General features: G+C 58.9%; 50 protein-coding genes, 4 tRNA genes and 2 pseudogenes. 24 read left to right on the forward strand and 32 right to left on the reverse strand.

Features of this window, described 5'->3' with window-relative positions:
* Both ABRP86_RS08005 and ABRP86_RS08010 read left to right on the forward strand, forming a co-directional pair.
* Positions 1 to 653, forward strand: a pseudogene (locus ABRP86_RS08005) (HNH endonuclease signature motif containing protein); the annotation flags it as partial.
* Positions 654 to 681: 28 nt separating this feature from the next.
* On the forward strand, positions 682 to 963 hold the full coding sequence (locus ABRP86_RS08010; protein WP_023022733.1) for a hypothetical protein: 282 nt from the start codon (positions 682 to 684) through the stop codon (positions 961 to 963).
* Between the two features lie 127 nt (positions 964 to 1,090).
* On the opposite strand, the gene ABRP86_RS08015 is transcribed toward ABRP86_RS08010, so the two are convergent.
* From ABRP86_RS08015 to ABRP86_RS08030, 4 genes are all read right to left on the reverse strand, one after another.
* Positions 1,091 to 1,378, reverse strand: a complete 288-nt coding sequence (locus tag ABRP86_RS08015; RefSeq protein WP_156904618.1) for a hypothetical protein — start codon at positions 1,376 to 1,378, stop codon at positions 1,091 to 1,093.
* A gap of 35 nt (positions 1,379 to 1,413) precedes the next feature.
* Positions 1,414 to 1,848: a hypothetical protein gene (locus ABRP86_RS08020; protein ID WP_349852783.1), complete on the reverse strand. Its 435-nt coding sequence runs from the start codon at positions 1,846 to 1,848 to the stop codon at positions 1,414 to 1,416.
* 1,075 nt (positions 1,849 to 2,923) lie between these two features.
* Positions 2,924 to 3,016, reverse strand: coding sequence for an excalibur calcium-binding domain-containing protein (locus tag ABRP86_RS08025; protein WP_349863618.1), 93 nt, complete (start codon positions 3,014 to 3,016; stop codon positions 2,924 to 2,926).
* A 405-nt stretch (positions 3,017 to 3,421) separates the two neighbouring features.
* Complete coding sequence (locus tag ABRP86_RS08030) at positions 3,422 to 3,694, reverse strand: hypothetical protein (protein WP_023022726.1); 273 nt, start codon at positions 3,692 to 3,694, stop codon at positions 3,422 to 3,424.
* A 222-nt stretch (positions 3,695 to 3,916) separates the two neighbouring features.
* Between ABRP86_RS08030 and ABRP86_RS08035 the strand changes: the two are divergent.
* Together ABRP86_RS08035 and ABRP86_RS08040 are read left to right on the forward strand one after the other, a co-directional pair.
* A pseudogene (locus ABRP86_RS08035) lies at positions 3,917 to 4,324 on the forward strand (solute carrier family 23 protein); the annotation flags it as partial.
* A gap of 126 nt (positions 4,325 to 4,450) precedes the next feature.
* Entirely contained in the window at positions 4,451 to 5,482 is a 1,032-nt protein-coding gene (locus ABRP86_RS08040; RefSeq protein WP_349863620.1) for an HNH endonuclease signature motif containing protein, read from the forward strand.
* Positions 5,483 to 5,701: 219 nt separating this feature from the next.
* Here the strand turns inward: ABRP86_RS08040 and ABRP86_RS08045 are convergent, their stop codons facing one another.
* The 3 genes from ABRP86_RS08045 to ABRP86_RS08055 are packed head-to-tail and all read right to left on the reverse strand — an operon-like array spanning position 5,702 to position 9,107.
* Positions 5,702 to 5,974 (reverse strand): HPr family phosphocarrier protein, encoded by a 273-nt coding sequence (locus ABRP86_RS08045; RefSeq protein ID WP_349863622.1) that lies wholly within the window; start codon positions 5,972 to 5,974, stop codon positions 5,702 to 5,704.
* A gap of 55 nt (positions 5,975 to 6,029) precedes the next feature.
* Positions 6,030 to 8,126, reverse strand: a complete 2,097-nt coding sequence (locus ABRP86_RS08050; protein WP_349863625.1) for a PTS fructose transporter subunit IIABC — start codon at positions 8,124 to 8,126, stop codon at positions 6,030 to 6,032.
* Positions 8,127 to 8,144: 18 nt separating this feature from the next.
* The gene (locus ABRP86_RS08055) at positions 8,145 to 9,107 is read right to left on the reverse strand and encodes a 1-phosphofructokinase family hexose kinase (RefSeq protein ID WP_349863628.1); all 963 of its coding nucleotides are present in this window, start codon (positions 9,105 to 9,107) and stop codon (positions 8,145 to 8,147) included.
* A gap of 210 nt (positions 9,108 to 9,317) precedes the next feature.
* Between ABRP86_RS08055 and ptsP the strand changes: the two genes are divergently transcribed.
* Entirely contained in the window at positions 9,318 to 11,006 is a 1,689-nt protein-coding gene (gene ptsP / locus ABRP86_RS08060) for a phosphoenolpyruvate--protein phosphotransferase (RefSeq protein ID WP_349863631.1), read from the forward strand.
* Between the two features lie 68 nt (positions 11,007 to 11,074).
* Here the strand turns inward: ptsP and sugR are convergent, their stop codons facing one another.
* Together sugR and lexA are read right to left on the reverse strand one after the other, a co-directional pair.
* Complete coding sequence (gene sugR, locus ABRP86_RS08065; protein WP_023022711.1) at positions 11,075 to 11,857, reverse strand: transcriptional regulator SugR; 783 nt, start codon at positions 11,855 to 11,857, stop codon at positions 11,075 to 11,077.
* Positions 11,858 to 12,313: 456 nt separating this feature from the next.
* Positions 12,314 to 13,024 (reverse strand): transcriptional repressor LexA, encoded by a 711-nt coding sequence (gene lexA / locus ABRP86_RS08070; protein ID WP_349863634.1) that lies wholly within the window; start codon positions 13,022 to 13,024, stop codon positions 12,314 to 12,316.
* A gap of 252 nt (positions 13,025 to 13,276) precedes the next feature.
* Between lexA and ABRP86_RS08075 the strand changes: the two genes are divergently transcribed.
* Complete coding sequence (locus ABRP86_RS08075; RefSeq protein WP_349863636.1) at positions 13,277 to 13,681, forward strand: hypothetical protein; 405 nt, start codon at positions 13,277 to 13,279, stop codon at positions 13,679 to 13,681.
* A gap of 204 nt (positions 13,682 to 13,885) precedes the next feature.
* The gene (gene nrdR / locus ABRP86_RS08080) at positions 13,886 to 14,344 is read left to right on the forward strand and encodes a transcriptional regulator NrdR (protein WP_023017363.1); all 459 of its coding nucleotides are present in this window, start codon (positions 13,886 to 13,888) and stop codon (positions 14,342 to 14,344) included.
* A 326-nt stretch (positions 14,345 to 14,670) separates the two neighbouring features.
* On the opposite strand, the gene hrpA is transcribed toward nrdR, so the two are convergent.
* Positions 14,671 to 18,573 (reverse strand): ATP-dependent RNA helicase HrpA, encoded by a 3,903-nt coding sequence (gene hrpA / locus ABRP86_RS08085; protein ID WP_349863638.1) that lies wholly within the window; start codon positions 18,571 to 18,573, stop codon positions 14,671 to 14,673.
* A gap of 120 nt (positions 18,574 to 18,693) precedes the next feature.
* Between hrpA and ABRP86_RS08090 the strand changes: the two genes are divergently transcribed.
* Complete coding sequence (locus tag ABRP86_RS08090) at positions 18,694 to 19,626, forward strand: hypothetical protein (RefSeq protein ID WP_349863640.1); 933 nt, start codon at positions 18,694 to 18,696, stop codon at positions 19,624 to 19,626.
* A gap of 65 nt (positions 19,627 to 19,691) precedes the next feature.
* Here the strand turns inward: ABRP86_RS08090 and ABRP86_RS08095 are convergent, their stop codons facing one another.
* The gene (locus ABRP86_RS08095) at positions 19,692 to 20,639 is read right to left on the reverse strand and encodes a LysR substrate-binding domain-containing protein (RefSeq protein WP_005283411.1); all 948 of its coding nucleotides are present in this window, start codon (positions 20,637 to 20,639) and stop codon (positions 19,692 to 19,694) included.
* A gap of 162 nt (positions 20,640 to 20,801) precedes the next feature.
* Between ABRP86_RS08095 and ABRP86_RS08100 the strand changes: the two genes are divergently transcribed.
* Both ABRP86_RS08100 and ahpD read left to right on the forward strand, forming a co-directional pair.
* A complete protein-coding gene (locus tag ABRP86_RS08100) occupies positions 20,802 to 21,395 on the forward strand; it encodes a peroxiredoxin (protein ID WP_349853674.1) in 594 nt (197 codons plus the stop codon).
* A gap of 98 nt (positions 21,396 to 21,493) precedes the next feature.
* Positions 21,494 to 22,018, forward strand: a complete 525-nt coding sequence (gene ahpD, locus ABRP86_RS08105) for an alkylhydroperoxidase, AhpD family (protein ID WP_284769665.1) — start codon at positions 21,494 to 21,496, stop codon at positions 22,016 to 22,018.
* A 124-nt stretch (positions 22,019 to 22,142) separates the two neighbouring features.
* Here the strand turns inward: ahpD and ABRP86_RS08110 are convergent, their stop codons facing one another.
* Both ABRP86_RS08110 and ABRP86_RS08115 read right to left on the reverse strand, forming a co-directional pair.
* Positions 22,143 to 24,686 carry a DEAD/DEAH box helicase gene (locus ABRP86_RS08110; protein WP_349863643.1) on the reverse strand — a complete coding sequence of 848 codons (2,544 nt, stop codon included), beginning with the start codon at positions 24,684 to 24,686 and terminating at the stop codon, positions 22,143 to 22,145.
* A gap of 34 nt (positions 24,687 to 24,720) precedes the next feature.
* Positions 24,721 to 25,740: a proteasome assembly chaperone family protein gene (locus ABRP86_RS08115; RefSeq protein WP_349863645.1), complete on the reverse strand. Its 1,020-nt coding sequence runs from the start codon at positions 25,738 to 25,740 to the stop codon at positions 24,721 to 24,723.
* Positions 25,741 to 26,000: 260 nt separating this feature from the next.
* On the opposite strand from ABRP86_RS08115, the gene ABRP86_RS08120 reads away from it, so the two are divergent.
* A complete protein-coding gene (locus ABRP86_RS08120) occupies positions 26,001 to 27,086 on the forward strand; it encodes a DUF4192 domain-containing protein (protein WP_239269834.1) in 1,086 nt (361 codons plus the stop codon).
* A 9-nt stretch (positions 27,087 to 27,095) separates the two neighbouring features.
* Here the strand turns inward: ABRP86_RS08120 and galE are convergent, their stop codons facing one another.
* The 9 genes from galE to ABRP86_RS08165 all read right to left on the reverse strand — a co-directional run bounded on the left by galE (position 27,096) and on the right by ABRP86_RS08165 (position 36,766).
* On the reverse strand, positions 27,096 to 28,079 hold the full coding sequence (gene galE, locus ABRP86_RS08125; protein ID WP_237800525.1) for a UDP-glucose 4-epimerase GalE: 984 nt from the start codon (positions 28,077 to 28,079) through the stop codon (positions 27,096 to 27,098).
* A 3-nt stretch (positions 28,080 to 28,082) separates the two neighbouring features.
* Positions 28,083 to 28,760 carry a metal-dependent transcriptional regulator gene (locus ABRP86_RS08130; RefSeq protein ID WP_349863648.1) on the reverse strand — a complete coding sequence of 226 codons (678 nt, stop codon included), beginning with the start codon at positions 28,758 to 28,760 and terminating at the stop codon, positions 28,083 to 28,085.
* Between the two features lie 236 nt (positions 28,761 to 28,996).
* Complete coding sequence (locus ABRP86_RS08135; RefSeq protein WP_005278926.1) at positions 28,997 to 30,010, reverse strand: sigma-70 family RNA polymerase sigma factor; 1,014 nt, start codon at positions 30,008 to 30,010, stop codon at positions 28,997 to 28,999.
* A 193-nt stretch (positions 30,011 to 30,203) separates the two neighbouring features.
* The gene (locus ABRP86_RS08140; protein ID WP_023022681.1) at positions 30,204 to 30,968 is read right to left on the reverse strand and encodes a helix-turn-helix transcriptional regulator; all 765 of its coding nucleotides are present in this window, start codon (positions 30,966 to 30,968) and stop codon (positions 30,204 to 30,206) included.
* A 128-nt stretch (positions 30,969 to 31,096) separates the two neighbouring features.
* Positions 31,097 to 32,470, reverse strand: coding sequence for an L-serine ammonia-lyase (locus ABRP86_RS08145; protein WP_349863651.1), 1,374 nt, complete (start codon positions 32,468 to 32,470; stop codon positions 31,097 to 31,099).
* Positions 32,471 to 32,506: 36 nt separating this feature from the next.
* Positions 32,507 to 33,901: an SLC5/6 family protein gene (locus ABRP86_RS08150; RefSeq protein ID WP_349863653.1), complete on the reverse strand. Its 1,395-nt coding sequence runs from the start codon at positions 33,899 to 33,901 to the stop codon at positions 32,507 to 32,509.
* 360 nt (positions 33,902 to 34,261) lie between these two features.
* Positions 34,262 to 34,705 (reverse strand): D-aminoacyl-tRNA deacylase, encoded by a 444-nt coding sequence (dtd, locus tag ABRP86_RS08155; RefSeq protein WP_349863656.1) that lies wholly within the window; start codon positions 34,703 to 34,705, stop codon positions 34,262 to 34,264.
* 51 nt (positions 34,706 to 34,756) lie between these two features.
* Complete coding sequence (locus ABRP86_RS08160) at positions 34,757 to 36,334, reverse strand: DUF7782 domain-containing protein (RefSeq protein WP_349863660.1); 1,578 nt, start codon at positions 36,332 to 36,334, stop codon at positions 34,757 to 34,759.
* Positions 36,335 to 36,382: 48 nt separating this feature from the next.
* Positions 36,383 to 36,766: a DUF3099 domain-containing protein gene (locus ABRP86_RS08165; RefSeq protein WP_349863663.1), complete on the reverse strand. Its 384-nt coding sequence runs from the start codon at positions 36,764 to 36,766 to the stop codon at positions 36,383 to 36,385.
* A gap of 138 nt (positions 36,767 to 36,904) precedes the next feature.
* Between ABRP86_RS08165 and ABRP86_RS08170 the strand changes: the two genes are divergently transcribed.
* Together ABRP86_RS08170 and ABRP86_RS08175 are read left to right on the forward strand one after the other, a co-directional pair.
* Positions 36,905 to 37,156, forward strand: a complete 252-nt coding sequence (locus ABRP86_RS08170) for a DUF3039 domain-containing protein (RefSeq protein WP_005278940.1) — start codon at positions 36,905 to 36,907, stop codon at positions 37,154 to 37,156.
* Positions 37,153 to 38,916, forward strand: a complete 1,764-nt coding sequence (locus ABRP86_RS08175) for a DEAD/DEAH box helicase (RefSeq protein WP_023030626.1) — start codon at positions 37,153 to 37,155, stop codon at positions 38,914 to 38,916. Before ABRP86_RS08170 ends, ABRP86_RS08175 begins: the two co-directional genes overlap by 4 nt.
* A gap of 156 nt (positions 38,917 to 39,072) precedes the next feature.
* Here the strand turns inward: ABRP86_RS08175 and ABRP86_RS08180 are convergent, their stop codons facing one another.
* Positions 39,073 to 40,551, reverse strand: coding sequence for an RNA polymerase sigma factor (locus ABRP86_RS08180; RefSeq protein WP_349863665.1), 1,479 nt, complete (start codon positions 40,549 to 40,551; stop codon positions 39,073 to 39,075).
* A 196-nt stretch (positions 40,552 to 40,747) separates the two neighbouring features.
* Positions 40,748 to 41,506: a polyphosphate--glucose phosphotransferase gene (ppgK, locus tag ABRP86_RS08185; RefSeq protein ID WP_349863668.1), complete on the reverse strand. Its 759-nt coding sequence runs from the start codon at positions 41,504 to 41,506 to the stop codon at positions 40,748 to 40,750.
* Here ppgK and ABRP86_RS08190 point away from each other — a divergent pair.
* Both ABRP86_RS08190 and ABRP86_RS08195 read left to right on the forward strand, forming a co-directional pair.
* A complete protein-coding gene (locus ABRP86_RS08190) occupies positions 41,505 to 42,392 on the forward strand; it encodes an inositol monophosphatase family protein (RefSeq protein ID WP_349863671.1) in 888 nt (295 codons plus the stop codon). The two genes, ppgK and ABRP86_RS08190, sit on opposite strands and share 2 nt — an antisense overlap.
* 111 nt (positions 42,393 to 42,503) lie before the next feature.
* Entirely contained in the window at positions 42,504 to 42,794 is a 291-nt protein-coding gene (locus tag ABRP86_RS08195; RefSeq protein ID WP_005278945.1) for a DUF4193 domain-containing protein, read from the forward strand.
* Positions 42,795 to 43,452: 658 nt separating this feature from the next.
* On the opposite strand, the gene ABRP86_RS08200 is transcribed toward ABRP86_RS08195, so the two are convergent.
* Complete coding sequence (locus ABRP86_RS08200) at positions 43,453 to 43,914, reverse strand: DUF3093 domain-containing protein (RefSeq protein WP_005278947.1); 462 nt, start codon at positions 43,912 to 43,914, stop codon at positions 43,453 to 43,455.
* A 103-nt stretch (positions 43,915 to 44,017) separates the two neighbouring features.
* Here ABRP86_RS08200 and dut point away from each other — a divergent pair, with 103 nt between their 5' ends.
* From dut to dxs, 5 genes are all read left to right on the forward strand, one after another.
* Positions 44,018 to 44,491: a dUTP diphosphatase gene (gene dut, locus ABRP86_RS08205; protein WP_284849651.1), complete on the forward strand. Its 474-nt coding sequence runs from the start codon at positions 44,018 to 44,020 to the stop codon at positions 44,489 to 44,491.
* Between the two features lie 13 nt (positions 44,492 to 44,504).
* Positions 44,505 to 45,476, forward strand: a complete 972-nt coding sequence (locus ABRP86_RS08210) for a DUF3710 domain-containing protein (RefSeq protein WP_349863674.1) — start codon at positions 44,505 to 44,507, stop codon at positions 45,474 to 45,476.
* A 29-nt stretch (positions 45,477 to 45,505) separates the two neighbouring features.
* A complete protein-coding gene (locus ABRP86_RS08215; RefSeq protein WP_349863689.1) occupies positions 45,506 to 46,213 on the forward strand; it encodes a DUF3159 domain-containing protein in 708 nt (235 codons plus the stop codon).
* Complete coding sequence (locus ABRP86_RS08220) at positions 46,206 to 47,462, forward strand: class I SAM-dependent RNA methyltransferase (RefSeq protein WP_349863675.1); 1,257 nt, start codon at positions 46,206 to 46,208, stop codon at positions 47,460 to 47,462. Before ABRP86_RS08215 ends, ABRP86_RS08220 begins: the two co-directional genes overlap by 8 nt.
* A 106-nt stretch (positions 47,463 to 47,568) precedes the next feature.
* Entirely contained in the window at positions 47,569 to 49,467 is a 1,899-nt protein-coding gene (dxs, locus tag ABRP86_RS08225) for a 1-deoxy-D-xylulose-5-phosphate synthase (protein ID WP_349853695.1), read from the forward strand.
* On the opposite strand, the gene ABRP86_RS08230 is transcribed toward dxs, so the two are convergent.
* Together ABRP86_RS08230 and ABRP86_RS08235 are read right to left on the reverse strand one after the other, a co-directional pair.
* The gene (locus ABRP86_RS08230) at positions 49,464 to 50,684 is read right to left on the reverse strand and encodes an HRDC domain-containing protein (RefSeq protein WP_349863677.1); all 1,221 of its coding nucleotides are present in this window, start codon (positions 50,682 to 50,684) and stop codon (positions 49,464 to 49,466) included. The two genes, dxs and ABRP86_RS08230, sit on opposite strands and share 4 nt — an antisense overlap.
* Position 50,685: 1 nt before the next feature.
* Positions 50,686 to 51,360 carry a DUF3000 domain-containing protein gene (locus ABRP86_RS08235; RefSeq protein WP_349863680.1) on the reverse strand — a complete coding sequence of 225 codons (675 nt, stop codon included), beginning with the start codon at positions 51,358 to 51,360 and terminating at the stop codon, positions 50,686 to 50,688.
* Positions 51,361 to 51,510: 150 nt separating this feature from the next.
* Between ABRP86_RS08235 and hemQ the strand changes: the two genes are divergently transcribed.
* Positions 51,511 to 52,212 (forward strand): hydrogen peroxide-dependent heme synthase, encoded by a 702-nt coding sequence (hemQ, locus tag ABRP86_RS08240; protein WP_023022631.1) that lies wholly within the window; start codon positions 51,511 to 51,513, stop codon positions 52,210 to 52,212.
* Positions 52,213 to 52,303: 91 nt separating this feature from the next.
* Here the strand turns inward: hemQ and msrB are convergent, their stop codons facing one another.
* From msrB to ABRP86_RS08265, 5 genes are all read right to left on the reverse strand, one after another.
* Positions 52,304 to 52,720: a peptide-methionine (R)-S-oxide reductase MsrB gene (gene msrB / locus ABRP86_RS08245; RefSeq protein ID WP_023022629.1), complete on the reverse strand. Its 417-nt coding sequence runs from the start codon at positions 52,718 to 52,720 to the stop codon at positions 52,304 to 52,306.
* A gap of 10 nt (positions 52,721 to 52,730) precedes the next feature.
* Positions 52,731 to 53,882, reverse strand: a complete 1,152-nt coding sequence (locus ABRP86_RS08250) for a glycosyltransferase family 87 protein (protein WP_349863682.1) — start codon at positions 53,880 to 53,882, stop codon at positions 52,731 to 52,733.
* Between the two features lie 6 nt (positions 53,883 to 53,888).
* On the reverse strand, positions 53,889 to 54,587 hold the full coding sequence (locus ABRP86_RS08255) for a pyrimidine reductase family protein (RefSeq protein WP_349863684.1): 699 nt from the start codon (positions 54,585 to 54,587) through the stop codon (positions 53,889 to 53,891).
* A 45-nt stretch (positions 54,588 to 54,632) separates the two neighbouring features.
* Positions 54,633 to 55,535 (reverse strand): DMT family transporter, encoded by a 903-nt coding sequence (locus ABRP86_RS08260; RefSeq protein WP_349863687.1) that lies wholly within the window; start codon positions 55,533 to 55,535, stop codon positions 54,633 to 54,635.
* Positions 55,536 to 55,622: 87 nt separating this feature from the next.
* Positions 55,623 to 55,697, reverse strand: a tRNA-Val gene (locus tag ABRP86_RS08265).
* 257 nt (positions 55,698 to 55,954) lie between these two features.
* On the opposite strand from ABRP86_RS08265, the gene ABRP86_RS08270 reads away from it, so the two are divergent.
* From ABRP86_RS08270 to ABRP86_RS08280, 3 genes are all read left to right on the forward strand, one after another.
* Positions 55,955 to 56,030, forward strand: a tRNA-Gly gene (locus tag ABRP86_RS08270).
* Between the two features lie 53 nt (positions 56,031 to 56,083).
* Positions 56,084 to 56,155, forward strand: a tRNA-Val gene (locus ABRP86_RS08275).
* Positions 56,156 to 56,193: 38 nt separating this feature from the next.
* Positions 56,194 to 56,269: transfer RNA gene (locus tag ABRP86_RS08280), tRNA-Gly, on the forward strand.
* Positions 56,270 to 56,289: the final 20 nt, after the last annotated feature.

Below are 56,289 nucleotides of genomic sequence, written 5' to 3' on the forward strand. Positions count from 1 at the left end.
TTCGAAAGGTACCCGTGATGGTCGCCTTATTGTGCACCGGCACGAGGCTTACCACGGGTTACAGATACACCACACTAGTGGACGCAACCTGTGCCTTTAGCGCCAAGCAACGCACGGCGCGCTCGACGACGCACCCGCTCGACGTGCTCAGCCTCATCGAAAAGTTCGCGCTGCGCGCTCGCACCCAACGCGATGCTTGGGCCATACGCTCCGAGTTATGTGAGTTCCGCGGAAGCGCCACGGCCTTGCGTAAGCGGGCGCGCGACCTCTTGCGGGAGCTACAGCCGCCCCGCACTCCCAAGAAAGGCGTGCGGATCACCGGCCGGCCGCGCGGCCCGTGGTCGTTGACCATCACCGGGGAATCCGCCGACGTCGCCGATATGCACTCTGCCCTCGATAACGAGCGCCCATTGGAATCGGTCAAGTCCATCTTCTTCGGCGGGAAGTCCGGAGCGCGCACTACCGCTACCACCCAGGTGATCATCACCTTGGACGAGCTCGACCGCATCGTCGATGGCGATGGCGAGGAAATAACCTTGCAGCTCACCAATGGCTCGCGAATCAGGGGCGCTGACTTCGTCACCCGGGTCCTAAGCTCCCACGGGTACATCACGCTGGTACACCCTGTAGAGGCCAAGGGCCAAGGTTGTTGATGGTGATCCGGTAGAGGTCTCGGGGGTCTTGCGCACGGCCCGGGCAGCCCAGGCTTCCATGATCTGCTGGACGGTGCGCTTGCGGGCTGGGGTCGATCCACTCCTCGCGGTGAAGCGCGCGCACTTGCTCCTGGAGCCAGGCTTTGGCCTGCTTCTCGGTGTCGAAGGTCTTGGAGTGCTCCCGGTCGATGTTGTTCCGGTAGCGGGCTACCCAGCGGGTGCGGCCTTTGGTGTAGGTGCTGTCGGCCTTCTTGCGGGGTTTGGTGACGCGGCGTTGGATAGCCGTGCTATGCTCCTTGGAGGTGTTTGATCCTCGTGGTGGGGGACAGGCCCGTTGTTTCCCCGGTGGTGCGCAGGCCATCGGGGATTTTCTCATTGGGATCCAAGCATAGCACGGAGGGCCACGGGTGATGTTCCCGTGTCCCACTGTGCTGGGTTTATCCTTTTGGTATGGGAGCGAAGGTTCCGTCTAGCACTATTTTTGCTGGACTCATTTTCGCTTCAACTGCTATGGATACGGCTTCGTCAAGATGTACAGCCATGAGAGAGATTGGATGGTTGTCATCCCTAGCGCATCTCTCAAAGTAGTCTATCCACTCTGAATCGATTAGTGCTATCGGAATGGAACTGACTACGTTCTTGGCGTGACCTCGGACTATATTGACCCTTAACCCATCGTCATCTTCCATAAGATGGAGCCGCTTGTGGTTAGCAAAGTATGCCACGAGTTGCTCCTTGATGGAGTTGGCCTGGGGTGACATCAGTTGCACCCGTCATCCGTCGGAAAAGTGGTGAGCACTTCATGCTTGTCGGTCAGGATCGTCCTTGTTCGCTTTGTCTTGACGACTTCTCCAGAGTCCTTGTTGACGAGATAGATCTCTGAGCTGACACACCATTTGCCACCATCTTGCGGGGCAGTTTGATCGGGATTAGTGATGTTCTTGGTGAGCGCCATGTCTGCGATGTCGCGCCAGTTACGTCCCTCGATGTCGGCGAGTGTTTGCCACTGCGGGCCGTGGCGGTTGACAATGTGGCGGAATCCGACGTTCTCAGTTCCGCATTTCAGGGTGATGTCGCCAGCGCCAAGCTGGTTTTCTGGCGGCCCGTAGGGGCCACCGTGCCATGTGCGGATCACCTTGCCAATGTCTTTTGCTCCGTCTTGTGGGCAAGCGCCCCAAACCGCAGGATCTGGCATGTCAACAGCCTGCGCGGGGATCGTTAGTGAGTGGGCCGAATACCGCTGCGCTAAGGCTGACCGCAAGTAGTCTTTTGATTCTAATGTCCCCTCCTTAACTAGTGTGACTGGGATATCAATCATGGTAGGGTAGCGCCGCAGGTTTCACAACCGAGAAGAAGAGATTCCCCTCACGTCAGATATGTACGAAAGCGCCCCTGGCTTGCATGAGGTCAGGGGCAGGTAAGGAGTTTTGCAGGGGGCTACAGGGCGGCGTCGAACTTCGCTGCGCACTGTTTCGTCCATCCGGTGGTGCCGTCGGTGAATACCGTGGTGCCACGCTGGTAAAGGGTGTGGTCGGTGAGGCAGTGGGAGGTGGTCTGCCCGGTGTCCTGTACGGGCGGGGCAGGCGGTGCCGTGGCGTCATCGACCGGCTGGGCGGGTTGCGCGGGTAGCTTTGAGGTGTTGTCATCACCTTGAGCAGGGGCCGGAGCCCCCGGAAGATTCAGTACCCAAGCCTTCGTCGCACCTCGGGGTGAGATGGTGAGATTTTCCGCGTTCGCAGGTACCGCGTAGACGTTCTGCGTGCGCTGTTTTCACCCACGCGGGTGAGGCTATCCCCTGTGGGGACAAAGATTCGCAATCGAATGCGATGCCCAGCGGCTCCGAATATCCGTCCTTCGTGAGCACTTTCGCGTCGCCGGTGGTGAAGGAGAAGTTATCCGACCAGGAGTACTCATTGACGGCGATCTCCGCGTCAAAGGTGAGATAGGTCTGCTCCTCGGTGGGGCGTCTACGTAGCTGGCGACTCGGGGACACTGGTCATGTAGAGCCACGTTGCTGATAGTGACGTCAATGTCGCAGGTCCGATCACCATCGCAGGTGATGGTGAAAGGCTCTCCTTCATTGATGGTGTCCAGTGTGGGGTCCGAGGACGCAGCCACCTCGGTGGAAGGAGCGGCTTCCGCAGTCGTGGTGATGTCCTCCTTGGCCTCATTAGCGCTGCTGCACGCGGACAGGAGCAGGGCAGCGGGGATCAAGACGCCCAGGGGCCGGATAGTGGTGCACTGCATGATGGGTTCCTTTCTAGGTGGGGCTACTCGCAGGTCACGCCGTCGCCGTCTTTGTCGAGATCGCGGCTGTTACCGGAGCTGTCTGTGTAGAGCGGAGCAGCACCGGCAGCACGCACGGCTGCGCAGTTCTTGTAGTAGGTGGATGCTGCAGGGGCGGGGCGACAGGAGCTTCATAGGCGGGAGCAGGATCCGCCACAGGGGCCGGAGCGTTAGCCTCCTCCACGTCCCCCGCAGCTGTGTCGTTGCTCTCCTCGACAGCGGTTTCCACCGGCTCCTCAACCTGCTCTGGCTCCTCCTCCTGGTTGACCACCTCGGTCAGGGTGACCTCTGCGGTCACAGCCCCCTCTGAGGTCACCTCCACAACGCAGGTCTGCATCGCCGTAGGAGTCTCCACCACAGGCTCCTTCTCGGGTACGTCGCTCTCTGTCGCCGGGACAATCGCAGACCCCACAACCAGCCCCACGATGGACCCGATGGCAATGACAGGCCACCGCCGGTTGACCTTCTCAGCGGCGGGCGGCTTACCAAGCAGGTACGATCCGCTTCGGACAAGAACGTGTAATTCTCAACCCCCTTCGCGGCTTCCGCAGAGCGTCCCTGTCGTGCTTCTCACAGTACATCCACCAGCCGCCAGGCAAGATGATCGCGACCCCCATGATGACCGCACCGATGAAGGTTCCAACACCGCCCTTCCCGATGCTGAGGAGACCTCCGAGCACCAACAGCACCCCGAGGATGATGGAGGCCCAGGCCAGGACGGTTTTCCAGGTTGGCGGTTTATGCTGCTCAGCCATAATTCAACTCCCAGTATCTCGTGTCACAGGGGGTACGAAAGTATCCTAAGCCGCCCAGCTCGCAAGGCAGAACACAACGCGGGTAGTGGGGGGACACCCCCAGGATCCCGCAAAAATCCCGCAAGCCACGCCGGAACCCCTGGAATGGCCGGAATAACCTGAATGCTCGGACGGTTCTGACCTGCGGAACTGTGAAACCACTGGTAGTGGAATCGGGTTGCAACGTTTGCAGAGAATATCGGCGTTATGGCCGCCACGCGCGTCTATTCCACGGCCGCGTATTGGGTTGCGGCCCTGACCGCTATTTTGCTGGCGTTCGTCCCGAAGTTCGGTGCGCTGATTTTCTCCATTCCCACCGGCGTGCTTGGCGGGGCCACCCTCGTGCTCTATGGGCTTATCGGCATGCTGGGCGTGCGGATCTGGATGGATAATGAGGTCAACTTCAATAACCCGGTGAACCTGACGGCGGCCGCGGTGGCCTTGATCGCGGGCATCGGCAACCTGACCCTGACCGTGGGAGGGGTGAGCCTGGAGGGCATCGCCTGGGGTTCTGTCGGCATCATCATTGCGTATCCCATCATGCGGCGGCTGTACGAAACCGTGGGCGAAGGCCACGACGCTAAATACTAAAATCTGTGGATAACTTTGTTGACCCCGCCGCGAAATAGCGCCGTGGCGGTAAGGTTCGCAGCGTAATCCACAGGCCTTCGTGCGTGCGGTCGCCGTTGCGCCGGATTGTGCGTTGTACTAGGCGGCATGAACGCACTCGACCGTTATTTAACCGCGCTGGGCCAAGGTATGGATATCATCGCCGCCGCCCGGGGCTTAAGCGAGCGCGACTTGGTGCAGCGCGGCGCCAGCGACATCGCCGCGCGCGAGGTGGTGCATCTTTGCGATGTCTATTTTGGCCGCTGTGCCTTTAGCGCCAAGCAACGCACGGCGCGCTCGACGACGCACCCGCTCGACGTGCTCAGCCTCATCGAAAAGTTCGCGCTGCGCGCTCGCACCCAACGCGATGCTTGGGCCATACGCTCCGAGTTATGTGAGTTCCGCGGAAGCGCCACGGCCTTGCGTAAGCGGGCGCGCGACCTCTTGCGGGAGCTACAGCCGCCCCGCACTCCCAAGAAAGGCGTGCGGATCACCCGCCGGCCGCGCGGCCCGTGGTCGTTGACCATCACCGGGGAATCCGCCGACGTCGCCGATATGCACTCTGCCCTCGATAACGAGCGCCCATTGGAATCGGTCAAATCCATCTTCTTCGGCGGGAAGTCCGGAGCGCGCACCACCGCGACCACGCAGGTGGTCATCACCTTGGACGAGCTCGACCGCATCGTTGATGGCGATGGCGAGGAAATAACCTTGCAGCTCACCAATGGCTCGCGCATCAGCGGCGCCGACCTCGCGAGCCGCGTCTTAAGCGATCACGGATACATCACGCTTGTGCATCCCGTTGAAGGGCCGGTCAACTTGTACCGCACGTCCCGGTTTGCCAATGCGAAGCAGCGCTTGATGGCAGCCGCCGTCAATCCCGTATGCCCCTGGGAAAAGTGCAATTATCCTGCCGATGAGTGCCAGATCCACCACCTAGAAAGCTGGCAGCACGGTGGCAATACCAATGCCGCTAACCTCGCTACTTGTTGCCCGTACCATAACGGCGTCAACGATGATGACCCGCAGGCCCCGCCGCGGCGCGGGCGATTGGCCCGAATACAAGGAAAGGTCCGCTGGCTTCCGCCGTGGGCCACGAACCCCGGCAGCCCGAACGAAAACGACAGGCCGCCATCCTAAGAATCCGGGACAAGAGGATTAGCACAAAAAGATCCGCGCGCCCGCACCGATCCACAGGCTCAGGGCCAAAAATCTAAGCGACCGCGCTTGTGCGCCGCGCGAGCTGAATAGCCGGCGCAATGGGCACTAGGAAACCCGCCTATGGATCGCAAAAGCTCCCCGCCGTCAAGGCGAGGAGCGTACGAGTCGTGCTTAAACGCTAGTTATGAGCAGCAGCGCTTAGGAAGCGTCGAGATCCTGCTCGATGAGGCCGGCGATCTTCTCAACGGCTTCTTCGTTATCAGAGGTAACGGTGACCTCGTCGCCCTGCTCGGCACCGAAGGCCATGATCATCAGGGAAGAAGCGGCGTCGGTCTCGTTATCGTCATCTTCTTCACCAACGAGGCTCAGGAAGATGTCCTCGTCGAATTCGCCAGCGGCGTCAGCGATGATGGAGGCAGGACGTGCGTGCAGTCCTACAGAGGAGCCCACCTTTACAGTCTTGGAAGCCATGGAAATTATCCTTTCTGTAGTTAATTTATCGTGATCCAGTGTACGAGCGTTTGGTTTATGCCGCCACGTTCTGGGAACCGGTTTTGGTCTCTGGAGCAGCCTTTTGCGCAGCTTGCTGGACGGTCTTATTGGGCCAGAATTGCTTCATGGCCAAGAGCGCGACGGTGGATACCGCCACGCCGGCGAGGATTGCGACTAGGTAGGCCCAGAACGGATCGATGGCGAAGGCGACGAAGACACCACCGTGCGGGGCGCGCGACTCGACCGACAGCGCCATGGAAATAGCACCCGTCACGGCGCCACCAGCCATCATGGAAGGGATGACGCGGAACGGATCGGCCGCGGCGAAGGGGATGGCGCCTTCGGAGACGAAGGACAAGCCGAGCAACCAGGCGGACTTACCGTTTTCCTGCTCGGCAGGGGTAAATAGCGACTTGCGAATGAAGGTTGCCAAGGACAGTGCGATGGGCGGCACCATGCCGGCGGCCATGACAGCGGCCATGATTTGCATGGAGGCTGCGTCGCCGGTGGACAACCCCGCGGTGGCAAAGAGGTATGCGGCCTTGTTGACTGGGCCGCCCAGGTCGACGCACATCATCAGGCCTAAGATGATGCCGAGCACTACGGTAGAAGACCCAGACATGGAAGACAGCCAATCTTGCAGGCCCTCCATCAGCGCGGCCAGTGGGGCGCCCAAGAGCAGGTACATCGACAGGCCAACGACGAGGGAGGTCAAAAGCGGAATGATGACCACCGGCATGAGGGAACCGAGCCAGCGCGGGACCTTCCAATTGCCAATCCAGAGGGCGATGAAGCCGGCCAACAAACCGGTGACCAGGCCACCGATGAAGCCCGCGTCGAGGGTCACAGCGATAGCACCGCCGACAAAGCCCGGCGCAATACCAGGGCGCCCGGCCAGGGCGTAGGCGATATAGCCAGAAAGTGCGGCGACAATAAAGCCCATTGCGGCCTGGCCGATGGCAAAAAGCACCGCGCCTATATAAAGCGAGTAGCCGGAATGCTCGAACGACATCGTCTCACCGTCGACGATGATGTCATTGCCCGGCAGGTTGGATAGGGAGTAATCCGTGGAAAGCGCCTGCCAGCCATTGGCCATATCGGCGCCGCCGAAGAGGAATCCGAGGGCCAAGAGAAGGCCGCCGGCGGCAACGAACGGCACCATGTAGGACACACCGGTCATAATCGCCTGCTGGATGCGCTTGCCCCAACCCAGCGACTTACCTTCTTCTTCGGCGGAGGAGGAAGAGGCGGTGCCAGAGACCTTTCGGGCATTTGGGTTCTTCGCCGCCGCGATGGCCTCGTCGAGCATCTTGCCGGGCTCGTTGATGGCCCGCTTGACGCCGGATTCGATGACGGGTTTGCCCGCGAAGCGCTCGCGGTCGCGCACGCCAACGTCCGTGGCAAAGATGACGGCATCGGCAGCATCGATGGTGGACTGCGAGACCGATTCATTATTGGACGAGCCCTGGGTTTCGACGGTGAGATCGACGTTGTCGCGCTCGCCGGCAGTTTGGGTGAGGGCATCGGCAGCCATGTAAGTGTGCGCGATGCCGGTTGGGCAGGCCGTGATGGCAACGATGCGGGTAGCTTGCGCCGAAGCACCCGCGCTTGCCGATGCCCCTTCCGCAGCCCCAGCTGCAGCCTCCGCGGTGTCCTGCTTTTTCTTCTTCGGCTTTTCCGCGTTGACGACGGCTAAGATTTCCTTGACGATTTCTTCCTTCGTCGACGCGGTGCGCAGGGCCTCTAGGAAGTCCTTGCGGACGAGGGCGCGGGCGAGCTTGGAAAGAATCTGCAGGTGGGCCTTGCCACCGCCGGCGGGGGCGGCGATGAGGAAGACCAACTGGGCATAGCCGTCGGGGCCGGAAAAATCTACGCCGCGGGTAAGGCGGGCGAAAGCCAGGGTCGGCTCGGTGACGGCCTCGGAACGGCAGTGGGGGATGGCCACGCCGCCTGGCACGCCGGTGCCGGCCTTGGCCTCGCGGTCGATGGCGGGCTGGGCGAGGCCTGCGACCTCGGTTGCGCGCCCGGTATCGTGCACCAAAGTGGCGAGGTTGGTGATAACGGAATCGACGCTATCGCCAAAGTCAGCGTCAAGCGCGACGAGTTCTGTGGTGATGAGATCGGATGCCATGATGGAAGGCTCCTTTAGCTATAGAGCGGAGATGGAGGTATGGGCGGTATCGAGTTCTTCGGGACTGGGGAATTGGGTGCCGGGTTTTGCGGCCGCAGCGGTGCCATAAGCCACCGAGAGCGCGAGGGAATTTGCTGGCCCTTTCCCCTGCGTGTGCCCCAGTAGGTATCCGGCCAATGCGGCATCACCCGCGCCAACGGTGGATTTCACCGTGGCGGGAGGTGGGGTCGCAGCCCACGCGCCGTCTGCGGTCACCAGCACGGCGCCGGCGCCGCCGAGGGTGACGAGCACTTCCTTGATGCCGCGCCCCACGACATCCCTTGCAGCCTCCACGACTAGGCTATAGTCCCCGGCCGCAGCGGCGCGCTCGAGGGCGAGGCCATCCTGGCCGGTGAGCTGCCCCAGTTCGAAACCGTTAGGTTTGATGAGATCTGGGGCTGCGGAATCGAGCTGCTCGGCGATGGCTTTCATCGGGGCATCGGAAGTATCGACGGCGATGCGCGCCTGCGGGGCGGCATTCCGGATTTCCTTGATGAGGTCGGTGTACCACCCGGCGTCAATGCCTTTGGGCAACGATCCGGCAAGGGCTACCCAATCGGCGGATTGGGCATGACGGGTAAGGGTGGCGATGAGGTGGTTTTGGGTGGCATCGGAAAGCAGCGGGCCAGGGCCGTTGACCTTGGTGGTCGTGCCATCTGGCTCGGTGATGGTGGTATTGACGCGCACGCCGCCATCCATGTCCACGTGGGCGTAGGGGAGGTCGACGTCGTGGATGAGGTTGATGAAGGGATCGGCCGCGCGGGCGGGGAAGAGGGCGAGGGTTTCTTTCCCGGCGAGGTGCACGGCGTGGGCGACGTTGACGCCTTTGCCGCCGGCAACCTGGGTAACACTGGCGGCTCGGTGGACATCGCCTGAGGTTAAAGGCTGATTGAGCGCCAGGGTGGCGTCAATGCTTGGGTTTGGGGTGAGCGTGAGGATCATCGAGAACTTATCCCTTTCGCAGTGTGCGTATATTGGGGGCCACACGCAGTCCGGTCCGGTTGGAACTCGCGCTTAAGCCCGCCGTTAATGTTTATTCTTGCCCGATTGTGTTGGAAAGTCAATAGAAACCGTGTGGCATACATTGCATTTCTGTTGGATTTGTGATGATCTGGAAATAAATAAGCCGCTATCTTCGAAGGAAGTATCGCCATGGAAAATACGCTTCAGTCCACTGTTAAAGGAACCGGCGTTGTCGCTGGAGTTGCCTATGCAGAAGCCGTATGGGTGCGCCCCCGCCCGGAGCTGCCTACTGAAGGAAGTATTGACCAAGAGGCCAGCAGCGAAGCCGAATACGATCGCTTCCTCGAGGCAGTCGATGTTGTCGCTGGCCGCTTGGAAAACCGCGCCGCAGCCGCGGAGGGCCAAGCCTCGGAAGTGCTGACCGCAACCGCCGGCATGGTCAAGGACCGCGGCTGGCACAAGGCCGTGCGCAAGAACATCCGATCCGGCAAGAATGCCGAGTTCGCCACGGTGGGAGCCACGGACAAGTTCGTCACCATGTTTGAGGCGGCCGGCGGCGTTATGGCTGAGCGCACCACCGATCTGAAGGACGTGCGCGACCGCGTCATCGCCCAGCTGCGCGGCGAGCAGGAGCCCGGTTTGCCCATGGTGGAAGGCCAAGCGGTACTTTTTGCCGATGACCTCGCGCCTGCCGATACAGCCACCCTGGATACCGCGCATATCCGTGCGCTCGTTACCGAGTTGGGCGGGCCCACCAGCCATACCGCGATCATCGCTCGCCAGCTCGATATTCCGTGTATCGTCGCCGTGGGAAATAAGCTGCGGGAGATCGAAAGCGGCACGCTCGTCTTCGTCGACGGTGCGCTCGGAACCGTGACGCTGGGTGCGGACGAGGAAGAATCCACCAAGGCGGTCGCGGAATACCGCGAGCGCGCCGCCCGCGTGGCCGAATGGACTGGGCCGGCGCAAACCAAGGACGGCCACCGCGTGCAGCTGTTGGCCAACGTGGCCGATGGCAACGCCGCCCGCATTGCCTCCGACTCGCAGGCAGAGGGCATTGGCCTCTACCGCACGGAGTTGTCGTTCCTGTCCGCGAGCGAGGAGCCGTCTGTAGATGAGCAGGCAAAGATCTACAGCAAGGTCTTTAACGCCTACCCCGATTCCAAGGTCGTGGTGCGCACCTTGGATGCTGGCTCCGATAAGCCGATTTCTTATGCCACGTTGTCCTCTGAGGAAAACCCCGCGCTGGGTGTGCGCGGTCTGCGCATTGCCCGCGATAACGAGTCCCTGCTCACGCGCCAGTTGGATGCCATCGCACAAGCTGCGGAGTCCCGTGGCGATGATGCAGAGACCTGGGTCATGGCACCGATGGTAGCGACCTCGAAGGAGGCCCAGTGGTTTGCGGAGCTGTGCCGGGAGCGCGGCCTGACCGCGGGCGCGATGATTGAGGTCCCCGCGGCCGCGCTGATGGCGGATAAGATCATGCCGCACTTGGACTTCGTATCCATCGGCACCAACGATCTCACCCAGTACACGATGGCCGCTGACCGCGTGTCGCCGCAGCTTGCGTACCTTACCGACCCGTGGCAACCGGCCGTGCTCCGCCTGATCCAGCACACCTGCATCGCTGGGCACGAATACAACGTTCCGGTTGGCGTGTGCGGTGAGGCTGCCGCCGATCCGCTATTGGCCTGCGTATTGACCGGCCTTGGCGTCAATTCCTTGTCGGCTGCGTCGACCGCAGTCGCCGGTGTCGGTGCCCAATTGGCCGAGCTGACCTTCGACCAGTGCCAGCAGCTTGCCGATGCCGCCCTCAACTCCGAGGGCCCGTCCGCCGCCCGTGCCGCGGCGATGGAGCAGATAGAAAAGTTCAACTAGCGGCATGAAGTTTCGCCCTCCCCACCTTGGAGCCGAGGTAGGGAGGGCGAAGGCGTGTCTGCCCAGAGCTATTCGCTGGCTAGCACAACGTCTATCTCGCGCTCGCGGAGAGCATCGACGAAGGATTCCGGCGCACCGGAGTCAGTGATGACGACATCGATATCGGCAATGGAAGCGAAGCTCACCAGGTAGTCGTTGCCCAATTTGCTGGAATCGCACATGACCACGACCTTGTGGGCATTCGTGACGAAGGCGGATTTGATGGCTGCTTCTTGGGAATCGGCCGTCGACAAGCCGTGATCGAGGGTCAGGGCATTGGTGCCGATAAAGGCGACATCGGCACGCATGAGCGCCATGGTGCGCAATGCGGTATCGCCGACTACGGCCTGAGTGATGGCGCGTACGGTTCCGCCGAGGAGCTGGACATCGGGTACACCACTATTGGCGAGGGATAGCGCAATGGGCAGGCTATTGGAGACGATATTGAACTGTGCCTGCGGGTATTGCTGGCTGATAAGTTCGGCAAAGGTATTGATGGTGGTTCCTGCGTCCAAAAAGATGCTGCCGCCGCCCGGAGGGAGGAAATCGAGCGCGGCATGCGCGATAGCCGCCTTGGCCCCCGATGCGGAACGCTGACGGGTATCGAGGGTGAGCTCCGCGGTCTGGAAGGCTTGTGAAGCAACGGCGCCACCGTGAACGCGGTGGACAACGCCCTCTCTATCCAGCACGGCCAGGTCGCGGCGGATGGTTTCGGCGGTGACGTCGAAACGCTCTGATAAATCGGTAACGTTGACGCGACCCTCGACTGCAGTTTGGGACGCGATCTGGCGGCGTCGCTCCTCTGCGTACACGGACCCTCCTTGCTCCTCGCCTTCGGCCGGGCACTTACTCCATTTGCGAATACAGGCGCGCGGTGAAAGCCATATGATGTGGGATTTCTCCTTCCATTGTGTCAAAATTCGGCGGTAATCGGACGAAAACAAAAATTGAGGTTTGCGACACTGTCTGGTTTAAATAAAACCCGCTGGTCAGGTGGGTATATTTCCCCTAGATGAAAGCCAACCCTAGTTGTGTTTAATTTACGGATCCGTTATTTCGGGGGTACTTTCTCAATAAGAGTCCGAGTTGAAGTTGGTTTTATAGGGCACGGTAAAACTGGTATTGCCCTGCTCTCCAAGTGGGGAGGCAGGGCAGCGCAAGAGGTGTGAAAGCACGCATTTCAAAAAAGTGGACGCAGAATGCGGGCAGAGGTAGTGGCCGCTAGTGAAGAACCGGCGTGTAGCGACCTCACACCTGCCTGACGCGGATTAGAGCTTGCGGAAGACGGATACTACCTTGCCCATAATCTCTGCATCGTCGCCGTTGATGGGCGGATAGGCATCATTGTGCGGAAGGAGCCAAACGCCAGAAGAGTCACGGTGGAATTCCTTGACGGTGGCCTCCGAGCCATCGAGAAGCGCGGCCACAAACTCGCCTTCCTCAGCTACTGACTGAGACCGGATGATAACCCAGTCGCCGTTGAGGATGCCCGCATCCTGCATGGAATCACCCACAACCTGCAACATATAAAGCTCGCCTCCTCCAACGACCTCGTCCGGCATGGGGAAATACGTATCGATATTTTCCTCGGCGGTGATCGGTGCACCGGCGGCAATGCGCCCAACGACGGGAATATAAGCTACGGCAGCAGACTCTTCAGGGCCGTTGGCAGAGGTATCGGGAGCCTCCTTAGACTTGCGGCCCGGTTTCTTTTCGGCGTCGTTAGTATTGAGGTGGCGTACGTCGACCGCGCGTGGCTTGTTGGGGTCGCGGCGCAAGAAGCCCTTTTCTTCTAGCTGCTTGAGTTGGTAGGCCACGGACGAGGTGGATTGCAGGCCTGCGGCATCGCCAATTTCGCGGATGCTGGGTGGGTAGCCGCGTAGCATCACCGCGTCGCTGATGACGTTAAGGATGCGGCGTTGCCTTTCGGAAAGGGAGGCGTAATCGTTCTTTGCGGTGCTTGCTTTCTTGCGGCCCATGTGCGGCTCCTAGCTAGGGGTCTGTGATTCTGCGGTCGTAGCTTGAAAAGGGACTGGGTGGCAGCTGCATGCCATAAACCATTTGTAGCACGAAAAGTACAGGCGTTCGAGATTTGCACGCAAAACTGGACAGAGTTTCGAAGGAATGCTATAAATCGAACATAGAATCAATATCGAACACAGGAGCGACATTGTGCTTCTGTCGTGTCAAGGGGCCGCTTTAGACTTACGGCGGTCGTCGAAAGGAAAACAATGTCTCAACTACTCAACTCTCGTAATAACATGGTTAAACAGCACTCGGCACGCCCGCAGATCGTACCTTCAGCCGCTATCTGGGATATTGATGATCGCAGTTGGGGTGGGCAGCATCCCCGCTCTGAAATAGGGAAGATTAGGACTCTAGATTCTGAATATCGAACGAATCCTAAGGAGCATTCGAATATGTGGACTGACGAATATTCGTTTTCTAATGTGGCGAACAAGGCGGTAGAAGAAGACGATGCCCACAGTTCACGCAAGAATTACCTCCTTGGTGCCGTCTTCGGCGCTGCGGTGTTTTTCGGCACGGTCGTCGGCGGATTGATGGGCACGAACGCTGAGACACCAACCGGACCTGGTGCCTCAGTACAGCAAGTGGAAGCAGCCATCGTTCAGTAGTGCATATTGCAGTAAAACGAGCGCTGGGGAAGTTCTAAGTTTGGCGCTTTGTTTGGCAGCAGCTTTGTTTTCCCAGTAGACACGGCGCCCGCTTGCGCAACCGGGCAGTTACGCGGTCCGGGATGTGCTGTATTGGCGTCCTGTCTTCGCTTTGGCCTCGGGAGGTAAACTAAGTCGAGAAGCTATTTTAGCGAAAGGACTTGTGTGTACTGCCCGTTTTGCCATAACGAACAATCCCGCGTTATCGACTCGCGCGTGGTAGATGCAGGCGCATCGATACGGCGGCGCCGCGAGTGTGCTTCGTGTAAAGGGCGTTTTACCACTGTGGAAAAGGCAGTGTTGCTGGTCGTTAAGAGAAACGGCCTTGCAGAACCATTTAGCAGGGATAAGCTCATTCGGGGTGTCAGGCGCGCTTGCCAAGGCCGAGATGTTAGCGATGACGCCCTTAAAAAGTTGGCGCAAGAAGTTGAGGAAACCGTGCGGGGGCATGGGTCTTCACAGGTTAATGCCAACGAAATCGGGTTAGCGATCCTTGAGCCATTGCGTGACCTAGACGAGGTCGCATATCTGCGCTTCGCCTCGGTATATAAATCTTTCGAGAGCGCGGATGACTTTGAATCGGAGATTCGACTGATGCGGCGACGCGATCGTGGCGACCTTTAGGCTGCGAGGCTCTGGGTGGTTTCTTAGCAGTTATACAGCCGTCCCAGCGTAGGTTTAGACCAGCTATTTTTGGCTTTTGTATGCATGACGCCTGTGGGCCTACCAAATTCTCACGCCGCCGGCGGACGAGAGAATGGATTTCCTTGTGATTAAACGACAGTTGTGTCTTGCTGGCAACTGTGACCAGCCGGTGGCTTTGGCTGGTCGGCAGTTGCAGTTGCAGTTGAAGTTGCAGTTCTGGCTGGCAGTGTTGGCTGGCGGCTGTGCCCGACCAGCCGGGGCAGGAGCGGATTTCTAGGCCGGGGCGGGAACGCGGTGTTGGGAGGTCAACGCAGCTTATCCACTGCTTTTTGGATCCTCCGCAGAGACACCGCGTGCGCAGTGCCGAGGCGCTGGGCAAATAGTGAGACCCGCAATTCCTCAATCATCCAGTGGATGTCCTTGACTTCGCGCGTCTTTTCACGGCCCGCGGGGAGGTTGCGTAGCCGGTTTGTCAGGTAGGCCTTGGCGTCATCGACCTCAGCCTGGCGGTCGGCATCGCGATCTGGGTCGAGCGACAGGTCTTCCAAACGGATCCGCATTGCTTGGATGTAGCGGGGAAGGTGTCGCAGGTGCGCGGATCCATGCACGGTTATGGCGTTCGGCGGAAGAAGGAAAGCGAGTTGCTTCTCCATATCGTCAATGGCGGGCCCGTCCCAGTGAGAAAGCTCGGCGCGGAGGTTGGAATACTCAGCCAAGCCCGGTGCGATTGAGACAATTGATTGCCGCACGCGGCCGGGGACCTGCGGTTTCACGGAATCCTTGAGCTCGGTAAACGCCTCTGGGGAGCGCACGGGTCCGCCGGCTTCGAGCATGAGGTCACGGATTGCTGCGACGCGTGCGTCATTGACCAGCCCGTCGGCACCGCCATGCGGATACGAATCCACGGCGACGCGCTGTTGCAAGGGCAGCCCCTTGACCATCTGCGCGGTCGAGACGGAAATTTCGCGCATTAAGAGCGTGAGGGTGGTGGTGACCATGGCGGCATCGGCAGCGGCCTTGGTGGGGTGAACCTTGAGCTCGACGCCGTCCTTGGTGGCGACCAGTGCTGGGTAGGCGGTTACTTCGTGGCCGTCAACGGTGGTGGTGACGGTCTCGTCAACGGTGCCGAGGGTATCGTCGGTCCACTCGCTGACGGCGGTGGATTCGGCGGTGCGGCTTACTTGTGAGACGGAGGATTTGATGTGGCCGGCCTGGCGCTCGCGCAGGGCGGCAAGGTCCCTATCGGAGTCGATGATGGTGCCACGCTTGTCGATGGCCGCGTAGTTCATCCGCAAATGATCCGGCAGCTTCTCCGGTTGGAAGTCGGAGGCGTTGATACCGTGGCCGCCGAGTTCGCGCAGGACATCGGCAAGCTGCTGGGTAAGGGGGCATTCGAAGGGAATGAGGCGGTCCATGGCGCGTTCGGCAAATTCCGGGGCGGGCACGACGGTGCGTCGCAGGGCCTTGGGAAGGGAACGAATAAGTTCATTGACGAGCTCGAATCGCAGGCCGGGAACGAGCCAATCGAAGCCCTCGGTATTGAGACCGGCAAGCATGGGTACAGGCACCATCACGGTGACGCCATCGAGGGGATCGCCGGGTTCGAATTTATAAGTCAGCTCGTAATCGATGGAGCCCTTGCGCCAGTGATCGGGAAAGGAGACTTCGGTGACGTCGTGGGAGTCATCGACAAGCGTGGCTGGATCGAAATTCAGCAGATCGGGTTCCTGGCGGCGCTTTTTCTTCCACCAAGAATCGAAATGCCGGCCCGTGGTGACCTTGTCTGGAATGCGCTGGTCATAGAAATCAAAGAGGGTATCCTCATCCACGATGAGACCGCGGCGGCGGGCCTTTTCCTCGTATTCTGCGGCCTCATCAAGGGCCTGCGCATTTGCCTTGAGGAAGTCGTGGTGCACGTTCCACTCGCCGGCAATAAGGGCGTTGCGGATGAACATATCGCGCGCAGCGACGGGATCCACGCGGTGGTAGGGCACGGTGCGATCCGCAACGATTGGCACTCCGTAGAGCGTGGATTTTTGGTGCGCGATGGCGGCCGCGCGCTTGCGGGACCACGTGGGATCGGAATAGTTGTGCTTGAGCAGGTCCGCGCCGAGCTTTTCCACCCACGCCGGATCGATGGCGGCAACGTCGCGGGCCCAGAGCCGAGAGGTTTCGACGAGCTCAGCCGCCATGAGGAATTCGGGCGGCTTTTTGGCCAAGGCGGAGCCTGGAAAGACGAGGAAGCGGGTATTGCGCGCGCCGTGGAACTCCTTGGAATTGCCGTCGCGGGCGCCGATATTGGATAGCAGGCCAGAAAGCAGCGCGATATGAATATCGTCGGAGCGGCGTTCGGTGCCTTCTTGGTAATCCCACCCCAGCTGCTTGGAGACGTCCTTGAGTTGGCGGACCAAGTCGAACCACTCGCGGATGCGCATATAGTGGAGGAACTCCTGCTTCATGCGCTTGCGGAATTTATTGCCCGATTGCTCATTGCGGGTCTGCTTGATGTAATCCCACAACTTCAGCATGGACAAAAAGTCAGAGGTCTTGTCCTTAAAGCGCGCGTGCGCCTGATCGGCTTGCGCTTGGTAGTCCAGCGGACGTTCGCGCACATCTTGGATGGTCATGGCGGCAACGATGACGATGACATCGTGGAGGCAGCCGTTGGTATGGGCCTCGATAAGCATGCGCGCCATGCGTGGATCGAGTGGGATGCGGGCCAAGTTGCGGCCGGTTTCTGTTAGCTTAGGCTTCTCGTGCTTATCCTGGAGCGCCCCGAGCTCGTGGAGGAGGTTGAGGCCATCGCGAATGGCCTTGAACTCGGGTGGCTGGAGGAAGGGGAATTGCTCGATTTCGCCGAGCTTGAGCGAGACCATCTGCAAAATGACGCTGGCCAGGTTGGTGCGCAGGATTTCCGGATCAGTAAATTCCGGGCGGCTTTGGAAGTCCTGCTCACTGTAGAGGCGGATGGCGATGCCATCGGCGACGCGGCCGCACCTACCGGAGCGCTGGTTGGCAGAGGCCTGAGAAATGGGCTCGATGGGCAGGCGTTGCACCTTGGTGCGCGTGGAATAGCGCGAGATACGCGCGGTGCCTGTATCCACGACGTAGCGGATTCCGGGCACGGTCAGCGAGGTTTCGGCGATATTGGTGGCCAAAACGATGCGCCGCCCGCGGTGACTGCTAAATACGCGGTGTTGTTCCTGGTTGGATAGGCGCCCGAAGAGGGGCGCGACCTCGACGTTTTTCCATTTTTTAGCCTCGATGGCTTCCATGGCATCGCGGATATCGCGCTCGCCTGGGAAAAAGCAGAGGATATCGCCGTCGCCTTCTGCCATGAGCTCTTCGATGGCCTCGGTTAAGCCATCGAGCGGGTCCTGATCCACCAGCTTTCCACCGGCCTCGAATTCGAGGGGGCGGTAGCGAATTTCTACCGGATAGGTGCGCCCGGATACCTCAATGATGGGCGCAGGCGTGCCATCGGGTTGGGCGAAGTGCTCGGCAAAGCTTTCCGGATCGATGGTTGCGGAGGTGATGATCACCTTGAGATCGGGCCGCTTGGGAAGCAACCGTTTGAGATACCCCAAGAGGAAGTCGATATTCAGCGAACGCTCGTGTGCCTCATCGATAATGATGGTGTCGTATTTATTAAGGAAGCGATCGCGCTGCATTTCCGCTAGCAGGATGCCGTCCGTCATGAGTTTTACGGCGGTGGTATCAGAGACCTGGTCATCGAAGCGGATGGCGTAGCCTACCGATTCCCCGATATCTTGGTCCAGCTCGGAGGCGATGCGCTCGGCGACGGTCCGCGCGGCGATGCGGCGCGGCTGCGTATGGCCGATAAGGCCGCGGCGGCCCCGTCCGATGTCGAGGCAGATCTTGGGGATCTGCGTGGTCTTACCAGAACCGGTTTCGCCGGCGATGATGATGACCTGGTTTTCTTCAATTGCGGCGGCGATATCGTCCTTGCGGGCGCTGACCGGCAGGGAATCGGGGTAGGTGAGTTGGGGGACGGCGGCATCGACAAGCGCTAGGCGATCTGCGGCAGCCTGGATATCCTGGCCAATTTCGCGCAGGGCCTTGGGGGCGCGTGCCTTCGACAGGCGGCGGCGGAAGCTGCGGGCCTCGGCGATGGTGACGTTGTCTAATGCGGCAAAAAGTTCATCGCGGCTAGGGGCCTGCGACGTCGTTGTTTCATGCTGTGTCATGGCTAGTCTATGAGCTTACCCCGGTTACGTGGAGTGGAAAAAGTTGCTATTGTGAAAACACTTGTCTAAAAGATACTTTTTCGTTGCGCCCAACCCGAATGTAGAAGGAAGGCACCGCTGATGAACGGCGATAAATCCGGTGGAAATGACGATTTTCCGCGCTATGAACCGACTGACCACCCAGAAGACCAGCCGAGCTACGGAAGCCTGCCTTCCTACGGCGGCAGCCACGAGAGTGGCAGCTACGAAAGCTCCGGCAACCAAGGATATGCGGGCTACCAAGCACAGGACAATACCGTAAATCCTGGCGGTTTTACCGGAAAGCCCTCGGCCATCGATTCGATTTCTTGGGCCTTTCGCACGGTATTTAAGAACTGGAAACTATGGATCCTTGGTGCCTTGCTCGTTGGCGTCATTGTCGTAGCTATCTCAGGCGTGAGTATGGCCGTCGCTCCTTCAGAGGGTGCGGATGCCTCCGGTGCGGGATCCATTGTGCAAATCGTGTCCTACATCATCACGGTCGTCGTTAGCTTGTTGGCGATGCGACTGGCGCTCTTCCAAATTGATGATCCGCGCACTGGATGGAGCTATGTGGGCAAAGACGTGCGGTGGTGGCAGCCGCTGGTGATTATGATCATCATCGGCATTATTACCTCGGTAGTCATGTTCATCTTCGTTGGGGGCTCGATTTTCCTCGGCCCAGACGCGGGCGCCGACGCCACCGAGGAAGAGGCGTTAGAGGCCATAGCGAGCTTTTTCGGAGTCTTGGCTGTAGTGTCTCTCATCAGCCTATTCATCCAACCGTTTTATATGCTGATGCAGTGGTTTGCTGCCGACGGTGACGGGGTTGGCCAAGCCATCAAGAACGGATTTAAGGCCGGTAAGGGAAACTACGGCCAGCTCTTGCTGCTGACGGTGCTCAACGCGCTGATTGTGATTGCCGGCGGCATCCTGCTCCTGGTTGGCTTGATTGTCGCCGTACCGGTTACCTTACTGGCTACGGCTTATTTGTTCCGACAGTGCACAGGCCGCGCGACCAGCCAAGCTGCGTAAGCGCTTTACCCTTATTTAAGGCCACCGAGGCATTGCTCCGGTGGCCTTAAACGTGCGTGGCGATTTTAGCCCTCCAGCGAGCGGGCGAGGGCATTTTCATAAGCGGCGGTAATCAGGGTGCCGAATTCGCGGAACTCTTCACTGCGTGCGGCAGAGGAGCGGAAGACGAGGCCGATTTCGCGCTCAGCGGTGACATCGGGATCGAAGTAGGCGATGCCGAGGTTCTTGCCGTGGCATTCGGTAGCCAACGCGGACTTGGGGATAAGGGTGCAGCCGAGCCCGCCCATCACCAGCTGCATAATGGTGGTCAGTGATGAGGCGCGCGTGACGGAATTGGTTGCCTCTGCCGGGTTGACGTGGGCGTGCCGGCAGAGATCGACGACTTGGTCGCGGAGACAGTGGCCATCGTCAAGCAGCAGCAAATCCAAGTCCCGCAACTCCGCAACCTGGACGTCTGTACGCCCGGCGATGGGGTGATCGGGCGGGCTGACGATGGCGAAGTCCTCGGTGTACAGCGGGCTGTCGACCATGCCCGTGGCCTCTGAAGGCAAGGCGAGGACGGCTAAATCGAGGTTGCCGTTGCGCAGGCGCGCGATGAGGTGCTGGGTTTGCTCCTCCACAAAGCGCGGCTCAAGCTCCGGGTAGGTCTCCGTAATCTTCGCCAGCAAGTCCGGGAGGATATACGGGGCGATGGTTGGGATGACGCCAATGGTCAGCGGGCCGGACAGGGTGCCGTGGGCGCCGCGGGCATGTGCGAGGAAGGTATCGGCGGCCTCAAGCGTGGATTTGGCATAGGGTAGAAGGGTTTCACCGGCCGAGGTCACGATGACCTTGCGGGTGGAGCGCTCGATGAGCTGCACGCCGAGCCCCTGCTCGAGCGCCACGAGGCCCTGGGAGAGGGAAGGCTGAGAGATCTCCAGCTTGGCGGCAGCGGTGCCGAAGTGCTTGTTTTCCGCCACGGTGACGAACGTGCGCAGCTGGGCAAGTGTTGGTCGATACTCTTTATTATGCATGCCTATCACTCTAACATTTATCTATAGGATTAGCTATTGACGTGACCGGAATTAATGGTATTGTCTTTGGTGTTGGGCCGGAGAGGGTCCGGCCCGTGGTCCTCGGTACGGGACTGTCGGAAACTTGAAAAAGATTACCCTTTTAAGAAGGAGTTGAAGAACATGCCTATCATGACCGTTGGCGAAAAGTTCCCAGAATTCGACCTCACCGCCCTGACCGGCGGTGACCTGCACGACGTTAATGCTAGCCAGCCAGAGGACTACTTCGAGCAGGTTTCCTTAGACAAGTACGAGGGCAAGTGGAAGGTCGTCTTCTTCTACCCCAAGGACTTCACCTTCGTTTGCCCGACCGAGATCGCTGCCTTTGGCAAGTTGGACGAAGAGTTCCAAGACCGCGACACCCAGGTGCTGGGCGGCTCTACCGATAACGAGTTCGCTCACTTCAACTGGCGCGCAACCCACCCGGACCTGAAGGAAGTTCCTTTCCCGATGTTCTCCGACGTGCGCCACGACCTGATCCGCGCACTGGGCGTAGAAAACGCTGACGGCGTTGCTGACCGCGCAACCTTCATCATCGACCCAGATGGAGTTATTCAGTTCGTCTCCGTTACCCCGGATGCTGTGGGCCGCAACGTTGACGAGGTCCTGCGCGTCCTCGACGCACTGCAGTCCGAAGAGGTCTGCGCCTGCAACTGGGAGAAGAACGACCCAACCAAGAACATCGACAAGATGGACGTTGTTCAGTCCCAGCTTTAAGCCTTAGTTATCAGTAGGTGCTTTCCCCGCTTTCTGGCGGGGCATGCACTTGCCCTGCAACTTAAATTACTGAGAAAAGATTTAGAAGGAGAAAGACCGTGTCTATCGAGAACTTGAAGTCATCGCTACCCGAGTACGCCAAGGACCAGAAGCTCAACCTCGGCGCGTTGACCCGCACTACCGAGCTGAATGAAGAGCAGCTGTGGGGCACCCTGTTGGCATCGGCGGCAGCTACCCGCAATGACACCGTGATTTCTGAAATCGCGGAAGAGGCACAAGAGCACCTCTCTGAGGAAGCCATCAACGCCGCTTACGGCGCTGCCACCGTCATGGCAATGAACAACGTTGCCTACCGCGCCAAGAGCTGGTTGGGCGATGACTACGCACAGGTTAAGTTCGGCCTGCGGATGAACTTCATCTCCAAGCCTGGCGTGGAAGACGCCAACTTCGAGCTGTGGAATATCGCAGTTTCCGCCATCAACGGCTGCGAGCATTGCTTGGGTGCCCACACTCAGAAGCTCAACGATACTGGCGCGACCAAGGAGCAGGTCTGGGAGGCCATCAAGGTTGCTTCTGTCATTCAGGCAGTCGCACAGGCCGTTCAGATTGAGGCTGCACGCTAAAAGCGCTGCTGAATTAGCCTTTAGAATAAGCCACCCCCGCGCGCTGCTTCCCTCGGTGTCCCCCATAGGACGCCGGGTACAGCGCAGGGGGTGGCTTTTATCGTTTTAGCTAACCCTCGTGTGATTAATACTCGACGCGCAACTCCGACAGGCGGACTTCACCGGCTTCATCGGAGGCATCTAGATCGACCGTGGCGACAAATTGATAGGCGCGATCGCCTGCTGGGTCCTTGATAATCTGCCGCACGGGCCAGGTGCGGGAGCTGGATTCTTCCAACCGGAAGTACTCTGGGCCGCGCGCCTCAGGGCCGATATCAATATCGTCGTATTCGTCAAAGTAGTCATCCAAGACGGCACCAAAATCGGGGACCTCGTCCAGATAATCCAATACCTCGGCCAGGCGGTCTTCTTCCTCCAGCGCGAAGAGCTGCGCGAGGCGGAACATGTAATTGCGCACCATGATGCCAAAGGCGCGTCGGTTAGCGGTAAGCGCAGTAGGGTCTTCGACGCCGAATGCCAGCTCGCGGTCGAGCGTATCTTGATCGATGGGGGAATCTTCGCCGGCCATCTGCGCCCATTCATCGACAAGCGAGGAATCCACCTGGCGGATAAGTTCGCCTAGCCAGACAATGATGTCTTCAATTTGGGGCGTCGTATATTCATCGGGGATGGACTGTTTAAGGGTGCGCCAGGCATCGGTGAGATAGCGGAGGATAACGCCCTCAGAGCGGGCTAAGCCGTAAGTGGCCACCAAGTCCGAGAAGGTCATGGCATTTTCCACCATGTCGCGCACTACGGATTTCGGCCGCAGCTCGAATTCCTTTACCCACGCATTGGTTTCCGCAAAGGTATCGTAGGCCTGCTCGAGTAGCTCCTCTAGGGGCTTGGGCCAGGTGATATCCTCCACGATATTCATGCGGTCGGTGTAGTCCACTCCATCCGCCTTGAGTGCGGCAATTTCTTCCCCGCGCCGCTTCTTCTGCTGGGCCTGCAGCACCTGCCGGGGATCATCGAGGATCGCCTCAAAGACCGAGATTACATCAAGGTGATAGCTGTCCGCCTCTGGGTCCAACAGGGAGAGCGCGGCCAAGGCGAAGGGCCCGAGGGGCTGGTTCAGGGCAAAGTCGCGCGGCAATTCCCGCACGAGGTGGTAGGGGCGGCCGTAGATATCGAGCCCCTTGGTGGATTTTTGGACCACACCGGAATCTAGCAATCCGCGGAAGAGGTCGAGGGCGGTGAGGATATCCTTGTTCTGCTTGCTGCGGGGATCGTGATTATCGCGCAAGAGGTGGCGCATATGCGCATAGCCGTCGCCGTGGCGGGCTAAGACATTCAGCAGCATCGAATTCGACACCCGGAATTGCGAGGTCAACTGCTCCGGTTCTGCTTCTGTGAGCCGCGCAAAGGTCTTCTCGGACCAAGAGACTTCGCCCTCGCGTGCGGATTTCTTCTTCAGCTTTTTCAGCCGCTTCGGGTCATCGCCAATGCGCCTGCGGGCCTTGGCATTTTCAATCTCGTGCTCAGGGGCCTCGACGACGACGGTACCTTCCGTGTCATAGCCCGCTCGCCCAGCGCGCCCTGCAATCTGGTGGAATTCGCGGGACTTCAAGATGCGCTGGCGTTGCCCATCAAACTTGGCCAGGCCAGTCATCAAGACGGTGCGGATGGGCACGTTGATGCCCACGCCCAAGGTATCGGTGCCGCAAATAACCTTGAGGAGGCCGCGTTGCGCAAGGCGCTCCACAAGTCGTCGGTACTTGGGCAGCATTCCCGCGTGGTGGATGCCAATGCCCTTGCGAAGCAACTTTGAGAGGTCCTTGCCAAAAGCAGTGGTAAAGCGGAACCCGCCGATTTCTTCAGCGATGTCCTCTTTTTCCTCTTTGCTAATAATGCCAGACAGCGAGGTCAGGGCTTGGGCCCGCTCGGCCGCCTCGCGCTGGGAAAAGTGCACGACATAAATGGGTGCCTTATTATCGGCGAGCAGTTCTTCGATGGTTTCGTGCACCGCGCTGAAAACATAGGAAAAATCCAGCGGCACCGGGCGAGTGGAGCCGGCTACCAGATTAGTCTCGCGCCCCGTGCGGCGGGTGAGGTCCTCCTGCAGCCAGTCGGTATCACCGAGCGTGGCGGACATTAAGAGGAATTGCGCCTTGGGTAGCTCCAAGAGCGGCACCTGCCAGGCCCAGCCGCGATCTGGATCGGAGTAGTAGTGGAATTCGTCCATGACCACCTGGTCGATGTTGGCTTCGGCGCCATCGCGAAGCGCGATATTCGCAACGATCTCGGCGGTGGCGGCGATGATGGGGGCGTTGCCGTTTACGGTGGCATCGCCAGTCATCATGCCTACGTTCTCTGCGCCAAAAATTTCACACAGCGCAAAGAACTTCTCGCTTACCAGCGCCTTAATGGGTGCGGTATAAAAACTCCGCTGCCCGCGCGCGAGGGCGATGAAGTGGGCGGCGTTGGCCACCATGGACTTGCCCGAACCCGTAGGGGTGGCGAGAATGACATTATCTCCGGCCAAGATGCCGAGCGAGGCCTCCTCCTGCGCGGGATATAAATCGATTCCCTTGCTAGTGGTCCACGAGTTAAAAGTATCCCAAATGGCCTCATCAATGAGGGACTCGGGGACTTCCGTTAAATCTGGCAGCTGCTGAGATAAGTTCACCCCCACCACCTTAGCGGCGATGGGGGCGGGTTCGTTAGATATCGTCGCCTAAGTCTCTGTCATCGTCATCGCCGGCAGAGTCTTCGCGGTCATCAATATCTGTATGGATAATCTCCTCGCTATCATCTTCATCGAGCGAGGCGAGGAATGCCTCGAACTCCTCGCTGATTTCCTCAGCGCTGGGCACGGCTTCCTCGCCCGGCATGATGGCCTGCGGGTGCTCCTGACGGTAGCGTTCCATGAAGGCATCGTACTGCTGCTCCAATTGCTGGACCACTCCCTCAATCTCTTCCGAGCCATTGACCTGCTCATCCAGCTGGCCCTCGACGCGGGAAATATCCGCCTCGATGCTGCCCAGCGGAATATTCAGTCGGGCGGCCTTAGCCACGGAGTCAAGGAGCTCCAGGGTCGCCTGCGGGTACGGGGACGCGGCCAAGTAATGCGGCACGTGCGCGGTATAGCCCGCTACCGTCCGGCCCTTATCCGCCAAGGCCTTTTCTATATAGAGCGCCGCGGCACCAGGAACCATCATCGTCGAATCCATCTTGACCATGCCTTCCGTCAGGCGGGAGGTAGTACCGTGCGCGGTGACCACGGTGGGGCGGGTGTGCGGCACGGGCATCGGCGCGGCGTAGAGCATGATGGTGTCTTCAATATCGAATGTCTCCACCAGCTTCACTACCGCCGTGGTAAACGCTTCCCAGCGCATATCCGGCTCTGGGCCAGACAGAAGAAGGAAAGACTTGCCGGAATTATCCCGGAGGACCTTCAAACCCAAATCCATGGGTTCTACCTCTAGGGCCCGGTCATTATCGATGGTGATGGCGGGGCGGCGGGAGCGGTAATCGATGAGCTCATCAGAGTTAAAGGAGGCTAGCTGGCGGTTTTCCAGCGCGGCTTTGAGATGATCGGCGCTCGACTCAATAGCCTGGCCCGCATCGGCATAGCCGTGCATGGCAACAATCATGGTGGGGCCTTTTCCTTCACCGGAATTGTCCTTAACCACCGGAGCGGGGTACTCCAATTCGTACATGCTGCGCTCTTCTTCGTGCATGATGTGTTACCTCCTTGGTCTCTTAATCTAGATCAACGACCGCCAGGACCGCACTATTCCCACACGCACTCAGTTCAGTGTTCGCGGAGTAGTTAAATAACCCATTATGCCCTAACGAGGAAACCCGCGCTAGGCCCGGTGCGGTGGGCCTGTGCATAACTGCTTGCCGATGCCCCTTTCAACCCACCTTATCCACAGATTTCGGCCCTCTGCCTGTGATGGGCTTTCGGCACTTGCCGCAGGCCTCGAAGCTAGAAGCCATGAAGATCACAACACCACAACAGCCCATCCGTACACCCGGCGATATCCTTGCCAATATTCCAGGAATCCTCGGATTCTTCCCAGCAGAGTCCATCGTCCTTATCTCCATCGAACCAACCCCAGCGGGCCGCACCATGGGGCCAGTCGCGCGCATAGACTTGTCCGATGTCCCCGCCGCCCTGCCAGAAATCATGAGCGCCTTTCACTGCGGCAACCCGGAAGTAGTCCTAGGCTTTATCATTTCCCAGCGCGAGGAAGTAGAGCTCTGGGAGATGATCGAGTCGCTCTACCACTTCGAAGATGACGAGGGCACCGGAATCGATGCCTGCTGGTTGGTAGAAGAAATTGCAACGTCCACCGCCTACGACCTCGTCTTTGGCTTTAGCACTGGGAACGGCAAGGGCCCTATGCACGCTTGGACCGAAGGGACCATTCCCGCTATTTCCACCAGTTCCTCTATGCGCGCCTGCGTAGAAAACGGCACCTTGCCGGAGCTTTCCCGCGACGAGCTCGTCCAACAATTCGCCCCGCACAACCCTTACTTCGGGCACGAAGAAATCGGGTCCATGCAGCGCTGCGCTGAGGAATTGTCGCGGCAGATGCGCGCCGGCCACGGCTACGGCACAACGGATCCAACGCGGGTGGTCCAACATCTCATCGCGGATGTGCAGTATGTATTAAGCGAGGTAGAGACGCTGGAAGAGACCCTAGACAACGAAGAATTACTCTGCGTGGGAGCGATGTGGATGTCGACGACGTGGATGCGCGACTTGGTCATCCGAGACCTCGTCGAATCCCCGCACGCGGCCGGTACCTTGCTCCTAGCCACGGCGCGCACCTTTGGCGGCACCATCCGTTATAACGCGCTGGCGTTATTTGCAGCGACCCAGGTGGCGCAGAAATTCGGGCTCTATGCCGGCCCAGCGCTTACCGTCGCCCTCGATGAGGCACCGGGTCACAATTTGAGCCAGCTCATTGCCCAAGCCTATCGCAGCGGAATGGGGGAACGCCTCATTACCAGCCTGAGCCGCGGTTGCGACGCGGCGCGGGAGGCAGCGGGGATTGATGCCGATGGCTTTGTGTAGCCCCGCGTTTTAGCGCCGCGCCGAATGCGCCCGGTCGCCCAATTGCCGAGTGAAATTCCACGCGTCGGTCACGATGGTTTCCAAGTCGGTGCGCTGAGGATTCCAGTCCAGCTCCCGCTTGATCTTGTCTGAGGACGCAATCAGCGTGGCTGGATCTCCGGCGCGGCGCGGGGCGATCTCCGCCGGAATCTCGTGGCCGGTGACTTTCCGGCACATCTCGATGACCTGCTTGACGGAATATCCCTCGCCGGAACCCAAGTTATAGATCCGGTGGGTGCCGGGGGCATTGCTGTGGAGGGCAAGCACGTGGGCATCGGCAAGATCGCGGATATGGATGTAGTCGCGCACCGGCGTGCCATCCGGGGTATCCCAATCCGTGCCAAACATGAAAATCTTATCGCGGTGCCCCAGAGCAACCTGCAGCACAATGGGGATGAGGTGGGTTTCAATCTCGCGGTTTTCGCCGATGGAGCCGTAGGCACCAGCGACGTTGAAATAGCGCAGGGACGTTGCCGCGAGCCCAAAGGCTTGTGCAAAAGAGGTAATCATGTAGTCGATAGCCAATTTGCTAGCGCCATAGGGATTCGTGGGCTGGGTCGGCATGTCCTCAGTAATAGGGACCTGCTCCGGTTCGCCGTAGGTGGCCGCGGTGGAAGAAAAGACGAGGCTTTTGACATCGTTATCGCGCATGGCGTTGAGCAAGCGCAGCGTGGTCACGACGTTGTGCTGCCAATATTCGTCCGGCTTTTCCACGGATTCACCGACGAGCGAGCGGGCGGCGAAGTGGAGGACGCCCTCGAAGCCGCCTTCGCCCAGTACTTCTGCAGCCTTGTCGGCCACATCGCCTTCTACCACGCGGGCTGCGGGCGGCACGGCATCCCGGTTTCCCGTGGAAAAGTTATCGATGATGGTGACGTCGTGGCCTTGCTCAACGAGGACTGCGGAGCACACGCTGCCGACATAGCCGGCACCGCCAGTAACCAAAAGCTTCATGGCCTAGACCTCCACGCGCACGGCGTGTGCGAAATCATCTGACAAGGTGATGACCTTTCCCGAGGGAGTGGTAAGCGAAATCGTACCGCCATTATTGACCACGGTGACCTCGGTACCGATCCGGATTCCAGCCTCAGCAAGGTCCCGGAAGGTAGCCTCATCTACCTGCAGGATCTCATTGATCTGGATAATCTTGGCGGATTTTTCTTCGCCATCGGGGAGATCGATAGCCCGCGTCCCAATTGATGGTTCGGGGACCTGGAAGCCCAGCTCCGCCAGCGCCGGAATCGGATTGCCAAAAGGAGAACGGCTGGGATCGTCGAGGACCGTGACCATGCGCTTTTCCACCTCTTCGCTCATCACGTGCTCCCAGCGGCAGGCCTCATCGTGGACCTTGCTGATATCGAGCCCGAGGACATCAGTAAGCAAACGCTCTGCAAGGCGGTGCTTGCGCATGACCGCCGTAGCCAATTCGCGTCCCTTTTCCGTTAGATCCAAGCTCCGATCCGAACGGACGTGGAGGAGACCATCGCGCTCCATGCGGGCAACGGTTTGGGATACGGTAGGTCCGGATTGCTCTAGGCGTTCCGCAATCCGGGCGCGCAGGGGAGTGATGCCTTCTTCTTCCAATTCATAAATGGTTCGAAGGTACATCTCAGTAGTATCAACGAGGTCCCTCACGTGGGCATACCTTTCTTTGAGAAACAGTAATGCGTGCCGTGCTCAAAGCAGACAGCGCTTTTTACATTTTGTATCCAGACTAGCTTAAGTTCCCCTAAGTTTGCTGGAGAGATTTTAAGGAGACGAGTTCGAGCTCGCCGCTTGCATAGAGAACGCGACCTCGAAAGCACACTGGAAAAAATTCTCGGCGGCACGTTCGAGGTCGCGATTAAAGAAGGTTCAGGAGGCGAAAAGTTTTATAGCGCGTACTCGCGGAGGCGGTCGGCGCGGTTGCCATCGCGCAACTTGGCCATGACCTCACGCTCGATTTGGCGTACGCGTTCGCGGGAGAGCCCGAACCGGCGACCAATCTGGTCAAGGGTGCGTGGAACGCCGTCATCCAAGCCGTAGCGCAGGCGAATGACGTCCTGCTCGCGCTTTTCTAGCGTGTCAATGACACCGCGGATATCGGAGTGCCGCATAGAGGCCACGACGGCCGTCTCAGCATCGGTAGCCTCAGCATCCTCGATGAAGTCACCCAATGGGGCTTCCTCATCGGTGCCGACGGGCATGTCGAGCGAGACGGGATCGCGCGACTGGCGCAGCAGCATCTCGATTTTGTTCTCATCAATGCCGGATTCCTCCGACAGCTCCTCATTGGTCGCCTCGCGGCCCAAGGACTGATACATCTCACGCTTGATGCGGGAGAGCTTATTTACCTGTTCCACCAGGTGGACCGGTAGGCGGATGGTGCGTGACTGGTCGGCCATGCCGCGGGTAATGGCCTGACGGATCCACCACGTGGCGTAGGTGGAGAACTTAAAGCCCTTGGCGTAATCGAACTTTTCCATGGCGCGGATAAGGCCAAGGTTACCCTCTTGGATGAGGTCCAAAAGCGGCATGCCGCGGCCGGTGTAGCGCTTAGCCAGGGAGACTACGAGGCGAAGGTTTGCCTCCAGCAAGTGGGAGCGGGCCTTCTTGCCTTCGCGGGCCAAGATCTTCAGGTCGCGCTTTTCTGCGCGCGTTAGCTTCTCTGCATTATTGAGCTTGTATTCTGCGTACAGGCCTACCTCGATGGTTTGCGCGAGTTCGACCTCATCCTCGGCGCTGAGCAGGTCGGTCTTACCGATTCCGTTGAGGTAGACGCGTACCAAGTCCGCAGAGGGATTGTCATTGGTTTGATTGCGGCGAGACCCGCGGTCTACTTCCTGTTCCTCATCAGTAGTGGCAGTCGAAGTGCCATTGGCGGTGTTGGCAGATGGATTCGTCATCTTTTCAGCCTCCTGAAATTGTCGCCTGTTTCAAAAAGTACAACGGTGTGAGGACGCATTTAGTTCCCACGCATCCTGAAATGTTTAAAACGGCGACGTGCAGGCCGCTGTGCCCCACCTTTTTGGGGGCGTCGGCAAGCGCATGCGCCACGTGGATGCAGTAAAACTGCTACATCCAGGTGGCGGGGAAGTCTTAGCCGCGGACCTGTACGAGGTAGCGATAGACCGTGGGTTCAGATACTCCGAGCCGGGTGGCCGCCGCGGCAATGCCGCCTTTGAGGAGGAAGAAGCCAGCATCCTCGAGGGAAGCGATGACCTCTAGCCGTTCGTGGCGCTGCATCGACTCGACCGGGGTGGAGTGCGTGGAAATCGCGGAATCCAGCATGGAGTCCAAAAGGTGCTCAACGTTGGAACGCAGCGATTCGCTATAGGGTGCCTCCGGCTTTTTCTGCGCGGGCGCTTCCGGTGCGGGAGTGCGCTGCGGTGCGGTGGTGCCGGGGTAGCCGCCGAAGGCCTTCGCCTTATCGATGGCCGGCTCGGTACCGCCTATCAACGCGTTAGCGGCATCGCGGATCTGGATAAGCTCGGATAATTCCACATTGATACAAAGCATGCCGCGCATATGCCCGGTGGCATCGCGCAGGAAATAGCTCGAGGAGCGGCAGACTTTTCCCTCGCTATTGACCGCGCGGTACCCGGTCATCATAGGAACGGCAGCGGCGTCGCCCTGTTTCATGAACCAGAGCGCAAAGTCTGTAACCGGGCCGCCTAGTTCGCGGCCGGAAATGTGACCGTTGGCAATGGCGATGATGGATTTATCGGGTACATCGAGATCATGGAGCACGATTTCGGTGTTAGGGCCCATGGCCTGACCGAGGAAATCGACGAGTGGTATGTACTGCTCGAGGAAGTTTTCTTCGGGGGCATGGCTGCTAGAAAGGTTCATTAGCTGAAGCATGTCCTTATAATTCCTGTCAGATTATTGATAAGGTACCACAAAGTAACCACAAAGGAGGCGAGTACCCGGCCGTGCCCAAGTACTCACCTCCTTATATGGCGCTCTTTCCGGAGCCTAGGTTGCCGGCATTAACCACATACCGGGATGGGCGGGTGGACGGCTAGGGCGAGGCCGCCTTGTGAGGTTTCCCTGTACTTGGCGTTAATGTCCTTGCCAGTGTTGTACATGGTCCAGATGACTTCATCGAGGCTGACGCATGGTTTGCTTTCGCGGTCTAGGGCCATGCGTGCGCTGGTAATGGCGTCAACCGCAGCTACGGCGTTGCGCTCGATGCAGGGGACTTGCACCTGGCCGAGGACCGGGTCACAGGTCAGGCCCAATTTGTGTTCCATGCCGATTTCGGCCGCCACGCACACCTGTTCCGGTGTTGCCCCCATCAGTTGGGCCAACCCGGCCGCGGCCATGGAACAGGCGACGCCAATTTCTCCTTGGCAGCCAACTTCCGCACCGGAAATGGAGGCGTTCATCTTGTAGAGCGCGGCGATGTGGTTGCAGGCGAAGATATAGTCCGCGAACATGCTTGGGGTAACCGGCTCGACGAATTCATCGAAATAGGCCAGGACCGCAGGCACGACGCCGCATGCGCCGTTGGTAGGTGCGGTGACGACGCGGCCGCAGGCAGCATTTTCCTCCGAAATGGCCAGGGCAAACATATTCACCCAGCTCAAAATGTTGAGGCCATCGTGCGGATCGGATTCTTCCAGCCTGCGCTTCAGCGAGGCGGCGCGGCGCGGTACGAGTAGCGCACCGGGGAGTGGGCCATCGGTGGTGGAGCCGCGCTTAATGCCGGTGTACATGACATCGCGGACTTTGCGCAGGTGCTCGTCGATGTCCTCGTCGCTGTGCAGCGCCTTTTCATTGGCCCTGCCGAGCTCCGGGAGTGTCATATTATTGGTTTCGCACAGCGCCAGTAGTTCTTCCGCGCTGGCATAAGCGAATGGGACGTCCACGGTATCTTGTCCGCGCATGGCGAAGTCTTCTTGCTTGACGATGAACCCGCCGCCCACCGAGTAGTAGGTCTTGTGCAAGATGTCTTCCTCGCCGGCAAAGGCGATAAGGCACATGCCGTTTTCATGCATGGGGAGGTATTCATCGTGGAAGTAGATGCCGCCGTCTTTGGGAAAGCTCACCGTGTGCGTGCCGCCGAGAAGGAGCGTTTCGCTCTGGTTGACCCCTTTCATGAAGGCGGAGATGCCGTCGATATCGACGGTTTCTGGTTCTTCGCCGGCTAGTCCCAACAGGATGGCTTTATCGGTGGAGTGGCCCACACCGGTCAAGGATAGGGAGCCGTAGACGTTGGCCTGAACGCGGGTGACCTTATCCATGAGGCCTTTTTCTTTGAGCTCGTCAACGAAGGCCTTGCCGGCTTTCATTGGCCCAAGGGTGTGTGAGCTTGAGGGGCCGATGCCGATCTTGAACATATCGAAGATGCTGATGAACATGGTTTTCTCCTGGAAAATCCTGAGAAGGGGTGCTGCTTAGAAAGCCTGCACGATGGAGTAGATGATGGTGGCGAGGGCAATAAGGCCCATGATGAAGACGAAGTAGTTCGAGGCCTTGCCCTTGAAGCGGGCGAGTGCTGGGACCTTGTGGATGGCAATCATCGGGATAAGGAACAGCATGATGGCGATGGTTGGGCCGCATAGGGTCTCAATCATGCCGAGGATGGAAGGATCCGCCCAGGCAACGAGCCATGCGGTGACCAGCATGAAGACGAGCGTGATGGTGTCGAGCTTGTGGCTGGATTCTGCATCATCTTTATTGGCGTTCTTGCTGCCCTTAACTAGGAGGCCTTCGAAGCCCTCTGCAGCGCCGAGGTAGTGGCCCAAGAAGGACTTGGCTACGGCAATCATGGCGATGATGGGGGCAATCCACTGGATGACGGGGTTGTCAAAGTGGTTGGCCAGGTACGACAAGATGGTGATGTTTTGTTCCTTGGCTTCCGCCATATCAGCAGGCGATAGGCTGAGCGCGCAGGAGAATACGAAGAACATCACGACGACGACCATGAGGATTTCCGCGCGCAGCAAGATCTTGCGGGACTTGTATTCCGCGTACTTGCCGTAGGTTTGGCGGCGGTCAACGGCGAAGGAAGAAATCATGGGCGAGTGGTTGAAGGAAAAGACCATGACTGGGACCAAGAGCATCAAGGTAATGCCCATGCCGTGGCCGGAGGCTTCGCGCGCGACGTCGAGGTCGAAGCTATCAAAGAGCGCGGTATTCCACTTGGGGATGAGGTACAGCGAGAGCAGGACCAGGATGCCGATGAACGGATACACCAAGTAGGACATGACATGGACGACCACGCTTTTGCCCATGCGTACGACGAGGATGAGGCCGCCTACGAGAACCAGCGAGGTAAGCCACCGATCCGGTGAGGTGATGCCTAATTGGTGTTCCAAAAAGGAATTGACCGTGTTGGTGATGGTTACCGAGTACACCAACAGGATGGGGTAGACGGAGAGGAAGTAGAGGATATTCATCAACACGCCGGCTTTAACACCGAAGTGTTCCTCCACGACATCGGTGAGATCGCCATCTGGCTTTGAGCTTGATAGGACCAAGCGGGTCATGCCGCGGTGGGCCCAGTAGGTCATCGGCAAGGCGACGACGGTCATAATAAGAAGCGGGATGATGCCGCCGATGCCAGCGTTGATAGGGAGGAAGAGCACGCCGGCTCCAATGGCGGTGCCGAACAGGGAGAGCATCCAAACGGTGTCTTCTTTGTTCCACGCTGGGGCGCCTTCTTGGCCCGCAAATGGGGTTTCTATGCCGTCAGCGGGTGGCTTTTCTTCTGCGGGTAATTGTTCCGGATTTTGCGCGCCGTGTTCTGGATTTTCGACGGGTCCGTGGCGCAAGAGCTTGTGGGACATTTTCTTTCCTCCTCTGCATGGGGTTGCCCGAAGCTAGAGGGCTCCTGTCACCCTGGAGTGAGAAAATATTTTCTCTCACCAGCGTGCGCGGGCAAGGGTCTGAAATTAAATTCTCAGCTTGTATCCAGCCCATTCGCTTCGTTACGTGTTAAGTATAAGCCCGCGGTAATGTCACGTGATAATAATTTATTACATTTGGGTTGGGTAAATTATCACTCTGAAAAAGCTTGCGCAGCGCCCAGTCATATGCATTGTTGAACAATATCGGCCTCTTTGCGAGCTAGATCATAGAAAATCGCTGGTGTGAGTGGGCGCTCGTGCAGGTAAACGCCGGATGAAGAGAAAACGTGTGAGAGGAAATTAGGTCTCGACCAAAACCGTGAACGGGCCTTCGTTGACGGAAGATACGCGCATCATAGCCCCGAATTGGCCTGCCTCCACCGCGATATTGCGCTCGCGGAGGCGCTCGATGATGTACTCGATGACCGGCTCGGCCTCTTCTCCTGGGGCCGCATCGGCCCACGATGGGCGCCGCCCCTTGGCGGTGCGGCCATACAGCGTGAACTGGCTGACAACCAATACCGGCGCTCCGGCATCGGCAACCGATACTTCACCTTCCAGGATGCGCAGCTCCGCGATCTTGCGGGCCATCTTTTCCGCGCGCGGTGCCCAATCGTCCAAATCCTCCCTGGAAACACCGACGAGGGCTAAAAGCCCGCCGGTTTCCGGGCAGTCAATGGCGCCGACGGTTTCACCCGCAACCGTGACCGCGGCTTTGGACACGCGGGTTAGTACTGCGCGCATAAAAGTCCCTTCCTTTCTTAGCTATTCAGAGGTATGCGGTGCTATCCGGTGCTAATTGGTGTGGGTTGTTGGGGCAGCGTCGTCCTCGAGCAGCAGATCGGCGGGAATGAGCATGCCGTGGCGGACCAGATCGATAATGGCGGGAAGCGCGGCGGCGGTCAGTTCTGCTTCATCGAAGCCGTGTGCGGCAGCATAGAGGCCCACGGTCTCGCCGAGGTTGAGTCCTTGGGGAGATAGGCCAGCAACGATTGCGGCCAAGTGCTCATCAACTTCGTGGCTCCACCGGGGCCCATCGGTACGGGTGAGGCGGATCACCGCCCGGTTAAATCCTTGTTTGTTATCGGTATCGGCCACGCTGACTTCTTCCTTCGCCATCTGTGGGCGTACCTGAAAGTGCTTGCCCTCCAGCTCACCAGGAACCAAGTCGCGCAGCCACGCCACGCGAGCGAAGTATTCCTCTACCTCGGGTCCCAATGGGTCACTAAAGTGCTGCGGCATTTCTTCGGCCAAGATATCGGAGGGCGCGTCTTCGGCAATTTTTTGGATGGCGACGAACCCAAACCCGATACCCGTGACATCGTGGTGGTGGAAATGATCCAGCCAGGCCTTTGAGCGCGCCTTGCCCTCATCGCTGCGCACATCAAGCGATTCATCCTTGAGCCAGGTGGATACGTAGAGGGAAGGATCGGCGACATCCCGCTGAATTATCCAGGCAGCCACACCCTTATCCGGCAGCCACGAGGCCACGCGCTGCTGCCAGGTCTGCCCACCGGTATGCACCCAGGCGGCGAGCAAATGCGCGGTTCCGCCCGGGGCGAGGTGGTCAACGGCTTGAGAAACCACCAATTCGCTTGCCCCATCCAAGTTCAAGCCAGAATCGCGGTAGACATGGCCCACCTCGGGAAGCCCGACGACGAATGGTGGGTTGGCAACAATCCGGTCAAAGGCGCGTCCGGCAACGGGCTCGAACCACGAGCCCTCTACAAGCTCAACCTCTGTACTCGCCCCCGCGGCAGCGACGGTGGCGCCGGCCAAATCAAGCGCGCGCCGGTGGACATCCGTCGCGGTAATGCTGCGCGCGCACTCGAGCTGACCCAGCAACTGCACGCCCGAGCCGGTGCCCAGATCGAGCACCGTTGATACCGGGCTTACCGGCGTCGATTGCAATAGCGAGAGGCTTGCCGCCCCGACACCCAAGACGTGATCCGCGCCGGGGACGTGGCTCACCAGCGAGGCATCGACATCGGAAAAGACGAGGCGGTTGGAGCCGACGATGATATGGGGCCGGATATCGAGGGCAATGTAGATGCTGCCGCGATCATCGGAAAGCGCCACGCCGGTGTCGAGGAGCTTGGTGGCAAGGCGGGCCCCGAGGGCATCGGCAAGCAGCGTGGCAGGCAGATGCTCATGCAGCAGGAAGAAGCGGATGAGCGTATCCAGCTGGGAATTACCAGCGGTGCCGCGCGCTACCGCGGCAGGCTCACCGCGGTAGAGGGCCTCCGTAAGCTCCGGGCCCAAATGCCCCGCTAAACCATCGGTAGTAAAACCGGCCTGCGAAAAAGCCTCCGCTAGCTCCGGGGCGAGATCGCGCAGCGCGGTGGCATCGAAATGGGGGCCAAAGGACATCATGCTGGGAGAAGATCCTTTCCAGTCGTGCTATTCATGCGGGTTATGCGCCTAATCGGCGGCAGTATCGTCATGGTCAATAACGGAATGCTGAGATTCGATTGCCTTGGAGCCACCGCGGGAAATCTGTTGGTTCTGATACTGCGAATATAGCTGACGATTCATCGCGGGTTTATAGACATTCTTATCCCGTTTGTCCTTCTTCTCACCGCGGCTATTGCCAATGACCACGGCAATCCACGGCAAAGGAAAGGTCACGCCCACGATAATCGCCGCGAGCAACCACCAATGCAGGTACAAAAAGACCCCGGCAATGAGCAGGGACGGCACGCGCAAGAATTGGAAAAAGCCGTACCACAGCTCCCGGCGCCTGCGATCTTGTGCGGGCGAGAGCTTGGCATCCGTGATGAGAAAACGTTCCTTTTTGCCAAACACTTAAATTACGCACCTCCCTGGAGCGCGGCGCGTAACCCTACAACAGGGGAGAGGAGAGCCGACGTTGGAGTGCGTAGAGTGTGCATGTTCTCCAAGGGTAGACGCATGACTCGCAAAGTTCGATGCTGATGCGGCAAAATGGGGTGCGTGACTACGACTACGAAGACAATTGAACGGCCAGATATTCGTGAAGACACTTCGACGACGGATAATGACACGCCGAAGTTCTTCCACTACGTCAAAAAGGATCAGATCCTCGATTCCGCGGTCAACGGCAAGTACGTCGTTGCCCTGTGCGGTGAGACCTTCCCGGTAACCAAACAGGCAAAGCCGGGCTCGCCGGTATGCCCCGATTGCGAACGCGTTTTTAAGGGTCTTCGCCGCAAGTGAGGACGTTTAAGAAGACGAACCTCCGCGCGTGGCAGCAATCAGCCCTCGATAAATTCCTCGCCACCAAGCCACAAGACTTTATGGCGGTGGCGACCCCAGGTGCGGGTAAAACCACCTTTGCTCTGCGCATCGCGACGGAGCTTATGGAAGACCGCACGGTAGAGCGCGTCATCGTCGTGGTGCCTACCGAGCACCTGAAGACGCAGTGGTCTGCCGCCGCCGCGCGGGTGGGCCTGGCCTTGGATCCTGCCTTCACGAACTCCTCTGCGGTCAACCCCAGCATGGATGGCATCGTGGTGACCTATGCCCAAGTGGGCATGCATCCCTTCAAGCACCGCGCCGTTGCCTCCGCGCGGCGCACGCTCGTGATCTTGGACGAGATCCACCACGCCGGTGACGCCAAAAGCTGGGGCGATGGCGTCAAGGAGGCCTACGACGACGTCAACCACCGTCTCGCGCTGACCGGTACGCCGTTTCGCTCCGATGAATCGCCCATCCCCTTTGTGCGCTATGAGGACGATGGGGAAGGCCACAAGGTCTCGCGGGCCGACCACACCTACGATTACGGCGATGCGCTTGCCGATGGCGTCGTGCGCCCCGTCGTCTTCCTGTCCTACTCCGGCGAGGCTCGCTGGCGGGACTCCGCCGGGGAAGAGCACTCCGCGCGCCTAGGTGACATCATGAACGTGGAACAAACCGCGCGCGCCTGGCGCACCGCGCTCGATCCCAAGGGCGAATGGATCCCCGCCGTGCTGCAGGCGGCGCACACCCGCTTAATGCAGATGCGGCGCAATATGCCGGATGCCGGCGGGCTCGTGCTCGCTTCAGATACCACCACCGCCCGCGCCTACGCGAAAATCCTCAAGCAATTATCCAATACCCCAGTCTCGGTCATTTTGTCCGATGACCCAGGCTCCTCGGACCGCATTCAAGAATTTGCGGACTCCACCGATGAATGGATGGTTGCCGTACGCATGGTGTCCGAGGGCGTTGACGTGCCCCGCCTCGCGGTGGGCGTCTACGCCACCTCCGCGTCGACCCCCTTATTCTTCGCCCAGGCAATCGGCCGCTTCGTGCGCTCCCGCATGCCAGGTGAAACCGCCTCGGTATTCCTGCCCTCCGTCCCCGTGCTGCTCGGCCTTGCCGAGCACATGGAAAAATCCCGCGACCACGTTCTGGGCAAAGAAAAGACGGAGAAAGAAGGCTGGGACGACGAGCTACTCGAGCAGGCAAACCAGAAAAAGACCGAACCGGACATGCTGGAAAAGTCCTACGAGTCTTTAGGCGCCGAAGCCGAATTCTCTGGCCTGCTGTATAACGGCTCGCAGTTTAATACCGGCGATATGACCTCTGATGAGGAAGCCGATTTCCTTGGCATCCCCGGGCTCCTCGACGCTGACCAGGTCAAAGACCTCCTGCGCAAGAAGCAATCTGAGGAAATGGACCGCCGCGAGGCCGAGGAGAAGGCGCGCCGGGCCGCCGAGGCAGAAGAGGCCCACCGCCGCAAGATTTACGGCATGGGTCATGCGCCTGCCGCGAAGCAGCAAGAGTCCGATGCCGCGGAGGATACCGGTGTGGTGGATGAGCTCGGCGCGCTGCGCAAGGAGCTCAACACGGTGGTCTCCATCGCCGCGCAGAGCTCCGGCCGGCCGCACGGTGCCATCCACACCGAGGTCCGCAAGGCCTGCGGCGGACCGCCCACCGCGTTGTGTAGCGCGGACCAATTGCGCGAGCGCATCAATTACTTGCGTAAGTGGTAGCGCGATTCCCTGTCGGCTAGATGGCTGCTGGCCGGCCAGTCGGGGCTGGCGCCGCGCTTCTTTCGCCGCGCCAGCCCCGCAGGAGGGAAAAGCACATAAAAAGGCCGCACCACGGTGGTGCGGCCTTTAACGCTGTGCGGGGCGGGGGCGAGCTATCTAGTCGAGGTAATCGCGCAATACCTGCGAACGAGAGGGGTGGCGCAGCTTCGACATCGTCTTGGACTCGATCTGACGGATGCGCTCGCGGGTAACGCCGTAGACCTGGCCGATCTCGTCTAAAGTGCGCGGCATGCCATCGGTAAGCCCGAAGCGCAGGCGCACGACGCCGGCTTCGCGCTCAGACAACGTGGTCAGCACGTCCTGGAGCTGGTCCTGCAGCAAGGTGAAGGACACAGCATCGACGGCGATGACGGCCTCGGAGTCCTCGATGAAGTCACCCAACTGGGAATCTCCCTCATCACCGATGGTCTGGTCCAGCGAGATGGGCTCGCGCGCATACTGCTGAATTTCCATCACCTTTTCTTCGGTGATGTCCATTTCCTTCGCCAGCTCCTGCGGGGTGGGCTCGCGGCCCAAGTCCTGGAGCAGCTCGCGCTGGATGCGGCCCAGCTTGTTGATGACCTCCACCATGTGAACCGGGATGCGGATGGTGCGGGCCTGGTCAGCCATGGCGCGGGTAATGGCCTGGCGGATCCACCACGTGGCGTAGGTAGAGAACTTATAGCCCTTGGTGTAGTCGAACTTTTCCACCGCACGGATAAGGCCCAAGTTGCCCTCTTGGATGAGGTCCAAGAAGGCCATGCCGCGGCCGGTATATCGCTTGGCCAAGGAGACCACAAGGCGAAGGTTGGCTTCCAATAGGTGGTTCTTAGCCTTGCGTCCATCCCTTGCGATGCTGCGCAGGTCGCGCTTTTCCATGGGGGAGAGCTTGGCAGCCTTATCGCCCTCCGCACGAGCCTTTTCCATCTCGTCCATGCGGTGCTGCGCGTACAGGCCGGCCTCGATGCGCTTTGCCAAAGAGACCTCCTGCTCAGCATTCAGCAGGGCAACCTTACCGATCTGCTTGAGGTACGCACGCACGGAGTCGGCGGAGGCGGTCAGCTGTGCATCCTTGCGCGCCTGGCGCAGGGCGACGGATTCTTCTTCATCCCAGACCGAGGACGTATCTTCTGCTTCGTTCTCGTCATCTTCTTCGCCCAACTCTTCCTGAATATCGTCTTCATCGAGGTCAGTGGGGGCATCGAATTCGTCCTCTTCGATGCCCTCGTGGGTGGGGTCGAAGTCGACGTCATCCGCAGGGGCGTCTTGCTCAACGGCGTCGAGTTGATCCTCTGCGTCCTCAGCTTCCGACGGCGCTTTCTCCGCGGAGTTTGCAGGGGAGTCTTGCGGTTCCGCCGCAGAGGCTCGCACGGTCTTGTTGACAGCTTTCTTGGCTGATTTCTTCGCCGACTTCTTGGCGGTCTTCTTAGCCGTTTTCTTGGCAGTCTTTTTCGTCGTCTTTTTAGCTGTCTTCTTGGCGGTTTTCTTCGCCGTTTTCTTTGCCGTCTTTTTGGCGGTCTTCTTTGCAGGAGTAGATGCCTCGACTGACTTGTCGTCTTCGCCGAGTGCCTGGTCTGAAGAATCAGTGGCTGCCACGTACGCCCTTTCGACTTACTACTTGATGGAAATAGCTCACCGCACCCGCACAGGGTGGCAATAGCATTAAGAATGCTAGCGGGTGTAGGCCTTATGCAGGTCAGACACGCCCGAGAGCCATGCAATTTTGGATCGACCGCCCAGTATAGGCGATTTTTGCACAATGCCGGTAGATAGGGTTAATGCAACGGCGGTTTTATGGCTCTAGGCCTTCTAATACCGCCATCGCTGCACCTACAATACCCGCACGATTTTGCAACTGTGCAGGCATAACGGGGGTATCAATAGTTAAGTGGGGTCCCCATTTGTGGAATTTGCGAGATATGCCACCCCCGATGAGGAAAGCCTGGGGGTTAAATAATTTCTCGTATTCTTGCAGCACGCGATTGAGCCGAACCGCCCACTCCTTGTACTTCAGCCCTTCTCGTTCCTTGGCAGCGGAGGACGCGATTGCCTCGGCCTCGTCAGCTCCCACAGTGAGGTGGCCAAGCTCTGTATTGGGGAAGAGCTGCCCATTGAGGAAGAAGGCTGAGCCGATGCCGGTTCCCAGCGTCAAAAAGATGACTGACCCGGTTTTGGCCAACTCGCTTCCATACGCGACTTCCGCAAGGCCTGCGGCATCGGCATCATTTAAGACCACAAAGTCAACGTCTAGATAACGCGAAAACAACTCAGTGGTATCCACACCGACCCACTCAGGTGAGATATTGGCAGCGGAGTGCACCGTGTGATTGGACACCACCGAGGGCAAGGTGATGCCGACGGGCTTGTCCCACTCTTTTTCGCGCACGATCTGGGCCACCACCGTAGCTACCTCATGTGGCGTGGACGGCTGTGGGGTGGGGATCTTTAGCCGTGGGCCCACGAATTCACCGTTATTGAGGTCGACTTCGGCGCCCTTAATGCCGGAGCCGCCGATATCGATGCCAAAAGAGTGGCCAGTATGAGTAGTCATGCCCGCAAGTGTAGAAGAAGGCACAATGGTTAGCATGGATCATGACATAGATTTTTTGCAGCTGCGAGATTTTGCGGAATCTACCGCAATGCGTGCGGCGGAGCTTATTCGCGCACGCCGCGCCGACTTGGTGGCTGGCGACGGTATTGCGGCACATACTCAGACTAAGTCGAGCGCCGTCGATCCCGTTACGGAGGTCGATACCGCCACCGAGGAGTTTATTACGCGCACAATTAAGGAAAGCCGCCCTGACGATGGCCTGTTGGGTGGGGAAGGCGCGAGTTTTGACGGGACGACCGGGGTGCGGTGGACCGTGGACCCCATCGACGGCACGGTCAATTTCCTTTACGGCATTCCGGACTACGCGGTCTCGATTGGTGCGGAATACGATGGCCGCCTGGTAGCAGGCGCTGTGGTCAATGTGGCGCGGGGGCAGGTGTATTCCGCAGCGGCAGGCGAAGGTGCCACGGTTGCCGCTGCGGATGGCACGCGGTCCTCGCTGCGATGCGGTGTGCAAGATGATCCCGCGCTTTCCTTGGTAGCGACGGGATTTGGTTATGGCGCACAGCGGCGCAAGCAACAGGCGGAGTTGCTGACTAAGTTGCTGCCGCAGGTCCGCGATATCCGCCGCATCGGCGCAGCCGCCCTTGATTTGTGCCGCGTGGCCGAGGGGAGCGTAGATGCCTATTTTGAGCACGGCATTAACGCTTGGGATTTTGCCGCCGGTGCTCTCATCGCTCGCGAGGCAGGAGCTAAAGTCCATCACCCTGGGCTGGACAAGGGGTCCGCTGATGGTGAATTAACCTGGGCCGCGGGGGTGAATTTGGCACCCGCATTTGAGGAACTTTTAGCAGCACATGGTGCTATGGAAGCGATGCGGGGGTGAAGAATCTAAGAATTTTTTAGCAGCAGGATGACATATCGGTGTTTGTCCTTTACTATGCGCGATCGATAAACAACTATTCCTAAAGCAACTCGACTTATAGGGGCGTGCAGTATGGCCACCGATTATGACGCACCGCGCCGCGGTGCAGAAGACGAACTTGAAACTGACTCTTTAGAGGGACTGAAAGCAGCTGAACCCGAAAGCAATGGCATGGATGACGATGGCGAAATCGTCGAAGCATTCCAACCGCCATCAGTTGACCTCACCGGCGAGGAACTCAACGTACAGGTCGTTCCCCGCCAAGAAGACGAATTTACCTGCGGCTCCTGCTTTTTGGTCCAGTCCAATAAGCGTTATTCGCACGAAGAAGATGGCATGCCCATCTGTAAGGATTGTGCCTAAGCAGCCAGTATTGGCCTAGCAAGTCGTTACTGCGCACAACCCAGATAAAGATTCACCCCCGCCGCAGTTTACACAGGCAAACGCGGCGGGGGGTGTGAAGTTTTCCTTGTTTAGCAGACACCCAATGTGCGCGGGACCTAACCGCTCGGGGTGTCTACTTTCTGGGGTCAAGTCCCCTCAGTCATCCTGTTCTATCTAAGGCTGCTCGTCATTGCTCTTCTCATCCGGTGTGCTCCCTTGCTTTCGTCGCTTCTCCCATAGATATCGACGAACCAAGAAGATGGGCAGCACTAGAACGAAGTAAAAAGCCATGTATCCCACTACATGAAGGACGATGCCGTCAGAGCTCACTTCGCTCCAAGAGACTCCTTCCACGTTGGAGGAGGACACTCCCCGCCAACCGGTTACTTGACTGACGTAGAATTCAGCGATGACCATTAGCGGCAGTAGCACGAAGGAAAACCACCACGGAGGTATCCAGGGTTTCCCATCTTTCTGAGTTCTGCCTAAAGCTCCTCCGAAACCCATTGTGTTCTCCTGCTAGTCCGACTTTTCACTGAGAGTACAAAACCCGCGGAGGGGCGCAGTAGTAACGAAAAACCAAGGGCAGTCCTAAGAGACCCCTTCCGAATGGTCGAGCCCACAGAATCCCAGATGCTTAAGCGTGTTGCTCCGGTAGGAAGGCGCGGAGCAGTTGGTCTGGATCTTTCGAGGCAATGAGCCAATATGGGGTGTCATCCTCAGGATCATTGAGGACCATCATGGCGTGCTCGTCAATCCAGGCATGAGAGACCAAGAATGCGGCCGGATCGAATTGCGGGCCCAGCGCGTTATGGCGAGCAGACTTTGGAACGGTAATCGAACGAGAGACAACCTCATTGGGTAGCTGTGCGTCTTTGACGAGCAGCCACCGCGTTCCATCTTCATCTTGTTCTACTTGAACAACGGTCCCAGACCACGTGATGAGCACCCAGATAGCGATGGCGCCGAGCAGGACTGCGGGAATGATGGTCCACCACACAGAGCGGTTGAGACCTGCCGTAGCTGAGGTTAAAGCCACAACGATCGCTGCAAAAATCCAGAAGTACCACGGCACCCATTGGCGTTCGCGATACAACACTTTCGGGGCAGCGGGTTGAGGAGCAGAAATATCAGACACGCCTAGGCATTCTAGTCCACTCCACGCACAGAATGAACCGACTGGGGCAGGTAGGATTGGCTAAGTGACTGATTCGAATTCGCTACCGCAGGAACAAACGCCAGTAGGAGACGTCAAAATTAAGCGCCTCGATAAAGAGCTGCCGATGCCATTTCGGGCGCATCGGGGTGACGCCGGCGCCGATCTTTACGCTGCCGAGGCGCTTACCCTCCAACCTGGCGAACGCGCCCTCGTCGGCACCGGTATTGCCATGGCCTTGCCGCTGGGCACCGTGGGATTAATTCATCCGCGGTCCGGCTTAGCAGCCAAACATGGGCTGTCCATTGTCAATACGCCGGGTACCGTGGATGCTGACTACCGCGGGGAGATCAAGGTGTGCCTGATTAACCACGATCCCCACACCCCGATCGAGATCGAGCGCGGCATGCGCATCGCTCAACTCGTGGTACAGCGCGTAGAACTAATGGATTTTAGCGAAGTAGAAGACTTGGATGAGACCGTCCGCGGTACCGGCGGCTACGGATCAACCGGCGTATAGGAAGGATTACAAAATGGGCATTTGGCCATTTGGCAAAAAGAAAAACGATGACGGCCGGAAAGAAGAGCCGGAAAACCCTCAACAATCGCAGCCACAAGAGCCTGCCGCTGATTCCGCAGGATCGGCTTCGGCTGAATCGAGTTCCTTTGCATCCGTAAAAGATACGGCTGCCGATGCCGCCGCAGCCTCGGGACAGGTGCCAACGGAGTTTGCCCACGACGCCGTAAATGGCGAAACCGGCCCCTTTGATGGCGATTCCGTCAATATCGAAGACTTTGACTTTTCTGATTCTTCCATCGGCATCTTGGACCTTGGCTCGATGCGCATTCCGCTGCCCAAGGACTCCCAGGTCCAGGTAGAAATGGGTGAACAAGGCCCGAAGATGCTGCACATTGTCACCAAGGCGGGCCGTATTACTCCCGTTGCCTTCGCAGCGCCGCGAAAGCCTGGCCAGTGGGCTGAATCCGTGGAAGAAATCAAGGAAGGCATGAGCCGCGATGGGCTATCCGTCACCACGGAGCAAGGCCCTTGGGGGCTGGAAATCGTCGGCAAGAATGACAACGGTCAGCTCCGCGTCATTGGCGCCGAAGGCCCGCGGTGGATGCTGCGCTTGACTCTTGCGGCACCTACCGGCCTTGAAGAGGATTTGGCGCAGATCGCGCGCGATGTAGCATCGCGCACTTTTGTCTACCGCGGTGAGGATCCCATTTTGGCGGGCAACGCACTGCCGGTCATCATGCCCAAGCAGCTGGTGGAGCAGGTCAAACAAGCAATGGAAAAGCGCCAGCAGGAACAAGCAGGCGCAAATTCCCAGGGGCAGGCGGCCCAAGGGCACCCGGAAAACGGGGTAGGCGGCCCCGATCCCGCAGCCGAGGCGGAAGCCGAAAAGCAGCTGCGCGATTTGGGCGCGCAGCCACGCAAGGGGGAGAATGGATCTCCTACACATGACAAAGACAAGGGGTTTAACCCCGATTCCGATAAGTAAGTAAAGCAGAACGCTACGTGAGTAACTCTTTGCCGGAGCCGCAGGCTCCTCAGCTAGGCGACGACCAGGACAGCGATAATGAGCCAACTCTGTTGGAACAAATGGGAGGCCTTCCCGGCCTGGTTGCGGCCACCTTGCCCATCGTCGTCCTTATTCCAGTTAATAGCCTTTACGGCCTAACCCCGGCGCTCATCTCCGCGCTGGGTGTGGCGGTAGTGATCGCCATCTGGCGCATCGTTCGCAAACAGACCATCCAGCCGGCCATCTCTGGCCTTATCGGGGTGGCCATTTGCGCCGCCATCGCTTGGTTTACCGGCGATGCCAAAGGTTACTTCTTATACGGCATTTGGATGTCACTGGCCCTGTTTATCGCCGCGGCGCTGTCTATTCTCTTCCGGTGGCCGGCCGTTGGCGTTATCTGGAAGGGCTTGAACGGCGATGATATGGCCTGGCAAAAGGTAAAGCTTGCGCGCAGGGCGTATTCCATCGCCACCGCTGGGTGGGCCGTTATTTTCTTGGCGCGGTTTATCATCCAGCGGGCGATTTATGATGCTGGGGAGACGACCGCCTTGGGCATTACCAGGATCGTCATGGGCTGGCCCTTGACGCTGTTGGTGACGGCATTAACCGTGTGGATGGTGCGCCGCGCAGATGCCGCAGTAGAAGCGGCAGAAAATGCCGGGCTTGTCACAAGTTCAGATCGCAGTACACAAGAGTTCGAGGCAGAAAATGAATGAGTCCGCACTATCTCGCGGAGACACCCTGGAAGTCACCATCGACCGCATGGCCCATGGTGGACTTGGCATCGGCCACGCCCCGGATGGGCGCGTCGTCTTTGTTCCTCGGGCTTTTCCGGGGGACACGGTTCGCGCAACAGTGGGTAAGGTGAAAAAGTCCTTTATCAAGGGCGAGCTCGACAGCATAGTTACTGCGGGTGAGCTGCGCGTACCCAGTAGCTGTCCCGCCGCAGAGCTAGGCGCCGGGTGCTGCGATTTTGCCGAGTTGGATCCCGCAGCGGAACCCGCCATCAAGATGGACGTCCTCCGCGAACAGCTGCGCCGCAGCGGCATAGAAGGGCTCGAGTCCCTCGCTATTGAACAACACGACCTGCCGCCGGTACGGGGCTGGCGGACGAGGGTCCGGTTGGGCGTCGACAAGCAAGGCCGCGCCGGATTGCGGAAGTACCGCTCGAATGAGCTGGTGACTTCCGTCGGTTGTACCCAATTAGCAGATGGCTTGATTGATGGTTTGGTAGGCGACGGCGCGCGGCGTTTTACCCCGGGGGCCGAAATCGTCGCGGTTCTCGATGGCGCTGGTAACCGACATGTGGTGGAAACGTGCAAGGCCTCGCGGGGCAGGCGCGTGGAGACCATTCGCGAGGTCATCGAGGGCTCTGGCACCGTGGTCGAATACGTCAATGGCCGCGAGTTTTCCTTCCCCGCCACGGCCTTTTGGCAAGCGCATGTGGCGGCGCCGGAACTTTATAGCGCTGTGGCGGGGCAGTGGCTGGCCGGCCGGGATTACCAGCACAAGACCGCCTGGGACTTGTACGGCGGGGTCGGATTATTCGCGCCCGCATTGTCTGATGCCACCGGTGGAAAAGTCATTTCCGTGGACTATTCGCCCGCGGCAACGGCGTCTACGCAGCCGGGGCTGCGCGATATCGATATCGCAGTGAAATCCGCCAAGGTAGAACAGGTTGCAGCGCAATTGCCCCAACCTGGTGCCGTGGTGCTCGATCCGCCGCGGACTGGGGCGGGCGAGCAGGTTATTCGCGCCGTGGCGGAGGCAAAGCCGCAGGCCGTGGTTCACGTGGGATGCGATCCTGCCACCTTTGCCCGCGATCTATCCCTGTGGCACAGCGCTGGGTACAAGCCTGAGAAATTGGCGCTAATCAATGCCTTTCCTGGCACCCATCACTTTGAGGTTATCGCTCTTATCACCCCAGATAAGGAAGCAGATAAGCCGGCGCAGAGTGCCGTTTAACGCGAAAATATCTCGCCTGAAGCATTGAGCCGATATAAAAGAAAATACGGACCACGGGTACGGTGGATAGGAAGAACTAAGCACAGAAGGAGTTGAAGGCCGCTCCATGACTATCTTGGATACCATAAACTCGCCGCAAGACCTGAAGGCACTGCCTGCAGATAAGTTGGAGGAACTTGCGGCGGATATTCGCCAGCGCCTCATCGATAAGGTATCGGTGACCGGTGGGCACTTGGGGCCCAATTTGGGTGTGGTGGAATTGACCATTGCGCTGCACCGGGTCTTTGATTCCCCGCGCGAGCCCATCATCTTCGATACCTCTCACCAGTCTTATGTGCACAAAATGTTGACTGGCCGTACGGCCCAATTCGATACCCTGCGCCAAAAGGGTGGCCTGTCCGGTTATACGGACCGCGGTGAGTCCGAGCACGACTGGACGGAATCCTCGCATGCTTCTGCCTCGCTATCGACGGTGGATGGACTCTCTAAGGCCTTCAAGATTCGCGGGGAAGGCCACCGCAACGTCATCGGCATCGTCGGCGATGGCGCCTTGACCGGCGGCATGTGCTGGGAGGCGCTTAATAATATCTCTGAAGATAAAAAGCGCAATGCGGTCATCGTGGTTAACGACAATGGCCGCAGCTATTCGCCCACGATTGGCGGCATTTCTGAAAACCTGGGGCGCATTCGTTCCCAGCATGGCTACGACGAGCTCATGGAGCAGGGCAAGCGCCGCCTGAAATCCATGGGGTGGGTAGGTGAGCGCGCCTTTGATGCGCTCCACGCGATGAAGGAAGGCGTCAAGTCCACCGTCTTGCCCACGGAGATTTTCCCTGAGCTGGGGATTAAATATATTGGCCCCATTTACGGCCATGACATCGATGGTTTGGTGCACGCGCTTTCCTATGCCCGCGATTATGAGGGCCCCATTATCGTGCACGTGGTCACGGAAAAAGGCCACGGGTTTGCCCCGGCGGTCAATGAGCCGAAGGACCAGATGCACTCTACGGGCGCTATCGATCCGGTAACTGGCGTTGCCAAGGGCACCAAGCAGCCGGGGTGGACGGCCGCATTTTCTGAAGAATTGATCGCGGCGGCGGAAAAGCGCGATGACATCGTTGCAATCACCGCAGCCATGGCGGGTCCTACGGGGCTGGCTCCCTTCCAAGAACGCTTCCCGGATCGGTTCTTTGACGTGGGCATCGCCGAGCAGCATGCGATGGCCTCTGCCTCCGGTTTGGCTTTGGGCGGGATGCACCCCGTGGTGGCTGTGTATTCCACGTTCCTCAACCGGGCCGTGGATCAGGTGATCATGGATATCGCCTTGCTCAAGCTGCCGGTGACCATCGTGCTCGACCGCGCCGGTGTGACGGGCTCTGATGGCGCTTCCCACAACGGCATTTGGGATATGTCCTTAATGAGCATCGTCCCAGGTATGCACATCGCCGCCCCGCGCGATGGTGCGCGTCTGCGCGAGCTCTTCCACGAGTCGCTGGACATTGATTCTGGGCCCTCGGTTGTTCGGTTCCCCAAGGGAAACTTGCTGCCCGATATGGAAGCCGTGGATACGCTTGCCGATGGCGTCGATATCCTCTACTACGGCGAGGCCGACGCGGGCGAAGATACCCCCGAGGTCCTCATCGTTTCTATCGGTGCGATGTCCGCGCGCAGTATCAAGGCGGCGCAAAAGCTGGAGAAGCAGGGGCTTAACGTCACGGTTATTGACCCGCGGTGGGTCGCGCCGGTGGCTAGTTCCGTTATCGCAATGGCGGCAGATCACGATCTGGTGGTGACGGTAGAAGATGGACTCATTCGCGGCGGCATTGGGTCCATGATTGCTGAGGCTCTCGGCGCGGCCGAGGTGGATACCCCCGTGCGGCGCCTCGGCGTTCCTGGGTATTTCCCCAAGCACGGCTCCCGCGGCGAGGTTTTGGAAGAGTTCGGCCTAAGCCCAGAGCTCATTTCTGCGTCGATTACAGAGTGGGTAGAAAACCTCACCGCTTAATCTGGCTGGGAAAATAGGCTCTCGATCAATACCGGGGCAACAAGGTTCACCTGCCACGATCGTGCGCCTTCGCGCTCTAGGAAAGCTGGTACGTCGTCCGGTTGGCTGATGGTTCCGCTCCCGCCAATGGCCGCCCACACGGCGGCGCGGAGGGTAGCGGGTCGCAACAGCAGCTCCGATGGTAGCCCGAGCTCTTCGGCGATATCCCCAACGGCGGCGCGGATTTGCTGATATTCCTCCCACAGTTCTGGATACTCCCTGGACCAGACCGACTTGGAAGGGACGGTTCTTTCCTCACGGAGCGGACCCGGGCGCCCCCGCGGTGGAATTTTCTGGGACTGCTGCACCGCCCGCAACCAGCGCTGCGCGGCGCCCTTGCGCCGGCGCGGAAACCCCTTGATGCGGGTGAGCTGGGGCTGCGTGCTGGGCAAAACCCGGGCAATCTCTACCAGCACCTTATTGGGAAGCACCCGCCCGGGCGCGGTATCGGTTCGCCGGCTAATATCATCGCGCAGGTTCCACAAAGACCGCGCCGCGGCGCGCTGCTTCCCATTCTTTAAGCTCGAAACTCCCTTGATATCGCGCCACGAGCCCGGCTGTGGGGCGGTGTCATGTGCATGCTTGGCGACGATCGCCGCGCATTCCTCCACCATCCACTCCAGCTTTTCTTGTTCGGCCAAGATATCGCGCAGCGTCGTGGCTAGTTCCAGCAGGAGCTCGACATCGAGCGCGGCATAAGCGCGCATTTCTTCACTCAACCGCGGGATGGACCAGTCATCGTCGCCGTGGCCCTTTTCCAGCTGGACATCGAAAAGCTCCGCGATAATGGCGCCCAAATTGGTGCGGTGAAAGCCGGCAAACCGGGCGGCCAATTCCGTATCGAAAAGGGTGCCGGGAAAAAGCCCCAACCACCCAAGAGAGGGGAGATCCGAGGGGGCGGCGTGAATGATCCAATGCTGCCCATTGAGCACCGGAGCCAGCGCCTGGGTCAGTTCCGCACGGTGGCCTTCTGGGGCAAAAAGCATCGTCCCAGCGCCGCGCCGGCGGATCTGGATGAGAAAGGCGCGGTCATCGTACCGGTAGCCTGAGGCGCGCTCGGTATCGATGGCAAAGGCCCCGGTGCCTGCCTGCAACCGCGCGGCGGCAGCGGCAAATTCCGCCGGGGTGGATAATACCTTCGGAATACCCTCTTTCGGACGCTCCCGAAATTCCACCATCTTAGCGGCCGAGTTCAGTAACGCCTTCAGGCGGCAGGCCCGCGACGTTGGCTAATACTTGTGCAAAGGCCTGCACGTGCGGTGCTAAATCTAGTCCCTCCGCTGTCCACGATGCGCGCATTTCAATCTGATAAGCGCGCGGGGGACCGCCGATCTCCCCGAAGCGGACCGAGGCGGTGGAGGTGACGGTGCCGCCGAGGTTGGTAAGCTCTGCACCCTCTTTTTCTAAGCCTTCATTGAGCCACTGCCAGGCGACGTCCGGCAGCAGCGGATCTCCTGCAACCGAATCATCCATATCGGCCTGGATATACGCCACTAGGCGCATCGCGCCCTCCCAGGCCTCTTCCGCGCCTGGGTCATGGAGGAGGATGAGGCGCCCGAAGGCATCGCCATCTGAATCGGTGGCGATAATATCCGGCTCCTCTTCCGTGCCCACCTCAAGGCCAATGGCGTGGCTAAAGGGCGCTAATCGCTGCGGCGGGCGAATGGACCCGAGGCTAATCTCTGGGCGAAGAGTGGCCGCGTGCATGGACTCTACCGCCTGAGTAAACGCCGGCGGTGTCGTTGGCTCCTGTGCCTCGTCGTTGCGGCGTAGGGAGGTAAAGGCTGCGCCATCTCCTGAGTTGGCTCCGGCATTCTTACCGGCGCTGGGCGTGGTCGATTCGGAATTACTCACCTTGCTAAAGCTATAGTTTCGCTACCTTGAGCTGGCGGAGGCGCGCCGATAGTGGGAGGTGTACAGGGGGGAGAGATGACAATCGATGTAACTCGAACTTATGATGGATATGTCCGAATACTCGAATAAGCTTCTGCAAAGGAGAAGGCAATGGCGAAGCTCGATTTCAAGGAACTCAACGAGGTACAGCAATACTCCCAACACGCCGTTTTCAAGGTGATTCCAGGCGGGCTGGGCAGCGAGCGCGAAGAGATCATCTCCCAAGCCCAAGAATTCTTTGCGGAGCTAGAAAAGGACAATAAGGTCACTGTCCGCGGCGTCTACGATCTGACCGCGATGCGTGATTCTGCGGACTTCATGATCTGGTGGCACGCCGAGGAATTTTCCGATATCCAGAAAGCCTTCGGCGATTTCCGCCGGGAGACAACCTTGGGCCAGGTTAGCGAAGTAACGTGGATTGGAAATTCCCTGCATCGGCCGGCCGAGTTCAATAAATCCCACCTGCCTTCCTTCATCATGGGGGAAGAGCCCAAGGAGTGGATTTCCGTCTACCCATTCGTGCGTTCGTATGACTGGTACACGATGGAAGAAGAAAAGCGTCGCCGCATTTTGATGGAGCACGGCATGCAGGCACGCGACTACCCCGACGTGCGCGCCAATACGGTGCCGGCATTCGCGCTTGGGGATTATGAGTGGGTTCTTGCCTTTGAGGCCGACGAGCTACACCGCATTGTGGACCTGATGTATAAGATGCGCTATACCGAAGCCCGCCATCACGTTCGCGAGGAAATTCCATTCCACACCGGACGCCGCGTGAAGGACATCGCAGAACTCATCCAGGTTCTGCCCTGAGGATTGAAACAAAAACAGCGCTGGGAGCGCCCTTTATTGGAGGGAGCTCCCAGCGCTGTAGTTTGATCTCACTGCGCGTGGTAGTGAAATCCTAGTTTTCCTCGATGGGCTTTTCTTCCAGGTTCAAGGAAATAGAGTTAATGCAGTAGCGCAGGTCAGTCGGGGTATCGTAGCCTTCGCCTTCGAAAACGTGACCCAAGTGGGACTCGCAGTTGGCGCATAGTACCTCGACGCGGCGCATGCCCAGGGAATTATCTTCCCGCTCGATAATCTTGTCACCGGCTAGCGGGGAGAAGAAGGAAGGCCAACCACAATGGGAAGCAAACTTCTCGGTGGAACGGAATAGCTCCTCGCCGCAGGCCTTGCAGGAGTAGACACCCTCTGTGGTGGTATCTGTGTATTCGCCCACGTGCGGCGGCTCCGTGCCTGCTTCGCGCAATACGTAATATTCTTCGGGGCTAAGGCGCTTTTGCCAATCGGCATCAGCAATGAGCTTAAAATCAGTCATGACTTTAAGTTTAATCCTTTATTTGCGTGGCACGCCACCACCCTGCAACGCAGGCGAAGATGATGACGATGAGCAGGCTCCAGCCCACGGTCCCTGAGAAGGTGTTCATCCACCGCCCGGCATCGGGATGCGCGTGCGACGTCCATGTCACCGGGGCCAAGAATAGGAACGCAGCCACCCATGCGCCCACCGAGTGAAAGACCGAGCGCGGCAGGAGCACGGTGAATATTAGCGGGAATAGCCACATTGAATAATATTGCTGTCCTAGCGAGGACAAGAAGAAAATCCCAACCATAATCGTGCCACTCGTCGTCAGTGCCCAAAATACTGGTTCGGATTGTCGCCACCGCAACAGTCCGAGCACCGCGCACGCGACCAAGGCGGCGAAGATTGCCCACACCACCCAGTAGAGGACGGGGCCGAATTCCACATAGGCGCGTAATCCCGCCCAGGATGAGTTGGCATAATCGCGGGTCGTGGAAAGATAGGGCACCAGCTTGTCCAGGTAACCGCTAGCACCCGGTACGAGCGGCCACGCGAGGACATTGAGCACAATCGGAATCCCAAGCCCCGCGAGGAGGTTACGCCACTGTAGTTTGACCAGAGGCAAGAATAGGAGGGGTGCGAATTGGGGCTTAATCAAAATGGCTAGCCCGATGGCTATACCGGAAACCCATGCGAGCTGCGGGGTGCGCTCAGCCTCTAAGAAAGCCCACAGGAAAAGCGCCATGCAGAATAAGAGCGCACCGTTGATATTGGTAAACGCCAAAGTATTGGTGACGGATTCAGTGGCGAAGGCTAAAGCAATTGAGACTGGAAACACCGGCGAGCTGAGCTTTCTTCCCACCACGTGGGTCAGTAGCGCCAGTGCCGCAATAATGCCAAGGGCGTTGACCACGATGAAAAGGCCGCGCGCTAGGCCGAAATCGAGCCACGCTAAAGGCGATAAGAATAGCGTTGCACCCGGGGTGTAGAGATACAACGGATCCACATGGTTATACGCCTGCTCATACACCGGAATGCCGTCGACTATGCGTCTTAGCGCCCTATAGACCGTAGTGAAATCATCAGTCAACGTTCCATTGCGCGCCACGACGAAAACGCGCTGGATGACGAGGAGAACGGCAATAGGCCATGCGGCGGCGTTTATTCGAGCAGTCACGACCTCTTAGTCTACGGGCTCCGCTGCCCGCGAGTACCGCAGAAACACCGTGCTATCTGTATCGGCGGCAACATTGTCTAGCTGCATTCGGCGGTGGGAGTGCGTGCCATGAAAGGTAGCCACGGGTTTTTCTACGCCGGTGGAAAGGTGGGGATCCAGGGTTAAATACATCTGGTCAATGGCATCGATATGCACCAGCTGGCCGAGCATTCCTGGCCCACCTTCGCAGAGGATGCGCTGAAATCCCCGCTCCCGCAATACGCGAAGATAGTCCTGCATGGTGCCTTCGCCGGCATCGATTACCTCTGCGCCTGCTGCCTCGATAGAGCGCTTTCTCGCGGAGACCTCTGTGCTCTGCAACGCCGCGTGGGGGACAAGGAAGAGAGGGGCAGTGGTGAAGTGGGTTAAAAATTTCGAGCTCGGATCAAACTTCAAGCTTTGCGTGGGCACGGCGATGGGGGCGGGCTGTGAATCGGGAGAGTGCTGCTCCACTCCCGCATAATCTTCTGACCTGACTGTCTGCCCGCCAACAAAGACGACGTCCGCCCAGCCGCGCAAGGCTTGAAAAAGCTGTGCATCGGTGTCATTGCCCATGGCCTCTGAAAGATCGTTGATGGTGGCAGAGCCTGTGAGGGTAGAAACCATATTGGCCCGCACGGCGGGCAGGTGAGCGGGCTCGGGGCCCAAAAGCGAAGCGATGTCCATGGTCTGCCAGTGTAATGGTTGTGAAGGAGCGAATCGGCCTGTCGGCTACACCAGTCGAATGAGCACCACACCAGTCAGGAGGAGGGCAATGCCTAGGACCTGGCGGGACTTAATGGGGGCGCCGCTTACGCGGTCAATGATGAGCGAGCCCAGCATTGAACCAAGCAGGCCGGCAACTACGGTGAGGCCGGTACCAATCTGCGGAACGAGGGCGGCGTTGCCGAAGATGAAAAGCGCGCCCAATACACCGCCTATCCACATCCACCACGGGTTGGGTTTTCCTTCCGGGCGCTCGATGCGCGGGCGCCAGCGCAACACAATATTGACGATGACCAAGGCGGTAACGCCGACGGCAAAAGATACCAGCGCAGCGCTCACCGGAGATCCCGTCACCTGGCCTAGGTGGCCGTTGATGGCGGATTGGCTGGCGGTAAAACATCCGAAGATAAATCCGGCTAGCCGCCACAGCCACAGGGCGGTCGCGGAATCTTCATTACTTGTTGCAGCGCTAGGGGTGGCTACCACCGCAATCACGCCGGTGAGCACGATGATGGCACCTACGATGCGCACCACCGTTAAAGAAGACTGAGGCGACTCGAAGAGCCCGAAGTGGTCAACAATGAGCCCCATGATGACTTGCCCAGCAATGGGTAAGACCACGGTCTGCACCGCGCCTAGGTGCGGAAAGAGAAGAATATTTCCGGTTAGAGCGACAACACCCAGCAATCCGCCGAACCAAATCCAGAGTGGTTCGTCAAAAGCCTGCGCAATGCCGTAGTCCCCGCCGGTAACGGCGGTGGCCACGATGAGCAAGGTTACTGTTCCTACGGCGAAGGAAATCATCGAGGAGGAAAACGGGGTACCGGTGGAGGCGCGAAGGCGGGTATTGACCAGCGTTTGTATCGGTAAGACCAGACCAGCAAGAATTCCCAAAAGTATCCACAACACGAGTGGACACTTTACTCAGATAAGACAAAAAGCCCACTTGAATGGGAAAGCCCACCTAAGCGAAGAAAATTAAGCTTAAGTGGGCGGTGGTGGTCCTAACTGGGATTGAACCAGTGACCTTTCCGGTGTGAACGGAACGCTCTCCCACTGAGCTATAGGACCTTGCGGGGGATAAATCTACACCCGGTGCGTTCCATTTTCCTAATTGGCTGGATGGAGGGCGTGGAAGATGTGGGTTAAAGCTGAAATGCCTAGAAAGGCTGGCTTGCGGATTAAATGACAACATTGCAATTTACAGCGCCGATAAGTGAGTGATTTACGCCGCGCAATAGGTGTGCTGGGCTGGGGATTTGGAAACTGGCAGGGAGCACGATAATGTTTGTTCACGCACCGCAAAGCATTAAGCACTGCGGCGCGATGCGGATGTAGCGCAGTTGGTAGCGCATCACCTTGCCAAGGTGAGGGTCGCGAGTTCGAGTCTCGTCATCCGCTCCACGCTTTTCTGGAGGGTGTTATACCGCAAAGGAAAGTGGAACTAAATGAATAACGCGCGATTAGCTCAGTGGGAGAGCGCTTCCCTGACACGGAAGAGGTCACTGGTTCAATCCCAGTATCGCGCACAAGGACTTTGTCCTAGAAACCGGGCCTGGTTTCGCATGCGGATGTAGCGCAGTTGGTAGCGCATCACCTTGCCAAGGTGAGGGTCGCGAGTTCGAGTCTCGTCATCCGCTCCAGCACTGTATTGTGTGCTCCA

It is taken from the genome of Corynebacterium sp. KPL3927, assembly GCF_040225835.1.
In the GTDB taxonomy this organism is placed as follows: Bacteria; Actinomycetota; Actinomycetes; order Mycobacteriales; family Mycobacteriaceae; genus Corynebacterium.

Bases quoted from the DNA above. Each gene is read 5' to 3' on its own strand.
- ABRP86_RS08020 (WP_349852783.1), bottom strand. From the start codon at position 1,848: ATGCCAGATCCTGCGGTTTGGGGCGCTTGCCCACAAGACGGAGCAAAA.
- ABRP86_RS08030 (WP_023022726.1), bottom strand. From the start codon at position 3,694: ATGGCTGAGCAGCATAAACCGCCAACCTGGAAAACCGTCCTGGCCTGG.
- ABRP86_RS08040 (WP_349863620.1), top strand. From the start codon at position 4,451: ATGAACGCACTCGACCGTTATTTAACCGCGCTGGGCCAAGGTATGGAT.
- ABRP86_RS08045 (WP_349863622.1), bottom strand. From the start codon at position 5,974: ATGGCTTCCAAGACTGTAAAGGTGGGCTCCTCTGTAGGACTGCACGCA.
- ABRP86_RS08050 (WP_349863625.1), bottom strand. From the start codon at position 8,126: ATGGCATCCGATCTCATCACCACAGAACTCGTCGCGCTTGACGCTGAC.
- ABRP86_RS08055 (WP_349863628.1), bottom strand. From the start codon at position 9,107: ATGATCCTCACGCTCACCCCAAACCCAAGCATTGACGCCACCCTGGCG.
- ptsP (WP_349863631.1), top strand. From the start codon at position 9,318: ATGGAAAATACGCTTCAGTCCACTGTTAAAGGAACCGGCGTTGTCGCT.
- lexA (WP_349863634.1), bottom strand. From the start codon at position 13,024: ATGGGCCGCAAGAAAGCAAGCACCGCAAAGAACGATTACGCCTCCCTT.
- ABRP86_RS08075 (WP_349863636.1), top strand. From the start codon at position 13,277: ATGTCTCAACTACTCAACTCTCGTAATAACATGGTTAAACAGCACTCG.
- hrpA (WP_349863638.1), bottom strand. From the start codon at position 18,573: ATGACACAGCATGAAACAACGACGTCGCAGGCCCCTAGCCGCGATGAA.
- ABRP86_RS08090 (WP_349863640.1), top strand. From the start codon at position 18,694: ATGAACGGCGATAAATCCGGTGGAAATGACGATTTTCCGCGCTATGAA.
- ABRP86_RS08095 (WP_005283411.1), bottom strand. From the start codon at position 20,639: ATGCATAATAAAGAGTATCGACCAACACTTGCCCAGCTGCGCACGTTC.
- ABRP86_RS08100 (WP_349853674.1), top strand. From the start codon at position 20,802: ATGCCTATCATGACCGTTGGCGAAAAGTTCCCAGAATTCGACCTCACC.
- ABRP86_RS08115 (WP_349863645.1), bottom strand. From the start codon at position 25,740: ATGCACGAAGAAGAGCGCAGCATGTACGAATTGGAGTACCCCGCTCCG.
- ABRP86_RS08120 (WP_239269834.1), top strand. From the start codon at position 26,001: ATGAAGATCACAACACCACAACAGCCCATCCGTACACCCGGCGATATC.
- galE (WP_237800525.1), bottom strand. From the start codon at position 28,079: ATGAAGCTTTTGGTTACTGGCGGTGCCGGCTATGTCGGCAGCGTGTGC.
- ABRP86_RS08135 (WP_005278926.1), bottom strand. From the start codon at position 30,010: ATGACGAATCCATCTGCCAACACCGCCAATGGCACTTCGACTGCCACT.
- ABRP86_RS08140 (WP_023022681.1), bottom strand. From the start codon at position 30,968: ATGCTTCAGCTAATGAACCTTTCTAGCAGCCATGCCCCCGAAGAAAAC.
- ABRP86_RS08145 (WP_349863651.1), bottom strand. From the start codon at position 32,470: ATGTTCATCAGCATCTTCGATATGTTCAAGATCGGCATCGGCCCCTCA.
- ABRP86_RS08150 (WP_349863653.1), bottom strand. From the start codon at position 33,901: ATGTCCCACAAGCTCTTGCGCCACGGACCCGTCGAAAATCCAGAACAC.
- dtd (WP_349863656.1), bottom strand. From the start codon at position 34,705: ATGCGCGCAGTACTAACCCGCGTGTCCAAAGCCGCGGTCACGGTTGCG.
- ABRP86_RS08160 (WP_349863660.1), bottom strand. From the start codon at position 36,334: ATGATGTCCTTTGGCCCCCATTTCGATGCCACCGCGCTGCGCGATCTC.
- ABRP86_RS08170 (WP_005278940.1), top strand. From the start codon at position 36,905: ATGGGGTGCGTGACTACGACTACGAAGACAATTGAACGGCCAGATATT.
- ABRP86_RS08190 (WP_349863671.1), top strand. From the start codon at position 41,505: ATGCCCGCAAGTGTAGAAGAAGGCACAATGGTTAGCATGGATCATGAC.
- ppgK (WP_349863668.1), bottom strand. From the start codon at position 41,506: ATGACTACTCATACTGGCCACTCTTTTGGCATCGATATCGGCGGCTCC.
- ABRP86_RS08195 (WP_005278945.1), top strand. From the start codon at position 42,504: ATGGCCACCGATTATGACGCACCGCGCCGCGGTGCAGAAGACGAACTT.
- ABRP86_RS08210 (WP_349863674.1), top strand. From the start codon at position 44,505: ATGGGCATTTGGCCATTTGGCAAAAAGAAAAACGATGACGGCCGGAAA.
- ABRP86_RS08220 (WP_349863675.1), top strand. From the start codon at position 46,206: ATGAATGAGTCCGCACTATCTCGCGGAGACACCCTGGAAGTCACCATC.
- dxs (WP_349853695.1), top strand. From the start codon at position 47,569: ATGACTATCTTGGATACCATAAACTCGCCGCAAGACCTGAAGGCACTG.
- ABRP86_RS08230 (WP_349863677.1), bottom strand. From the start codon at position 50,684: ATGGTGGAATTTCGGGAGCGTCCGAAAGAGGGTATTCCGAAGGTATTA.
- hemQ (WP_023022631.1), top strand. From the start codon at position 51,511: ATGGCGAAGCTCGATTTCAAGGAACTCAACGAGGTACAGCAATACTCC.
- msrB (WP_023022629.1), bottom strand. From the start codon at position 52,720: ATGACTGATTTTAAGCTCATTGCTGATGCCGATTGGCAAAAGCGCCTT.
- ABRP86_RS08255 (WP_349863684.1), bottom strand. From the start codon at position 54,587: ATGGACATCGCTTCGCTTTTGGGCCCCGAGCCCGCTCACCTGCCCGCC.